Here is a 57,671-nt window from a genome sequence, read left to right as displayed (position 1 = left end):
CGGCTCCTTCAGCCCCAAATCTTTGGTCACGTACAAATATCCTTCGCCGACGGCTCCGGCAACGTCCAGCTTGCCGCGGGCATTCAGCGGCAAGTCGACGCGGGGATTGTCGACGTATCCTCTTACTTCGCCCTTCGCGTTGGCGTCGACGACGATTTGGCCGATCGGCCCGTCGCCTTTCACTTGAATCGTCAGCCGTTCTTCCCCTTTCAGCATGGCGCCCATCATGACGCCGGCGGTGGCCGTACGGCCGAGCGCGGCCGTCGCGACCGGCGTCGTGCCGTGTCTGCGTCTCATCTCCTCGACGATGTCGGTCGTGCGGACCGCAAATGCGCGCAGCTGCCCGCCGAATGCGGTCGCTCGTATCAAATAATCGGACATAATGGTCGGTATCCTTTCGCCTTATCGGTTTCGTTCGTAGATGATTTGCAGTCCCTGCAGCGTCAGCAGCGGGTTGACGGTGTCGACCGTGCGCGTTTCGCCCGCGATCAGCTCCGCCAGCCCGCCGGTGGCGATCACTTTCGCCTGCGGGTTGAACTCCTCCCGCATCCGCTGCACGATGCCGTCCACTTGGCCGGCATAGCCGAAAATGATGCCCGCCTGCATCGCGGAAACGGTGTTGCGGCCGACCGTGCTTTTCGGCCGGACGAGCTCGATGCGCGGCAGCTTCGCCGCTTTCTGGTACAGCGCTTCCGTCGAAATGCCGATGCCGGGCGCGATTGCGCAGCCGAGCAATTGACCCTGCTCATCGATATAATCGTAGGTGGTGGCCGTTCCGAAGTCGACGATGATGAGCGGCGGGCCGTACTGCTCGATGCCCGCCACCGCGTTCACGATGCGGTCCGCTCCGACTTCGCGCGGATTCTCGATCCGGATGTTAAGTCCGGTCTTGATGCCGGGCCCGACGATCAGCGGCTTTTTCTTCAAATATTTGGAGCATAGGCTTTCAAGCACGAACATGAGCGGCGGGACGACGGACGAGATGACGACGCCCTCGATCCGTTCCTCCGCTATGCCGGCGTAGCGGAACAGGTTATGAACCATCATCCCGTATTCGTCGACCGTGGCCGAGCGGTTCGTGCTGAGACGCCAATGGTGAAGCAGCTTGCTCTGCTCGTAAATACCGAGCACGATATTCGTATTGCCGACGTCGACGACCAAAATCAAGGCTGCGCCACCTTCTTCTCGTTCAAATCGAGGCTGATGTCCAACGATTGGACGGAGTAGGTCAACCGCCCGACGGAAATGACGTCGACTCCGGTCGAAGCGATGTCCTTGATCGTCTCCAGCGTGACCGACCCGGACGCTTCGACCGTTATATGCGGCGCCCGCTCCTTGACGATGGCGACGGCCCGCTTCATCGCGTCCGGCTTCATGTTGTCGAGCATGATGATGTCGGCGCCCGCGTCTAGCGCTTCCCCGAGCTGATCGAACGTCTCGACCTCGACTTCGATTTTCATCGTGTGCGGAATTTGCGCCCGTGCGGCGGAGACGGCGGTCCGGATGCCCCCGGCGCCCTTGATGTGATTGTCCTTGATCATGACGGCATCGTACAGGCCGAACCGGTGGTTATGGCCGCCGCCGACCCGGACGGCGTACTTTTCCAGCATCCGGTGCCCGGGAGTCGTCTTGCGCGTATCGACGAGCCGGACGGGCATCCCTTCCAGTGCGTCCACGTACTGCTTCGTCCGCGTGGCGATGCCGGAAAGCCTCTGCAGCAGGTTGAGCGCTAGCCGCTCGCCGAGCAGGATGGAGCGCGTGCTGCCTTCGATTTCGGCAAGCACCGTTCCTTTCTCCACGGCCGCTCCGTCCTGCTGTCTCGCGGTGAAGACGAGCCGCGGGTCGACCGTGCGGAAGACAAGTTCGGCGACCGGCATGCCGGCGACGATACCCGCTTCCTTAACATGAATAATACCTTTAGACTGTTGGTCTAAAGGTATGGTGGTCATCGTGGTTACATCCCCGGTGCCGATATCTTCCTGTAACCATAGACGTATTTGACCGGTCAACTGTTCGATATTCCCGTTAAACGTCATGTACCCGTTCCTCCGTCTTCCCGTTTTCGCGCTGGAGCTGAATATGTTTGCGCCAAACGAAATCGTCCCGTTCGGGAAAATCTTCGCGGTAATGGCCGCCGCGGCTTTCTTCGCGCAGAAGCGCCGCTTCGGTCGTAAGCATCGCGAGCGTCAGCAGGTTGGCGAATTCGTACTCCTCCCGCTTCGTCAAACAAGTGCCGTAGATCGGCAGCTGCCGCTTCAATTCGTCGTACCCTTTGCCGAGACCGGCGGCATTCCGCTTCAGGCCGACGTACCGCAGCATAACCTTTTGCAGCTTCAGCCGCTTCTCGACGATCGGCTGCATCGGATGCTCGGGACGGTGGCTTCGCTCGGCGATCGGCGGCGTCGAACCGATCGGATCGAGCGTGCGAATATCCTCGATGATGCGGCGGCCGTACACGATCGCTTCCGACAGCGAGTTGCTCGCGAGCCGGTTCGCCCCGTGTACGCCGGTCGACGACACTTCCCCGCAAGCGTACAACCGCTTGACCGACGTCTCCCCGTTCAAATCCGTCTTGACGCCCCCCATCATATAATGGGCCGCCGGTGCGACGGGTATCCAATCCGATGTCAAGTCGAGGCCGTAATTCAGGCAAAACTCGTAAATGTTCGGAAACCGGTGCTTGACCATATCCGGCGATTCGTGCGTAATGTCGATGTAGACGAACGTCGACTTCGTCTGCTCCATTTCGTCGACGATCGCCCGTGCGACGATATCCCGCGGAGCGAGCTCGAGCTGCGGGTGAACCTTTTCCATGAACCGCTCTCCCCTGATGTTGCGCAGCACCGCGCCTTCGCCGCGTACCGCCTCGGAGATGAGAAAGCGGGGCGCCCCCGGATAGCAGAGCGCCGTCGGGTGAAATTGGATAAATTCGACGTCGCGCACGACCGCCCCGGCCCGGTACGCCATGGCGATGCCGTCCCCTGTCGCGATCTCGGGATTCGTCGTATACCGGTACAGCTGGCCGGCGCCGCCGGAGCATAAAATCGTCGCTTTCGCCTTTACGTACACCCGCACTCCGTCCGGTTTTTGCACGATTGCGCCGTAGCATACGTTATCCGCCGTCACGAGATCGATGACGAAATGGTCGTCCCATATCGTCACGTTCGGGTTCAGCTTCGTCTTCTCCGACAGCGCCCGTACGATTTCGGCGCCAGTGGCGTCCCCCTGCGCGTGCAAAATGCGCCTCTGGCTGTGAGCGCCTTCTTTCGTCAGCGCCAGCTCCCCGTTCTCCCGATCAAACTGGGTGCCGAGCCGGATCAAATCCTGCACCCCCGCCGGTCCTTCGTGCACGAGGATGTCGACCGCTTCGGGGTCGCATAATCCCGCCCCGGCGATGAGCGTGTCCTGCCGGTGATAATCGGGCGAATCTTCATCCGAAATGACGGCCGCGATGCCTCCTTGGGCGTATCGGGTGTTGCTTTCGAGCAGCGATTTCGGCTTCGTGATGATTAGAACCCGGTTCGACTCGCTCGCCCGGATCGTCGTGAACAGTCCGGCGATTCCGGCTCCGATCACCATAACGTCCGTCTCCACGCAAGGCAGCTCGTCCAGCGAGAAATCGATCAAATAACGCGGCACCATAACGATCACCTACAAGACATGAGGATAGCGCATGTTACTTGACTTGTAACATGCGCTCCAGGGAAAGCCTCGCTTTTTCCGCGATGTGGGGCGGAACGTAAATTTGCGGCTGCATCGTCTCCAAGCATTTGACGACCTTTTTCAAATTGTTCACTTTCATGTTCGGGCACACGAGAAATTTCGTCGCGAAGTGGAACGTCTTGTTCGGGCTGTCTTTGCGGAGCTGGTAGCCGGTTCCGTCCTCGGTGCCGACGATGAATTCTTGGCAATCGGATTCCTTGCAATATTTGATGATCGCCGTCGTGCTGCCGACGAAATCGCCGAGCTTGACGACTTCGGGGCGGCATTCCGGGTGGACGACGAACTGTGCGTTCGGGTGCAGCGCCTTCATCTCCATGACGTCCTTGACCGTCAGCATGTCGTGCGTGTTGCAGTACCCTTCCCAGATGATCATCTTTTTGTCGGTATATTTCGAGACGTAATCGCCCAAGTTCTTGTCCGGTACCCAGATGATTTCGTCGGAATCGACGGACTGGATCACTTTGACGGCGTTGGCGGACGTACAGCAAATATCGGTTTCGGCCTTGATCTCCGCCGAGGAGTTGATATAAGTGACGACGGTGGCGTTCGGATGCCGCGCTTTGAGCGCCTTCAATCCTTCGACGTTGACCATGTCGGCCATCGGACAGCCGGCGCGTTCGTCGGGGATCAGGACCGTTTTGTTCGGAGCCAATATTTTCGCGCTTTCCCCCATGAAATGAACGCCGCAAAAGACGATGACGTCCGCATCGGTCTCCGCCGCCTTCTGGGCAAGCAAAAACGAATCGCCGCGAAAATCGGCCACTTCCTGAATTTCGTCCCGCTGATAGTAGTGAGCGAGAATGATGGCATTGCGTTCCTTCTTCAGTTCGGCGAGACGCGCCTTCAGTTCGCGGGTTTGTTCCGCCTTGCGTTCCAACGCGAGAGCTTCCATCCGAATCCTTCCCTTCGTGAATACGTGAAAAAGTTCACGCATTTGCTCAACACTAGTATGATCGAATACCGCCGGCCGTAGCAGAAGCATTTTCAGGAACCGTGCCAACGGCCGTCCGGTCCGGGTTCCATTTGAGTTTACACCTAATTTACACAACAGGGATTCCGCTGTCAATCGGGAAAAAGGCGCTGATTAAAGAAAAACCCGGCCGTTAGGGGCCGGGCACGAATACGCTTGGCGCTTTTCGTCTTATTGCTTCATTGTTTTGACCAGCCGCTTCGCTTCGCCGTTCGCGGTCTGGATCGATTCGTAGATATTGATCGTAAGCGGCCATTCGAACTGGTCGGTACGCAAGTTTTGGAACACGATGTGCTGCGCGCCGCTGATCAGCCGGTTGCGGCCGGTAAACGGAATCGTCTCGGAGGCGATCATCCGGCCGAGCGGATCGGCGATCTCGATCGTCATATTCGCCGAGCTGGCATCGGCTACGACGTCTTCCGCCGACTCGATCGTCGTATCGAGCTTCATCTTGTAGGTATATCCCGCCGGACCGCCTTGAGCGGAAATCGCCCAAGAATTCAGCTTCACGGTGTACGGATAGAACGAAAGCGTATCGTCGTCCGTTTTGTCCTCGACGACGGCCGTCTTGAAGCCGCCGATCGGAACGTTGTACGGCGCCACCGTCTGGTTGTCGAGCAGCTTCATGATCAAATCCTCGCCATTTTCCGAGGACGGCACGGCGAACGCATAATTAATAATGTAGGATAATTTCGGCGCGAGCTGCGGTACGTTCGTCGTCTGGCGGCTGCCCATATAGCGAAATCCGTCTTTGTTGGCGAGCTCCGCTTGGAATGCCGGCAGCGGTACGGGACGTTCGCCGGTGTTTTTGACCAAAAACTTGGCGACAACGGTATTGTAACCGGCCGATTCGGATTCGTTCATGCTGAGATCGACGAGCGACACTTGCGTCTCTTTGTCGATCAGCTTGCTCATCGGGTCGAACGGGATGCGTTCACCGAGCTTATACGGCGGCAGCGACGACGCGTCGATCGTATCCTGCTTCGGAAGCTCCACGCTGATTCGTCCGACCGTATACTCGGCCACGGCGGGCTTGCCGTCCGCCCCGACTTCGACGAACGATTCCGGCGTCAGGACGTTCAAGCTGTTCAAGACGACGTTGTTTTCGGTCAGAATGCCGTAGTGGATATATTTCTTCTCGCCCGGCTTCAGCTCGACGCTCGCTTGCACCCGCTTGCCCGCGTAAGACCGGCTATCGGATTTGCCGTCGATGCGGAAATCCGGCACCGTTTCCGTACGGTCCCCCTTATTCTCCGCGATCAACGTGACGACCGTAACCGGCCCTTGCGGCGTCTTCTCGCTGATCAGCGTCACCGGCGTATATTGAAGCGTGCTGGATAGGACGGGAAGCGTGAACGACTCTCCCCAACGCTTCACCGAGGAAGCGTCGGTAATGGCCGAATCCGGACCGCTCCAAGAAAGACCCGCGACCGGAACGGTCAGAACGGCCGTTTCCACTTTCGGATAGACGTACTCGTCCACTTCGATCCAGGACAGCTCGGACAAGCTAGCCGTTTCGCCGTAGTCGAGCGTCAGCATAAAGCTGAGCTCGGCCTTCTCCTTCGCCTGGATCGCTTTCACGTTTGCCGCACTAGGCCGAAGCGTATATTCGATACCGTCGGACGTTTTGACCCGGACATCGTAATCCGGCACCCGGGTGACGCGGTTCCCTTCATTATAGAGGCGGACGACCGCGCCGATGCGCGTCTCGTCGCCTACCCGCTCATTGATGACGCTCTTCACGTCGGCCCGAATCGTCGGAGTTAGCTGGTATTGGCCGCGTACGCTGGCGGTTGCGGCGGTTCCGTCCGCCGCCATGAGGACGGCCGGAGCCGCCGTCATGACGAGGGAAACGCTCAACACCGCGGCGGTCAACGATTTTTTCCATGTCGGTTTCACTGAAGTTCCTCCTTCTCGTTCAAGCTGCGATTATTTCGACTCCGCGACCTGTACTTTTTCTTTGTCCTTCAATTGGTTTTGCCCGGAGACGACGAGCTGCTCGCCTTCCTTGACGCCGGAAAGCACTTCCTGGTTCAATCCGTTCAGCCGGCCGAGCTCGATTTTGCGCTTCTCTACCGTGTCACCCGTGAGAACGAATACGAACGCATCTCCGCCTTCGCGGACGACGCTCAACGTCGGCACCGTCAATACGACCTGCTCTTCTTCCGTCGTCAGCTGAATTTGTACCTTCGTCCCCGGCTTGAGGGTGCCGTTCGCGTTCGCCGTCTCCAGCTCGAGCTCGTACGTTTTGCTCTGCGCGTCCATCGATCCGGACAAATATTTGACTTTCGCCTTCGCTTTCTCCGTGCTCACCGGCACGTAGTAAACGAGCTCCTGCTTGTTGCCGACCAGCTTTGCCGAGTTTTCGGTCAGCTGCGCCTTGATCAGGATCGGATCGAACTGCTGCACGTGGCCGACCTTGACGCCCGGCTGGATCGTCATGCCGACGACGACCGGCAGCTCGGTCAAAACGCCGCTGACCGGCGCCTTCACTTCGAGATTGGCCATGCTGCGTTCCAGCTCCTGCATGGACAAGGTCGACGTTTGGACTTGGGTTTCGAGAGCCGCCAAGTTATCGCTCGTCTCCAACGTTCTTTGCTTTTGCTTTAAGAGCTCGAGGTCCATCGTCTGGTTTTTCCAAGCCGTCTCCGCCTGATCGAGTTGAGGCTTCGTAATGAGTCCTTGGTCGTAGTCGTTTTTCGCTTTGTTATACGCCTTCGTCACGTCAAGCAGCGCTTGCTCCATCTTCTTTACGCTGTTGGCCATCTCCGTCTTGCTGTTGATCAAGTCTTGCTTCGCTTTGTTCAGCGCGTCAATATTGCTCTGCAACAAGAGCGACGCTTTCGACTTTTGCAGCTGCATGTCGACCGTATCGAGCTTCAGAATGACGTCGCCCGCATTGACTTGATCGCCGCGCTTTTTGAGAATTTCTTTGATTTCGCCGCTCGCCTTGGAGACGACGTCCAGCTGCGTCACCGGAGCGACGTCGGCTACCTGCTCGAGCGGGTCGCCGATTTTTTGCTTGGTCAGCTTTTGTACCTTGACCGTCTTGATCGCTTGCTCCTGCGCCGCCGCCGGAGTCGCCTCCGGCTTGCCCCCCGTCGTGCACCCGACCGCGACGGCGACTGTCAGGACGAGGGCTGCGGCGACTTTCGCGCCGCCGTGAATCGATTTGGATTTCAGCCTTTTTTGTCTCATCTTCGCCTTTACTCCTTTATTCAAGTTCGTATTTTACGCGGACACGGTGTCCGGGGAGGCGGAATCCGCCTTTTTCGATTTGCGGTGGAACAGGCGGGACATCCGGTTTTTGAACGAGTTGATCAAATCGTAAACGACCGGTACGACCAAAAGCGTCAGCAGCGTCGAGGTGGTCAACCCGCCGATTACGACGACCGCCAATCCTTTCGAAATGATCGTTCCTTTGGACAGCCCGATCGCCAGCGGCATCAGGGCGAAAATTGTCGCTCCCGCCGTCATGATGATCGGTCTCAACCGGGTAATGCTCCCTTCGACCAACGCGTCGTGGACGGAGTAATGGTTTTGCTCCCGAAGCTGCTGCACCCGGTCGATCAAGACGATCGCGTTCGTAACGACGATCCCGATCAGCATCAGGAAGCCGATCAACGACGTCATGTTGAGCGATTCGTTCGTGACGAGCAGGCCGAGCAAGCCGCCGATCGCCGCCAGCGGCAGCGAGAACAAGATTGCGAACGGTGCGCTCGCATTGCCGAACGCCAATACCATAACCAGATAGACGATGAAGATCGAAGCGGCCATCGCCATATACATCGAGCCGAAGTTTTCGTCGATATCGGCGGACACGCCTTTGACCTCGCGAACGACGCCGGTCGGCAGCTCGATCGCATCCAGCTCGCTTTGCAGCTTCATGCTGATCCCGTTTTTGTCGGTACTTTCGATTTTGGCCGTCACCCGCACGGTCTGCATTTGCTTGTCGCGGCTGATGTTAACCGCGGCATCCAGCTCCTGCACCTTGGCGACGTCCTTCAAATTGATTGTCGGTCCGACCGGCGTTTGGATCGGAATATCGCCGATATCGGCCAGCGAGTCTTTGAAGCTTTTGTCGATCTCCAGCTTCGTCTCGTACGTCACGTTATCGAATTTCAGATCGCCCAAGCTTACTTTGCCGATCCAGCCGTTCACCGTACCGACGACCTGGGCCGGGCTCAATCCGTATACGCGTGCTTTCTCGGTGTCGACGGTCACTTCGACCTCACGCTTCTTCTCGCCGAGCGAATCTTTGATTTCTTTCAGCTCGGGGAAGGTCGCCATCTTTTCCTTGATCAAGCCGGCGGCGTACTCGAGGTTTTGCATATCGTCGCCCTTCAGCATGTAAGAAAAGTCCGGACCGCTTCCGCCGGCTCCGCCGAAGCTCAGCAGCATGCCGTCGACCTTGGAGCCTTTCGGCATATCGGCCAGGAATAAGTTTTTGTACTTTTCGACAGCTTCCTTCGCGTTCGTATTGGCGCTCACTTCGGTGAAGAGGATCGCCATATACGGAACACGTTCTTTGCTGCCGTTGTAACCGATCAACGCCTCGACATAGTTGAATGTCGGCCCCCCCGTGCTGTCTTTTTCCTCGTGCATGAAGTTTTCGATTTCTTGGACCTTGGCGTTCAACGTTTCGAAAGACGTTTCCCGGGGCATCTCGATTTGGAACTGCATTTGACGGTCCGCTTCGCTCTCCGGCATAAATGTCATCGCCAGCTGCGGAATGATCAGGACCATGGACAAAATGAACAGCAGACCCGAAATCAACAGCGTTTTGATCCGGTGCTTGAGCGACCAGAGCAGCAGCCGCTTGTACCCTCCAGCGATCCGGCCGACTTTCGTCTCGTCATGGTACGGAATGTTTTTCTGGTTCATGACCAGCAGCTTCGCCATCATCGGAATGACCGTCAACGCCACGAGCAACGAGGCGAGCAGCGCAACGGCGAGCGTAATGGCGAACGGACGGAACACTTGGCCGATAATTCCGCCGACCATGCCGATCGGGGCGAATACGCCTACCGTCGTTATCGTCGAAGACGTGATCGCGGCCGACACCTGCTTCGTCGCCAGCTTGATGACCGACTCGTTGCGCTGTTGCGCCCGCTGCAGCTGGCTGTAAATATTCTCGATGACGACGATACTGTCGTCGACGACCCGCCCTACCGCGATCGCCATACCGCCCAGCGTCATGATGTTGAGCGAGATGTCCAGCCCCATCATAATAATGAGCGTAATCAAAATCGAAAGCGGAATCGAGACCAAAACGATGATCGTCATCCGAATGTTTCTAAGGAAGACCAAAATCATGATCGAGGCGAGTATCGCTCCGAGCGCTCCCTCTTTGACCATGCCGCTGATCGAATCCTTGATCATCGTCGCACCGTTGAACAAGGCATGAAACTTTACATTCGGCATCGTCGTCTTCCAACCGGCAATCAAGGCGTCCGCCGTGTCGGCGAATTTGACCGCGTTCGCGTCTTTTGTCTTATACAGGTGGACGCCGATCGCCGGTTTCCCATCCAGTCTCGCGATAAAGGGAGCTTCGTTGATCGATTCGATTTTGGCGATCTGCTTCAGCAGCAGCGTCTGGCCCGTAGGTGTCTTCAAAGGCATATTGTCCATGTTGTAAATCGTATCGAGCTGGCCTTTGACCCGTACCATCTGCGTTTTCCCTTCGAATTCGACCGTACCCGCCGGGCTCGACATCAGCGCGGCGCGAAGCATATCGGCTACCATCGAAGGCGACAATCCGTACTGGTTCAGCGCGTTGGCGTCCATCCGGATCGCCATCTGCGCTTCGTTGTTGCCGACCGACTCGACGTGGTCGGTGCCGTCGATACCGGTAAAGCCCGGCAAAATAATATCTTTGTACAGCTTCTCGAGCTCGGTCTGGTTCATCCCGTTCTCGCCGTAGACGGCCATATAATAGACGGCCTCCGAAGCGAATCCGAAGGTGGACACCGTCGGCTTTTCCGCGCTTTGCGGCAGCTTCACGTTGGCGACCAAGCTTTCGACGTCCCGTTTGGCATCCTCGACCTTGGTGCCTTGCGCGAATTCGATCGTGATGGTGGAAAAGTTGTCCGAAGAGCTCGAAGTCAAGTTCTTCAAGCCTTTGACGTTGGCCACCGCTTTTTCGATCGGCTTCGTCACTTGGTCGAGCACGTCCTTAGGAGGGGCGTTGTATTGCGTGTTGATAAAAACCATCGGAAGCGTTATGTCCGGCATCATCTCTACCTTCAATTTGCCGGCCGAAAACGTCCCTCCGATCGCCAGCAGCAAAATCAAAATAATGACCGCCGCTATGTTCTTCATGGAAAAATCGGTCAAACGATTCATTCGGTTTCATCCCTCCCATACGATCTTGCATACAAGCTGATTTCGCTCGTCTGTTTTCGTTACGCTCCAGCTATGTATCCCATTGTTCATTGTAGAAGCGAACGGACATCCGCAAAACGGGCTGCGGACTGTATCTCGACCTAGACCAAAGTCCGGTTTCGTCCGACGAAAGCGTTAGCTTTCCGGTTTGCCTCGCTTTTCCCGCATTTCCGCGATCAAGCGCCCCGTCTCCTCCTCGATCCCCTCAAGCCTCCGAAACATGATCCGGTAAAACGCCAGCATCTCCGTATACCGCTGCTCGAGCACCGTCAACATGACCCGCTCCTCCGGGGTAAGCCCGTCCCTCTTCGGAATGTTGTTCAGCGTATCCTCGATCGATTCGCATTCCGTGTTCAACCGCTGTCTGACGTTTCCCATCGTGACCTGCAGATGGTCGTCCGGAATGCAGTAGTAATCTTTGCGGTCTTTCCCTCTCGCCAGCTTCGCGCACAGCCCGTAGCTTTCGAGCAGGCGGACTTGAATGCTGACGGCCGCCTTCGTCACGCCGAGCTTCTCGGACATATCCTGCAGGCTGACCGGCTCCGGCGAGCAAATTAGCAGCGCGTATATGCGCCCGACTAGCGGACTGCTGCCGGCTTCCTGAAACATGCGCGCCATCTTCTCGGTCAACTTGGCCAGAAAGCTGTCGAACTCAGCGCTGCCCATTTCACACTCCCCCATCACGCTACGTTAAAATTGTTAATAAAGACGTTAACGATATAATGGTAAACGTACCAGCCCTTCCCGTCAATTGCTGCAACCGATTGCAGTTATGAAACTTTTCTAAAGAAAGTCTAAAAAATTCCGAAGGCCGCGCCGCGCATGACAAAAAACCGGCCCCCTCCCGGGAACCGGCTCCTTCGACGGAAGGACGATCTTATTCGTCCTTCTTGTCGTCTTTTTTCTCTTTGTCAAAATCGAGCTTGGACGCGTTCAACGATTCGGATTGCGTATGAATGTTGACCTTCGGCTCGTCTTCCTTCGCGGACGGCGCACTGTCGGCGGAAGGATCGGAAATCGCGCCTTTTTCGAGCAGCTCGATAATTTGATCTTTGTCCAACGTCTCGCGCTGGAGCAAAGCGTTCGCGACGAGATGCACCTGCTCGGTATGCTTCTGCAAAATTTCCTTCGCCCGCTCGTAGCAGGATCGGATAATGTGCTGCATTTCCTTGTCGATCTCGTAAGCGATCGCGTCGCTGTAGTTCTGATCGTGGCCGATATCCCGGCCGAGGAACACTTGGCCTTGGGAATTGCCGAATTGCATCGGCCCGAGCTTCTCGCTCATCCCGTATTCGACGATCATGCTGCGCGCAAGCGACGTCGCTTTTTTGAAATCGTCGTAGGCGCCCGTACCGATTTCGCCGATGAACAGCTCCTCGGCGACGCGTCCGCCGAGCAGGCCGGTAATCCGGTCGAGCAGCTCGGATTTGGTCGCAAGCAAGCGGTCCTCGCCTTCCTTCGGAATGCTGAGCACGTACCCGCCGGCGCGTCCGCGCGGGATGATCGTTACTTTATGCACGACGTCCGCATGGCGCTCGTAATACCCGATAATCGCATGGCCCGCTTCGTGATACGCGATCGTACGCTTCTCGCGCTCGCTGATGACGCGGCTTTTCTTCTGCACGCCGACGATGACGCGGTCGAACGCTTCTTCCACTTCTTCCATGGAAATATCTTTGCGGCTGCGTCGCGCCGCGATCAAGGCGGCTTCGTTCAGCAAGTTTTCCAGATCGGCTCCGCTGAAGCCCGTCGTATACCGCGCGAGCGAGTCGAGCTTGACGTCTTTGTTCAACGGCTTGTTGCGGGAATGCACTTTCAAAACGGCCTCGCGGCCTTTGACGTCCGGACGGTCTACCGTAATTTGCCGGTCGAAACGTCCCGGACGAAGCAGCGCGGGGTCCAAAATGTCCGCCCGGTTCGTAGCGGCCACGATAATGATGCCCTCGTTGGCACCGAAGCCGTCCATCTCGACGAGCAACTGGTTGAGCGTCTGCTCGCGCTCGTCGTGACCGCCGCCCAAGCCGGCGCCGCGCTGGCGGCCGACCGCGTCGATCTCGTCGATGAAGATGATACACGGCGAATTTTTCTTCGCGTTCTCGAACAGGTCGCGTACGCGAGACGCGCCGACCCCGACGAACATCTCGACGAAGTCCGAGCCGCTGATGCTGAAGAACGGCACGCCCGCTTCGCCGGCGACCGCTCTGGCGAGCAGCGTCTTACCGGTACCCGGAGGGCCTACGAGCAGCACGCCCTTCGGAATACGGGCGCCGAGCGCGGCGAACTTCCGCGGATCTTTCAGGAACTCGACGACCTCGACAAGCTCCTGCTTCTCCTCGTCGGCACCGGCCACGTCGTCGAACGTGACCCGTTTCTTTTCTTCATTATATAGGCGGGCGCGGCTCTTGCCGAAGTTCATCACCTTGCCGCCGCCGCCTTGCGCTTGGTTGAGCAGGAAGAAGAACAGGATGAAGATGATGACGAACGGAATGATCGACGTCAGGAACGTGATCCAAACGTTGTCCCCATCCATCTTCTGGTGGACTTCCTTCGTAATGTTGCTTTGCTCGAGCAGCTCGATAACGCGCGGATCGAAAGGAGCATGGGTTTCAAAGAGCAGCTTGTCTGTGCCGGATTGCTTCAATTTCCCCCGGATCAGATATGTATAGCCGTCAAATTTAACCTCTACTTCTTCGATGTTGTTATTTTTCAATTCCTCGCGGAATTTCGTGTACGTAATGGTCTGCTTCGTATCATTTTGGCTGCTGATGAAATGTACGATCCCGACCGTAACTAAAAATATGAGCAAATAAAAACCGGTATTGCGGATGATCCGATTCATCCCCTACCTCCTCTCGGGCGACACGCGTAACTTATTGTACCACAGCACGTCTTACCATCTCAATATTACGCGCATGCGGCCTACGGCTTCGTATAAATCTCCGGCTTCAAGATGCCGATGAACGGCAAATTGCGGTACTTCTCCGCGTAGTCCAGCCCGTACCCTACGATAAACTCGTCGGGCAGCGTAAACCCTTTGTAATCCGGCTCCAGCTCGACCGATCTTCCGGACGGCTTGTCGAACAGCGTTACGATCGACACGGACAAGGCGTTGCGCCGCTCCAGCACGTCGATCAAGTAGCTGAGCGTCAGCCCGCTGTCGATGATATCCTCGACGATCAGCACGTTGCGCCCTTCCACCGACACGTCCAAATCTTTGATAATTTTGACTACGCCGGACGATTTCGTCGATTGTCCGTAGCTGGAAACCGCCATAAAATCGATTTCGAGCGGAATCGTAATCCGTTTGACCAAATCCGCCATAAAGACGAATGCGCCCTTCAGCACGCAGATGACGAGCGGGTTGCGGCCTTCGTAATCGCGGCTGATCGTCTCCCCGAGCTCCGCTACCTTGTGCTGGATCTGCTCTTCGCTGAACAGAACGTTCTGAATGTCGTTAAGCAACCATGGACCCTCCTACTTTATACTATGAAAGCATGAACTTCCGCATTCTCCGCGAGGAACATGCTTATCCTTCGAAGGAGCGGACCTTCATGGCCAATACCCGTGTTGTCGTTTCGGATACGGGTGCATGGGCGGATCGGCGCACCCCCGGAATCCACAGGATGCGGCCCGCCGCATCCAGTACGAGAGGGATGCGTTGTCTTGCCGCAGGCGGCAGTTTTTCGTCAACGAACATATCTTTTACTTTTTTCGTCCCCTTTAAACCGAACGGATTCATGCGGTCTCCGGGCTGCCGGCTGCGGACGGACAGCGGGTACGGCACCCGGTCGTAATCGAAGTAAGCTTCGTCGCGGCTTCCGTTCCGGTCCGCGAGCAGTCGCGCCGCCGACGCCCCGTCCGTTTCGAGCAGCGAGCATTCGAGCGTCAAGCCCGCCTCGGGAAGGCGAAGCCGGGCGTCGGGCCGCGTAATGGCGTAGGCGTACGGCTCGGGATCGGGTAACGCTTGCACGAACCGGACGGTGCCGTATTCGCGGACGAGCTTGACCTTGTCGTGCAAATCGAGCGTCAGCGCTTCCCTCCGTTCCCGGACGATCACCGAGCGTGCCGATTCGATACGAGCGAAGTCGGACAAGTCGGCTTCCGAAAAAACATAATTTAATATTAGTTTAATCAAACGCCTTTGTAAAGCAATGGGAAGAACGGCAAACGAAGCGGATTCCAAGACGCATTCCGTTCCGTCTCCGGCATGCCGGACCGAGACGATCTCCGCGAACGTTCGGCGCGTCTCCGCCTCCATCCACTCGTCCTCCGCTCTGGCGATTTCCGCAAGCCGGTTCAGCGATTCCGGCAGCCTGTCGCTGTATTGACGCAGAAACGGAATGACGTCGAGCCTGATTTCGTTGCGGAAATATTTGCGGCTCTCGTTGCTGCTGTCCCGGCATACGGGCAGCCCGTAGTCGGCGCAATGGCATTCGATCTCCGATTTGTATATACGTAACAAAGGACGAATTAGTTCCAAATTTTTTTCGGCCCGAACGATCGGCATGCCGGCAAGGCCCGAAGGGCCGGATCCGCGCAGCAGCCGCATCAGCACCGTCTCCGCCTGATCGTCGGCGTGATGCGCCAGTGCGATCTTCTTCGCGCCGTGGCGGCCGGCGGCTTCGCGCAAAAAGGCGTACCGCTTCTCCCTGGCGGCCGCCTGCGGGTTCATTCCCGTCCGTGCGATATAGTCCGGGACGTCGATCGACGCCATTTCGCAAGGTACGCCCAGCTCCTCGGCGAAGGCGGCTACGATATCCGCCTCGCGGTCCGACTCGGCTCCGCGGAACCGGTGATTGACGTGAGCGGCGACAAGCCCGATCCGCAATCGCTCCCGCAATGAAAAAAGAACGTGCAGCAGCGCCATCGAATCGGGCCCGCCCGAAACCGCCACGACGATCCGGTCTCCCGCTTGTACGAGACGCTCGTCCCGAATCGTCTTTTCCACTCGTTTCAGCAGTTCCATAGCCCGACACCTTTCTTGGCATGCGCACGTTCGGATAGGGGTTACCCTTTTATCAAATACAAGTAAAGCGTTGATGCGAACAGCCCGATCGACGCGACAAAAGCGGTCTTGATCCAGAGCGCCGACACGACCGGCCGCGGATAGCCGGCAGCCCCGTGCTTCTCCATCGCCCGCTTCCATTCGGCGACGGCCTCGGCCGAATCCGCGTATCGCCCGGCGATCGCCTTCTTGAGCACGTCGGCCACCGCCCGGCAGCTCGGGCTTTCGCCGATCAGCTTCAGCAGCTCGTCCGGCCCGCGGTTTTGGGGAAGCGTCTTCGCCAGCTCCTGAAGCTTTTTCCCCATTCCGCTCAGCTGAAGACAAACAATCGCGAACCCGAACAAGTCGTATCCGTCGTCCGCACGCCTTTCTCCCGCGTTCCAATATCCTCGATCGTACAGCTCCGTAAACTGCTTGACCGAACGGCCTTTCGCGGTGACGCCGCCGTAATCGACCAGCTCCACTTCTCCGTACCCGGAAACAAGCACGTTATCCGTCTTCAAATCGCCGAATACGTAGCCTTGCCGGTGCAGCGCATGAAGCTTGCGCAGCAGATTCAGCCCGATCAGGAAAAACCAATCGGAGCCGTTCTTCCTTATATAATGCTCCGGAGTCGCCCCCCGGACGTAGGTCATGACGTAGAACGGATAAACGGAGCCGTTCAGCTCGACGTCGTCCGCATCGCGCAAAAACGGGCTCGGCGACTTCTTGTCCAACTCGCGCAGAACGTTCACTTCCATCTGCAGATCGAGCGCATCGAAGCCGAACTTCAGCGCATACGATTGTTTGCCCGATTGGACGAGAAACACTTTGCCGTTCGCTCCTTCTCCGAGAAGCCTTTCGATCCGATACGACCGTTTGTTCCACTTGCCGGTCACGACAAGCCCCTCGGTCAAAACCGCCTTAGACGATGTAGTCACTCCAAATCCCATCCCCGCTGCTCGTCCTGGAGGTTCGGCCGGTATCCCGCCATGCGCCGGGAGCTTCCGTCGCTTCCTCCGGCATCGCGGTGCCCAGCACATGCCCGGCCGCCTTCATAATGGCGGGTCCCGTGGGCGTTGTCCCCTTCATGTTTAATTTATAGAACAAATCACCCGCTTTTGCAAGATCGGACGTCCACCCCGCCAGCACGTCCGCTTCCGTATTTCCGGGGAAATGAAGCACGGACATCTCGCTCTTCCCTTTGCGCGCCCGCAAGCTTGCCAGCAAATCGCGGCACGCCTCCCCGACCGCGCGCAGCTTCGGCCGCATGCTGGCGCTCGTATCGATCAGCAGGGCGACTCGAAGCGGCGCCGTCTCGCTCAGCTCGTCGATGACCCGCACGACCGGTCCCCTCCGGTCCGGCGACAGCTTTTCAAGCGCGGCCGTCGGCCCGATCAGCTGGCGAAGCTCGTGCTGCACCGCCTGCTGAATCGTTTGCACGACCGTCTTCCGCGTCATCATCTGGACCGTTTCGGTCAGGGCGCCCGGCGCAACGATCCGGCTCATCCCCCCGCCGGCCCGCGCGATCTCGGCGATCTCCGTCGCCCCCCGCTCGCCCAGCTCGCCGTCGTCCACGACGCCGACGACGTTGACGACGATCCCTTCCCGCCGGGCATGCGCCGCCGCCACGACCGGGCTCAGTCCGACGTTGGAGCAGCCGTCGGTAATGAGCAAAATTTGTTTCATTCGGCATCCCTCTCCTCTTCGCGCACTCTATTCTATAATCTAGTATTTCCGCGAAGATAGAGCCCAATACCCGCGTCGAGCGGGAAATCGTCGGGAAACCGAATGACGGCGAAAAAAAAGCTTCCCGATGCGGGAAGCTTGAGGGGAAAACGAAATCAGCTGACCGTCTTCGGCCGTTCCACCCGGGCGAGACCCGGCCAGCGGAACGTGGCCCATTCCGGCTTGTACTTCTCGATTCGGGCGACGACGACGGTCATATCGTCCATAATTTCGCCCTGATGATACCGCACGATCGTCTCCAATAAGCAATCCGCGAACGATTGCGGCTCCTCCGCATCGATGCCTTGGATGATCCGCTTCATCCACAGCTCCTTGTTGACGGCCGGACCCGGCGCATCGAAGATGCCGTCGGTCATCATGATCAGAACGTCGCCCGGCAGCAGCTGCATCGCGACGAGATCGACGTCGATATCCTGGATAATGCCGATCGGCAAATTGTTCGCCGAAATTTGGATCACTTCCGAGCCTCGCTTAATGTAGCTTGGCGTCGAGCCGATTTTCATAAACGTCGTCTTCGCGCTGTACAGGTCGATCAGCGCGACGTCGACCGTCGCGAACATCTCGTCGGACGAGCGGAGCATAAGCACCGAATTGACCGACTTGATCGCGAGCTTCTCGTCCATACCCGACTGCAGCAGCTGCTGCAGGATGGACAGCGCCGCGCTGCTCTCGGCCCGCGCCCGCTCCCCGTTCCCCATCCCGTCGCTGATCGCCACCGCGAACTTGCCGTTGCCGAGCTCGACCGTGCTGAAGCTGTCGCCCGACAGCAGATCGCCGCCTTTGGCCGCCCCGGCGACGCCTGTCTCGACCTCAAACTCCTTCGCGGAGCAGAACAGCACGGTCGCGTAGCCGTCGCCCCGGCTCGATATTTCCTCGCTGCGTACCGCGATATTTTCGCCCAGGATGTCGGACAGGAGCGGAGCGATAATTTTGCGGCACTCGTCGAACCCTTTCGTATATTGGTGGATGATTTCGATCTCGACGTTGCCTTCCTCCAGGCTGACGATATCGATGCTGTGGATCGACAGCCCGAGGTCTTCGAGCGCGCCGCGGATTTGCTCCTCCTGCAGGAACAGCTCGTGGCCCTCCCGCTTGATCTCCTTCGCCAAATCCTCCATCACCTGCGAGACGCCCGTCAGCTGCTCCGCCACGAGCTGGCGGCTCTCGTGAATTTGCCGTTTCCAATGCAAATCGTGCTTGTACAACGCATACTCCCGCTTCATGACGTCCAGCACCTGATCGGTGCGAACGCAAACCTGGCGCCATTCCGACGGGATGTCCTTCTTCCCGATCGTCTCGCGGGCGTCGATTTCGCTCATCATGTCCGTCATATATTTGTAAGTTTGATAAAATTTATCGTCCCAGCATTGCTTGCGCTTCCAGCACGTGGCGCACGTCTTCTGGGCGACCGAGTTCATAAAGTGGCCGACCTCCTGCTCCTTCGCCTCCGTCTCATCCACGTGCGTCAGCTGTTTGAAGCTGCGGGAGAGCTGGCGGAACACCTCCGAGAACTGTTCGACGCGACCGGCCGTTATATCCCGCACCCGCTTCGCATAGTCGTGCTGCGACTTCAAATTTTCCTGCGTGCCCGGCACGTACTTCGCGATCGTCTGAATGACCCCGCGCGGCGTCAGCATGAACAGGATCACCGCGGCGACCGATTCCCACGTCGAGCTCATCACTTCCGTCTGGCTGCCGATATAGATGGACAAAATCGACGAGCCGAGCAGCATGCCGAACGCCACGGCCATCCGGTTCGCTTCCTTCAGCAGCCCGGCCAGCATGCCCGAGAAGGCGAGGAGACTCATCTGGTAAATGGCGTTCACATTGGCCAGGCTCAGGATCAACCCGGTGATAACCCCGACCGAAGCGCCCATCGGTGCGCCTCCGACCAAGGCGAACAGCAAGATCAGATACCGCGACAGCACATGCTCCACCGATACCGATTGGATGACCCACCCGACGGTGCCGGTCATGACCGAGGCGAGCAATATAATGAGGCAAATGATTTCTTCGTTCTTGAGGTGATAATTTTTGCGCGTCAGCGTAAACACCGGAATCGCCTGGATGAAGATGAGCGTCAGCACGAAGCTGAGCGCGGCTTCGACGGCCGTCAGCATGAGCGTATACCAGGTCAAATCGGAGGCGACGATGTACCCGAACAGTTGAACCGAGAACGCGGAAGCGAATACGATCAGCGGCGCGTACGACAGCTCCGAATGCTCGTACTTCTCCAGCCCTTTCTGAACCAGGAGGAAGACGATCATCTCCGTCACGATGTACCCCGTCTTCAATTCGAAGGCGAACAAGCTGCCGACGACGAGCGCCAAGCCGACCCAGCGCGTCAAATCTTTGCGCACGAAGTAGACGACGGCGAAGTACGCGATCGCGAACGGCGCCAGCTGCTCCAGAATCATCGCCCTTCCGAGCAAAAAGGCCATGGCTACGAGCAGAAACGCCCACTTCTTGGCGATCACCGACTGGACGAACCGGTTTTCCATCAGCGTCCGTTTGCCGCCGGCTTTCGCCCTCTGCATCACGCCGCCCAGCGGCGAAGATTTCAGGTTGAGCACATTCCATTTTTGCATAAAAGAGGAACACCACCTTGAATCGTTTCGTGTTCCCTATTATAAAAACAATCTAGTATAAAGTTTGTCACAATGAGTTGATAGAGCCGAATAATTTTCCGACAAAAACGGCCGACCCGCGCGTTCGCTTCGAGCCGTTGGCCCGTCTGTGATCCGACCGTTTTCTGAAAACGTCCCCGGCGCTTCTCTTGTCTATTATTCGGGGCGGCGCCCGCCGATTCGTCCGCCGAACGGGTAAAACAGTGTCGATTCGCAACCGTTGCGGGCTTGTCCGACAAAAGCATACATGCCGCCCGGCAAAATACGAAAAAAGCCCCGCGCACGCCGGAACGTGTCGGAGCTTTTGTTCGTTGATCATCGATAGCGGCGAAGGGGATCGAACCCCCGACCTCACGGGTATGAACCGTACGCTCTAGCCAGCTGAGCTACGCCGCCATAACAATATGTTAGTATATACAAGATCGCCCCGTTTGTCAAATGCCGCTTGTACCCAGGGGCGACGCTTGCCGGCTAAACCAAAAACGCCGACGTCCTGACGGACGATCGGCGTAACGCTTTTCCATACGGATTCGGTGCGGGCCGACCGTTCCGGTTATACCCGGCGCGCGCCTCTTCCGCCCCGCTTGCCTTCTGTGTTTTTTTTCAAAGAGGAGATCCGTTCCTCGCTGTCCTTCAAAAAACGCGACATCTTGTCCTCGAACGTCATTCGATTGGCTGCAGGTTTAAAGGGGCGACCGCCGCGATCATTCCGGCCCCGGTCGTCGCGATCCCGATTGAAGCTGCGTTCCGGACGTTCCGGGCGTTGCTCGCCGGGAGGCTTGTCGACGGCTTGGCGAATGGACAGGCCGATTTTGCCGTCCTTGTCTACGTTAATGACCTTTACCAACACTTTGTCTTCGAGCTTGAGATGGTCGTTGACGTCCTTAACGTAGTTGTCGGCAATTTCGGAAATGTGAACAAGGCCGGTTACGCCTGCAGACAGTTCCACGAATGCCCCGAAATGAGTAATGCCTGTCACCTTGCCTTCCAACTTGGTGCCCACTTCAATTGCCATGAATAAAACGTTCCTCCCTAGAATATGTTGAAAATAATCTCTTATACCTATCCATACGCAATTATGGCCACTTTTGCGACGGTTCGGACGCAAAAATGTGCACCAACAGGCAGGCGATATGAAGATCGGATATGGAGATTATACAAGATCGGTCGCATGAAGGTCAATATGGGCCGTGGGCTTACGGTGATTTCGGGGTATAGAACAACGTTTCCCCGGGTCTGGAGTAATGGTATTCTTTCCTGATCTTTTGCAAAATATATTCCGGGTCGTTCAAGCGCTCGATCTCTTTCTTGTAATTCTCGTTCGATTGGATCGTCTCGATCCGCTTCTGCTCGAGCTCTTCCACTTGAGCCGCTTTGACGCCGAGACGCCCTTGCTGATTCCACAGGATGAGAGCCGCCCAAGTCAAGAAGCCGACCATCGCGAATGCGAGCAGCCGAACACGGCGTCTGGCGCCTCTATTCGATGTTTCCGGTGTCCCGGTCGTACTGGCTTCCCGCATGGCTTACCCGTATCCTCCCGCTCGATGTTTTATCCGTTTCGGCCGAACCACTTCCGGACGGCTTGTACCGACCGGACGCAAAAGCCGGTGAATCGTATCCACCAGTTCGGCGCCTTCACCCGCTTCCGCAGCGGCTTCCAGAGCGCTCGTCCCAATAACCGGAACGGATAAAGCAATTGTAGCACAATTTTGAAAAGGAATACAGAGAACGCCGCCAAAAATCCGAAGAGGACGATCACGAGCCGGTACAGCAGCACGATCGGCTTGATGACCGCCACCTCGATCGTACGGCGCCCGAACCGGATCAGCGCCAGAACGATGCGGATAACGAGGTGGACGAGCCGGATCGTCAGCTTGCTCGCGATGCGGAAGTACAGCCAGACGCCGAGAGCCAGTCCGATGAATACGTACAGGCGGACTTGTCCGTAGTTGCTGTAGAGCAGGGCGCGGAAGACGAAGAGAGTCGCGGCGATCCAGTAGACGGCGTCGAGCAGCGGAACGAGCCAACGGGGGGGCCGCAGCTGTCCGGACAAGACGCGATAGACGTCGAAAAGCGCTCCCATGAACGCGCCGCTGCCCGCCATTACCGACAACGTGAGAAACTGGACGTGGAGACTCACTTGAACAACTTCCCTAAGAAGCTTTTCGATTTCTCGTTCGCGTTCGCATCCAAATACGTCAGGCCGTGCACCAGCCCTTCGATCGCCACAAGCCCCTGCTCGAGGTTCAAGTTTTTGATATGTAAATTTTGTCCCTTGATGGCCAGGAACCCGCACTCCGTCTCGAGCAAAAACTCCTCGCTGTCGAAGCTTTCGACGTTAAGCACCCCCGACAGCTCGAGCAGCTTGCGGTTGAGCATCTTCACTTCCTGACGTTTCGTTTTGACCGGATCGATCATGGCATGTACCCCTCCCTCTACGACTAGATTATGGGAGGGCCGTCCGTTTTAGAACCCGTTCGAACGAAACAAAAAAAGACCGGCCGCATCGGCCGATCTCGCGCACCCGGACTATTCCGAATGCGTCTCTTCTTTAAGAATCGTATACATCTGATTCGCTTCTTCCTTCCGGGTCGTTTCGGCGATCCGCTCGACGCGTACGGTGACGCTCTTCTGACCGAACCGGATGACGAGCTCGTCTCCCGGCTTCACGGTGCTGCTCGCCTTCGCTTCCCTTCCGTTGATCCAGATTCGGCCCTGGTCGGATACGTCCTTCGCGACCGTACGCCGCTTGATCAATCTGGATACTTTCAGAAACTTGTCGAGACGCATTATTTTACGGCTTCTTTAAGCTTGTTGCCGGCTTTGAAAGCGGGAACCTTGGAAGCCGGGATTTTGATTTCTTGGCCCGTTTGCGGGTTGCGGCCCGTGCGGCCGGAGCGCGTGCGGGTTTCGAACGTGCCGAAGCCGATCAATTGTACTTTGCCGCCAGCGGACAAAGCGTCCGTTACTTCACCCAAGAAACCGTTCAATACGGATTCGACATCCTTTTTGGACAATCCGCTTTTAGCAGCGATGTTGTTTACGAGATCTGTCTTGTTCATCGTTTGATTCCTCCTAAAATGGTTGGCTTGAAGCTTTCTGTCGAAAGCTGGGTTCGCCGGGCTTTTAGCCTGTACGGTAGTATGTATTCTTTGTCAGCAAGGAAAATCCTTCTACGATCTCGCATTTTTCGAAAGTTTTTTTGCTTCCTGCCACAAAAGCTCCATCTCCGACAAGCCCGCTTGCTCGAACGATTTCCCCTGCTCGCGAAGCCGGTTCTCGATATGAGCGAACCGTTCGACGAATTTCCGGTTTGTCGAAGCGATCGCTTCTTCGGGATCAATCTTCATAAATCGAGCCAAATTGACAACAGCAAACAACAAATCGCCGAGCTCGTCCATCCGCTCGTCTTCGCCCGCCTCGCGAAGCTCGGCCAGCTCCTCCTCGATTTTGGCGAACACCTCGTCCTGCCGCTCCCAGTCGAAGCCGACCTGCGCCGCCTTCTTCTGCAGCTTGTACGCTTTCATGAGCCCCGGCAAATCGCGGGGGACGCCGGCCAGCACGGACTGCTTCTCCGGATCGACGCCTTTGCTTCGCTTCTCGTCGGCTTTCACCGCGTTCCAGTTGCGCAGCGCTTCGTCGGCGTCTTCCGCCCCCCGCTCCCCGAACACGTGCGGATGTCGGCGGACGAGCTTCTCGTTCAAGCCGGCGATGACGTCGTGTACGTCGAACGCGCCCGTCTCCGCCTCCATCTGGCTGTGCAGCATGATTTGCAGCAGCAAATCGCCGAGCTCCTCGCACATCGCGTCCGGATCGTCGTCGTCGATCGTCTCCAGCACTTCGTACGTTTCCTCGATCAAGTTTTTGCGGATGCTGGCGTGCGTCTGCTCCCGGTCCCACGGACAGCCTTCCGGGCTGCGCAAAATGTCGACGATCTCGCGAAGCCGCTCGAACGTGCGGTTGCGAACCGCGTCGTCCGTCGTGCTCGGCACCCAGACAAGCGACAAGTTGCCGTAGCCGTCCAACCGGTCGAGCTCGTACAACGGCACGCGCACGATCCGCTCCCGAGCGGCTACGCCGAGCTCGTGGCCGACGACGACTTCGTAATCGTCGGGATAGACGTTCATCAGGAACAGCTTCGCGTCGGACGCCGTATGCGTATCGTACACTTGCGCGATCAGCGCGTGCCTTCTCGGCTCCAGCCCGGCTCCGGCCGCCGGGAGATCGGTGGCGTCGAACAGCGCCACGCCTTCGATCGGGTCGAACCCGAATCGGGCGAACGCTTGGTCGAGGAAGCTTTCTCCTCCGACGACGGACAGCTCGAGCCCTTCCTGCGAACACCGTTCGCGCAGCAGCTTCGTCGTCGATTCCGCCACCATCGGATGACCCGGTACGGCATACACAATCGGTGATTCGCTTTCGCGCGCGAGGCGAAGCAGCTCGTCCACGATGGCGGCGTATACGCCACCGAACGTTCCGTGCGCTTCGTACAGGTGATCGAACGAACGGACGGAAACGCCGTTTCGCTTCAAATAGTCGACGACCGGATGGTTTTCGGTGCGTGCGTAGACGGTGCCGGCTTCCCGCAGCCGGTTCCAGACGCCGAGCGTCAGTTGGTTTTCGTCTCCGGAGCCGAGTCCGACGACGGTAAGGGTTGAGGGCATGTCGTTCCTCCTTGATGGGGTAAAATGCGCCATTTGCGCAAAGGCGGCAGCAGCTTGGCGCCCAGCTTCGGCACGGCGGCCAGCTCCTCGGCGCGGACGAGGCCGGCGCGGAACAGCAGAAGGGCGAAGGCGAGCGCGCCGGCGGCCACGGCGAGCAGTGCGGCGATCGTCTGCCGCAGCCGGTACGGCATGTCCGGGGCGACGACGATCGCCAGCCGATCGGCCGCGAACAGGACGGCCGCGGCCACGGCCGCCATCGCGAGCGTGCAGACGGCCGGCTTGACGCCGTATTCGCGCCAGCCGAGCCGCGCGAAGCCGTAGCGGCGAAGCCGGACGACGTTCAGCCCGGCGGCTGCGGCGTAGGCGGCTACGGCGGCGACCGCCGCCCCTTCGATGCCCCACAGCGGCATGAGCAGGAGGTTCAGCCCCACCTTGACCGCGGCCGCGACGAGCAGATGGACCGCCGTCGCCCGCTCCGCCCCGAGCCCTTGCAGCAGCGCGCTCGTCACGATCTGGACGACGCTGAAGACGGCGGTGAAGGCGAGTATCGTCATCGCTTCATATCCCGCCGGGCTGGCGAAAAACATGACGTTGAGCGGAATCGCCGCCACGGCCATCCCCGCCGACGCCGCCAAGCCGATCAGCCAGGCGATGCGGAGCGACGCCTCCGCGCTTCGGCGGACGCTCGCGAGCGTCCCTGTCGCTCGCGCGTGCGACAGGGCGGGGACGAGCGCGACCGACATCGACGACGCAACCATCGCCACCAGCTGTACGAGCGGCAAGCCGTGGTTGTACAGGCCGAACTGCGTCATCGCTCCCGCCTCGTCCAGCCCCGAGCGTACGAGCAGCCTCGGCATCGTGAACGTATCGGCCAGCGTCAGCATCGGCAGGACGATCGAGCCGAGGCAGATCGGCAGCGCGTAGCCGATGAACGCCCGGTAGCCGACGCCGCGATTCGCGCGCCGGGACGCTCCCGCGTCGGCCGCTGCGGAGGGCCGTCCGCCGCTGCGGCGGCGATGCGCGGCCCAGTAGCCGGCCATGACGAGCAGGCCGGCGAAGGCGCCCGCGGCCGAGCCGAACGTCGCGCCCGCCGCGATCGACGCGTCGGACGCCCCCGCCCGGACGAGCGCCACGAGCAGCGCCACCATGACCGCCACGCGAGCGAATTGCTCCGCCACCTGCGAGACCCCGGTCGGGATCATGTCGCCGAGCCCCTGAAAGTAGCCCCGCAGCGACGCCATCACGGGGACGAACAGCAGCGCGAACGACACGCTGCGCAGCGCCGCCTCCGTTTGCCGGTTGCCGATCCACGAGGCGATCGTCCCGGCTCCGAAGTAGAGCAGGCCGAAGCAGACGAGACCGGTGCCCACGGACAGCGCCAACGCCATCCTCAGCACACCCAGCGCCCCGTCGGGACGACCGTTTGCCCGCTCCTCGGCGACGAATCGGGAGACGGCGATCGGAAACCCGGCCGTCGCGACGAACATAATCAAAATATAGAGCGGATACACCGCGTTATAGATGCCGAAGACGTTGTCGCCGGCCACATTCTGCAGCGGTATTTTCTGCAGCGTGCCGAGCAGCTTGGAGACGACGGCGGCCGCGCCGAGCACGAGGGCGCCTTTCGCGATCGCTTTCCCCGGCCCCGGCGAACCTTTCGTATGGCCAGGCATGGCGCTCTCCTCCACGGACGCGTTTTGCTCCATTATACCGCATCGACGCGAAAAAAGCTTCGCCGGCGAGCTTGCGAAGCGTCGCCGGGAAGCCGGTAGCACCGTCCGAATCGTTATTGCTCCATTTGCTTGGCCAGAAAAGCGGCGGCGGTTTCCGCCATCTTTTGCTCCATCTGTCCCATCTTGACGGTTTCGTCCTTGCTGACCAAAATAACCGAGCCGATCGGGTCGCCGCCCGCCACGATCGGGGCGATGACGTACGCGCTGTACGTTTCGCTCAAATCTTTGCAAATTTCGTATTGCCCCGCATTCGTCTCGACGGTCGCCTTGCGGTTCTCCATGCAGGTTTCCACGATCGGGCCGATCGGCTTCTCCAAATATTCCTTCTTCGACCCTCCGGCGACGGCGATAACGGTATCCCGGTCGGAAATCATCGTAATGTGGTTCGTGCTTTCGTACAGCGATTCGGCATATTCTTTGGCGAAGTCCCCGAGCTCCCCGATGGGAGAATATTTTTTCAAAATCACTTCGCCGTCGCGATCGACGAATATTTCGAGCGGATCGCCTTCGCGAATCCGCAATGTGCGACGAATTTCTTTCGGTATGACGACCCTGCCCAAATCATCGATCCGACGAACAATTCCAGTTGCTTTCATGATTCTGGTTGCCTCACTTTCCAATGAAGTTTTAGATACGACTGGATGGTGATGCTGTATGCTGAAGTATCGGTTGGAACGTTTCAGAAAAGCCGGATTCGCTCATGGGCACGAACCGCCGCTTTCCGGACCAAGAAAAACCGCCGCCTGCCGCTGGCCGTTGAAACGCCTGACGGGGGCGTTACAGGGAAGGTTTTCTTTCTTTTAATGTCTGCCATTAGTATGTTACTGCTCCCAATTTCTTATGCAGGAGGGGAAGGAAGGGCGAAGCAAACGAAAAGACGCCCGGATGTCGGGCGTCCTCGCGATTATTTCGTTGTCGTGGCCGGCTGTTGCTGGGCCGGCTGCTGTTGATCGGTACCGGACGGCGCAGGCGTCGTCGTGCCCGTGCCCGTCCCCGTATTCGGCGTCGCAGGCGCCGGCGCCGGTTGAGGCAGCTTGGCCGTATCGATTTTCTCGATGAGACCGGGCAATTCTTTATCGATGAAATCCATCACTTGCGCTTCGGCCTGCTCGGACTTGATCTGGTCCTTCACTTCGTCCAGCGTCTTCGTCTTGCGCGCCTCGACTTTCATGATGTGGTAGCCGTACTCGGTTTCGACCGGTTCGCTGATCTGGCCGATCGGCAGCTCGATCGCCGCCTTTTTGAAGCCTTCCAGCCACTGGCCCACCTCGGCGTTCTCGTACTTGCCGCCGTTATTTTTGGAGCCGCCGTCGTCGGAATATTGCTTCGCCAGCTCGGCGAAGTCGCCGCCGGCGTCCAGCTTCTGCTTCACTTCCTTGGCGCGGGCCAACGCTTCTTCTTTCGTGCGGATCTCTTTCTCCTGGTTTTCATCCTTCAGCGAGACGAGAATGTGGCTCACGGTCGCGATCGTATACGCGTTCGCCTTCGCGTTCTCGTCGTATTTCGCCTTCACCTGATCGTCCGTCACTTTCTTCTCCGCATCGTTCAGCACGACGAGGCTTTGACGAACGTAATTTTTCAAGTCGTCTTGCGTAATGTTGACGGTTTTCAGCTGGGTATCGAGCGCGTTTTTGTCTCCGCCCTGTTGCTCGAAGTATTGCTTGATCTGATCGACCTGCTCGGTCGCCTTCGTCTCGGCGTCCTTCTTGGAGGGCTCGTCCGCTTTGGCGCCGAGCACCTTGAAGGCGATCAGCTGCTTCACCATATGCTCCTGGAACGAAGGGTCCGTCTCGAATTGGGCGTACATCGGGTTAAAAAACTTGATCGCGCCGACGAACTTGTCGTATTCCCCGCGCGTCACTTGTCCTCCCTCTTTGTACGTGGCGACGACGTCCGGATTGGACGTATCGGTCGCCGCTCCCGCATTGTTTTTATCTTTTCCGCATCCGGTCACGATCACGGACGCCACGACGAACGCCGCGATGGCCGCGGATGCCCGACGGGCGGTTTTGCTGCGGTTAATTGGCAACATGGCGCAACTCTCCTTTCGATTTCAAAGCCTCTTTGTATTGTACCAAAAACCGCTCCAGCATTTCGATGGAGGCTTCTGGCTTCAAGCCCTTGCATTTCATTTGGATGACGATTTGCGGTCCCGGTACGAGCTTGATCCGGCCTTCGAATTGAGAGGAAATGGCATGCAGCCGTTGACCGTCCAAATTGCCGTTTTCGCGCGGATGAATGGTGAGCTGAATATCCTCTCCCTTTTGGGAAATCGACTCGATGGAGTAGGCGGCGCCATATACCTTCAGCCGGGCTACCGCAAGCAGGTTCAACACCGCCGGAGGCAGGTTGCCGAACCGGTCCTCGATTTCCTCGTACAAATCTTTCGCTTCGTCGAGCGTCTTGATATTCGCCACTTTTTTGTAAATCTCGATCTTTTGCATACTATCATAAATATAGTCGGACGGTAAATAGGCGTCGAGCGTCAGATCGATCTGCGTGCCGGATGCAGCGGCCGGTTCCGGCTCCTCGCCGTGGATCTCGGCCTTGCGCTTCGCGATCTCCTCGGCCAGCATCTGCGAGTACAGATCGAAGCCGACCGACGCGATGAAGCCGTGCTGCTCGGCGCCGAGCAGGTTGCCCGCTCCGCGGATGGCCAAGTCGCGCATCGCGATCTTGAACCCGGAGCCGAGCTCCGTGAACTCCTTGATCGCCTGCAGCCGCTTCTCGGCCACCTCGGTCAGCACCTTGTCCCGCTGGTACGTGAAGTACGCGTAGGCGATCCGGTTCGACCGCCCGACCCGCCCGCGAAGCTGGTACAGCTGGGACAGGCCCATCTTGTCCGCGTCGTGGACGATCAGCGTATTGACGTTCGGGATGTCCACGCCCGTCTCGATAATGCTCGTGCTGACGAGGACGTCGTACTCGCCGTCCAGGAAGTCGAGAATCGTCCGTTCGAGCTCCTGCTCGGACATTTGCCCGTGGGCGACGCCGACCTTCGCGTCCGGCACGAGGAACGAAATTTGCTCGGCCATCTGGTTGATGCCCTGCACCCGGTTGTACAAATAGTACACTTGCCCGTTGCGCGCGAGCTCCCGTTCGATCGCTTCGCGGACGAGCGCATTGCTGTGCTCGACCACGTACGTCTGAACGGGAAACCGGTTTTCCGGCGGCGTCTCGATAACCGACAAGTCCCGGACGCCGAGCATCGACATATGCAGCGTCCGCGGAATCGGCGTCGCGGTCAGCGTCAGCACGTCGACGTTCGTCTTCAGCCGCTTCAGCTTCTCCTTGTGCGACACGCCGAACCGCTGTTCCTCGTCGACGATCAGCAGACCGAGATCCTTGAACACCATATCCGACGACAGCAGCCGGTGCGTCCCGATGACGATGTCGACGGTGCCCTGCTTGACGCCTTTGATCGTCTCCTTCTGCTCCTTCTGCGAGCGGAAGCGGCTCAGCACCTGGATGTTGATCGGATAATCGGCGAACCGTTCGCGGAACGTCTCGTAATGCTGCTGCGCCAGGATGGTCGTCGGGACGAGCACGGCGACCTGCTTGTTGTCGATCGCCGCCTTGAAGGCGGCCCGGACAGCCACCTCCGTCTTGCCGTAGCCGACGTCGCCGCACAGCAGCCGGTCCATCGGCTGCGGCTTCTCCATATCCTTCTTGATCTCTTCGATCGCGCGAAGCTGGTCCGGCGTCTCGTCGTAAGGGAACATCGCCTCGAACTCCTGCTGATACGACGTATCCTTGTTGAACGCGTATCCTTTCGTCGTCTGCCGCTCCGCATACAGCTTGACCAGGTCGTCGGCGATGTCCTGGACGGAGCTCCGCACCTTGCTCTTGACCCGCGTCCATTCCGCACCGCCGAGCTTATACACTTTCGGCTCCTTCTCTTCGGAGCCTACATATTTTTGGATCAGGTCGATCTGGTCGATCGGCACAGACAGCTTGTCGCCGCCGGCGTACATGATATGCATGTAGTCTTTATGAATGCCGCCGACCTCGAGCGTGCCGATGCCGACGTATTTGCCGATGCCGTGGTTGACGTGGACGACGTAGTCGCCGACCTTCAGCTCGCTGTAGCTTTTGATCCGTTCCGCGTTATCGATTTTTTTATCGATTTTGCGTACTTTTCGGTTTTTTTGCGTAAACATTTCGCCTTCGGTAATGACGACGAGATGAATCGACGGCAGCTCGAAGCCGGCCTGCAAATTGCCGTTCACGATCGCCGGCTCCTCGATCTCGTAGTCCGCCAAGACGCGCCGGACGCGCTCGACCCGCTCCTCGCCGTTCGCCAGCACGATGACGCGGGCGCCCGTCTTTTTCCATCGCTCCATCTCGGATTTGAGCACGTTCATTTGGCCGTGAAAATTTTGCATCGCGCGGCACATGAAGTTGACGATGTTTTGCGGCTGCGTCTGCGGTACCTGGCGCAAAAACAAAGAGACGTACAGCGTCGGAAACGCCGTCCGGTGCAAAGTGGATTCATAGCTTTTGGACAATGCGAGGCCGGGCAGCGACTTGCCCTCCCCGAGCAGGCTCGTCATCCATTCCGCTTCGTCGCGCTCAAGCTGCTTGGACGTCTCGAGAAGACGGCTCGGCTCGTCGACGATCAGCACCGCGTCCTTCGGGATGTAGTCCATAAGCGTCTGGCGCTCCGGGTAGAGCAGCCCGACATACTTGTACAGGCCGGCGAAAAACTGATGCTCGCGCATCCGCTCGATTTCGTGGCCGATCTCTTCCTTCAGCCGATCCTTGACGTGGCGGTCGGTCATTCTGGCCAGCTGCTCCTGCAGCAAATCGAAGGCGTGCTGGGTAGCGTTTTGGAAGCGTTTTCTTTCGGCGATGAGCTCCTGGCACGGCGTCACGACAACGGACGAAAGCTTGTCGACCGAACGCTGGTCCGCCACGTCGAAGCTGCGGATCGAATCGACCTCAACGTCGAACAGCTCGACCCGGTACGCCGTCTCGGACGTCAGCGGGAAAAAGTCGAGAATGCCGCCGCGCACGCTCATCTGGCCTTTCGCCTCGACCCGTTCCACCCGCTCGTAGCCGAGCTCCACCATGCGCTGCAGCACGCCGTCCAGATCGACGGTATCGCCCACGCGAATCGGGAACTTGGCCTCGCGGAAAACGGCGGCCGGGGGAAGCAGCTTGCGTACGCCGGCGAACGGAACGACAGCGACGCCCCGGAAGCCGTCCGCGAGACGGGTAAGCGCGTCGATGCGCTGCGCCATCGTCTCGGGGCTGGCCACGGCCGCTTCCGTTACCATCAGCTCGTTGGCGGGATACAGCAGCACCTGATCCTCCGGCAAACATTCGAGCAAATCCTCCGTCATCTTCTGTGCGGAGAACATATTGTGCGTCACCAAAAAAACGGGACGGTTCAGCTTCTGGGCGAGCGCCGCGACGAACACTTGCCGCGAGGAGCCGGCCAACCCGGATACGAGCTGCTCCCGCATGCCGGATTCGACGCCCGCGGCGATCGAGAGGAAGTCGCGATCCTCGGAAAAGGCACGGATCAATGATTGCAAAAGTAAACACTCCTTTATGCGAGCAAACCAAAAAGAAAGCCTTGGCGAAGGTGCCTAGGCCTTGTCGCATCCGTCGATCGGGGTTTCGGTAAATAACCAGTCCCGGCCGATCCGCCGATTATTGAAGCGGGCTCTCGACCAGAGTCAATTCCGGGTGCTCGTCAAGCGCTTTCCGGCAATAGTCGCACGTCAGCTTGACGACGACGTCGCCGCTCTGGTTATACGTAATTATATCGCTGCGTTCCTCGGGGGTCAAGAAATGGAATCCGAGCTGAAGCTCGTTCACCTGCGGATTGTCGATCTCGCCCAATGCCGTGGAACAATGCCGACAAACATACTTTACGGTCATATGTATACCTCCCCTGAAGGTCGTATGCGATTCGCGTTCGCTATACGGCGTTCAAGTTCTAGTATGAACACATTCGCGTAAAATTAAGCGTTCGAACGGAACGGATTTCGGCTCGGCCCCCGGTCTCGGCCCCGATCATGCGTTGAATTTGGCCATCGTCTTATTGAAATCGTGCTCCAGCGCGAACTCGAGCGCGTCCACCGACTTCTCCACGATATCGGGCAGCGTCTTCGCTTCTTCCTTCGTAAAGTCCGCCAGCACGTAATCCGCGATATTGAAGCCCGGCGCCGGACGCGATACCCCTACGCGAATCCGGTCGAACGTCTGCGTTCCCATGTGCTGGATGATCGACTTGATGCCGTTGTGGCCGCCGGCGCTGCCCTGGTACCGCAGCCGGATTTGACCGAACGGCGTATCGAGATCGTCGTAAACGACGACGCAGTCTTCGAGCGGCACCTTGTAAAAGTCCATGAACGCCCGCATCGATTCGCCCGACAAGTTCATGTACGTCATCGGCTTGATCAAGTACACCTTTTGCCCCTTGACGTGCCCTTCCCCGATTTGGGCCTTGAACTTGTTTTGGCCGATCGTTATTCCCCAGCGTTCGGCGGCGCGATCCAGCACCATAAAGCCTACGTTGTGGCGGTTGTTGCGGTAAGCGGCTCCGGGGTTGCCGAGACCGACGATCCATTTCATGTTCGTCTCACCGATTCCTCTCCGAAAAAAATCATTTCCTTCATGCAACGAAATGCCCTGCCTGATTGTCTATGTTAGCAAATCCGATTAAAGCGAGGGTGGATGTATGTATTCGAACGGCGATAAAATTTCGGAAGACCGTCATTTTCAAGATCATATCGAACATGAAGTTCCGGTGCAAATTTACTTGGATCAGCATCACCGTGATATCGGATACGTCGAACGCGTCACGCAATCGTTCATCAAAGTAAACAGCACGTACTACAACCGGAATTTATATACATTCGTTTCCAGGCCGGGTTATTGACGATCCGCAATCTTATGATAACAGAACATGCAAAGAGGGTTACGATTCCGTCCGGATCGTAACCCTTTCGTCTGCCGCCTCGGCGGGTCAGCTCTGGTCCGCGGTTTCCGCAGCCGGCTCGACGGCCTTCCCTGCGTTGTCGGCATTCGCCTCTTCGGCCATCGCTTCCGCTTCCTCCGAAGCCTTCTGCGGCACGAGTATCGTGGCAAGCACGGCGTTCTCGTCGGTCTTCAGCTCGATTTCCGGCGGTAGCCGCAAATCTTTCGCCAAGAAGCTTTCGCCGAGCTGCAGCCCGCTGATGTCGACGGCGATCGCGGTCGGCAGATGGTTCGGCAGACAGCGCACCTCGACCTCGTGCAGGACCGCCGTCAAGACGCCGCCTTCCTTCTGCGCCGGCGATTCCCCGGTAAATTCGAGGGCGACGGTCGTCCGGACCGGTTCGTCCATATTGATCTGATGAAAATCGATATGAAGCAGATGGCGCTGGATGCTGTCGCGCTGCATGCCGCTGATCATGACCGGATGTTTGCCGACCTCGGGGATATCCATCTCGATTATGGAGTGCGGATTGCGGCGCAGAACCGCCGCCAACTGCTTCTCGTCGATGACGATCGGGGTGCTCGGCACCTTTTTGCCGTATACGACGGCAGGCACCTTGCCGTGGTCCCTCATCTGCTTCAAGTCGGATTTGGTGACGCGATCGCTGCGGATTTCCGCCTTTAACAACGTGTCCATTCGAATACCTCCTGACCAAAATGGATGTCTTCTCTAACTTACCCATCTGGAGAAGGTTCGAAACGTCACGTCTTCGACTTGTTTTCCTTGGCCGCCTTGAACCGGCTGCGCAGCTTCTCGGCGTAGCCCGGCCCCTTGTTCGTTTGACGCTCGCGGGCGATCGCGACGTCGTTGTCCGGCACGTCCTGCGTAACCGTCGAGCCCGCTACGACATAAGCGCCTTGTCCGATCGTAATCGGAGCGATCAGGTTCACGTTGCTGCCGACGAACGCATCGTCGCCGATCACCGTCTTGTGCTTGTTGTACCCGTCGTAATTGACCGTAATTGCGCCGCAGCCGACGTTCACGTTCCGGCCGACGCTGGCGTCGCCGACATAGCTCAGATGCGACACCTTCGAGCCTTCGCCGATCGTCGCGTTCTTGATCTCGACGAAATCGCCGATCTTCACGTTCGCTTCCAGCTTCGCTCCCGGGCGCAGATAGGCGAAGGGCCCTACGGTCGTTCCGTCGCCGACCTCGGCTTCGGCCAGCACCGATTGCTTGATCTGAACCCCGTCCCCGATCGTCGAATCCGTAATGTCGCAGCCCGGTCCGATGACGCAGTCCGCACCGACAACCGTCCGGCCGCGCAGCGACGAGCCCGGATACAGCACCGTATCGGCCCCGATCCGCACGTCCTTTTCGATGTACGTGGCCGCCGGATCGATAAACGTGACGCCGTTCGCCATATGTTCGCGGTTAATCCGCTGGCGCATATATTTTTCCGCCTCCGACAAGGCGATCCGGTCGTTGACGCCGATCCATTCGGAAGCATCGGTCGTGCAGTAGCCGAGCACCTTCTCCCCTTGCCCCCGCAATATGCCGATTACGTCGGTAAAATAATATTCGTTCTGGGCGTTGTCGTTCGTCACTTGCGACAAAGCGGCGAACAGCTTCCGATTGTCGAAGACGTACGTGCCCGCATTGATTTCGTCGATCGCGTCCTGTTCGGGCGTGCAGTCTTTTTGCTCCACGATCTTCTCGACATGCCCTTGCCCGTTGCGGATGATGCGTCCGTAGCCTTGCGGCGACTCCAGCTTGGCGCTCATGAGCGTCGCCGCAGCGCCTTGCTCCCGGTGCAGCCGAATCATCGCCTCGATCGATTCGGGCCGGATAAGCGGCGTATCGCCGCAGATGACGACCGTAATGCCGTCCTCGCCCTCGAGCATCGGCGCCGCCATCAATACGGCATGGCCCGTGCCGAGCTGCTCCGCCTGGAGCGCGAATTCGGCCCGGTCTCCGACATACGATTGGACCGCTTCCGCGCCGTGACCGACGATGACGACTTTCCGGTCCGCCCGCACCGCGTCGAGCACGTCCAGCACATGGCCCACCATCGGCTTGCCGCATACCGGATGCAGCACCTTGTACAGCTTCGATTTCATCCGTTTGCCTTGCCCTGCGGCCAACACTACCCCCAAGACCCGCATTCGGTTCACCCTCCCCCCAAAACGTTCGCGAAAAGCTTGCTCGTACCGCAAGCGTCGTTGCCCTAATCGAATATATCGCAATTTCCGCCAAAAGAAAAGAGAGCCCGACCTAGGCCCTCTTTCGCATTTTTATTATCTCATGCTCCTTCTTCGATTACTTCTTCCTCGCTGGAAACCCGATCGTATTCGGCCAAAACAGCGGCTTGAATCTTTTCGCGAGTCGTGGAAGAAATCGGATGAGCAATATCCCGAAATTCTCCGTCCGGAGTCCGCTTGCTCGGCATCGCCACGAACATGCCATTGTTTCCGTCGATGACGCGAATGTCGTGAACGACAAATTCGTTGTCAATCGTAATGGAAGCAATCGCTTTCATTCTTCCCTCGGAGTTCACCCGGCGAAGACGCACATCAGTAATCTGCACTTGTGTTCACCACCTTTTTCACTTAGCAAGACTTGGTTTATACTTCCACATTTTTAAGCAAACTCCTCCTAGATTTTGCCGAAAAGTTCGGATTTTTTTTAAATTTATTTGCTATTTAAACTTTTTCGACAGTTTTCGTCGCGATCAATTCAATTTCGACAAGAACGTCTCTCGGCAAGCGGGCTACCTCGACGGTAGAGCGTGCCGGCTTATGGTCGCCGAAGTACGAAGCGTAGATTTGATTGACCGCCGCGAACTGGTTCATGTCCTTGATGAAGACGGTCGCTTTTACGACGTCGGCGAAGGTGGCGCCGGCCGCTTCCAGCACGGCGGACAAGTTACGGAATACTTGGTGCGTCTGCTCTTCGATGCCGCCCTCCACGATTTGGCCTTGCGCATCGAGCGGAATTTGCCCGGAGGTGAAGATGAGGTTGCCGAACGTTACCGCTTGCGAGTACGGGCCGATTGCGGCCGGCGCTTGGTTGGTCGATACGATTTGAATGGTCATGATCCGATTCTCCTTGTCCTTCCCCGCAGTCCGGCTGCGGGGATGCGTAGGTTTAATGGTCGTTGTAGGCAAGTCATTACGCGAAATACGTCCCCGGCAGCACGGAGATTTGCTTCGTCTTCGGATCGACGCTCGTCAGCTTGGCGATCGAGACGTAATCCTCGATCAGATGCTCGTCCACCTCGGCCGACTCGACGAATACGCCGACGCCTTGCACCGTGGCGTGAAACTCGCGCAGCAGATCGATCATGCCTTGGATCGTTCCGCCGGCCCGCATGAAGTCGTCGATGATCAGCACGTTCGATTGCTCCCTCAGCGCGCGGCGTCCGAGCGACATCGTCGAGATCCGTTTGGTGGAGCCGGAGACGTAGTTGATGCTCACGGCCGACCCTTCGGTGACGCGATTGTCGCGCCGCACGATGACGACGGGCAAGTTCAGGAACGAAGCCGTCGCATACGCGATCGGGATGCCTTTCGTCTCCACGGTCATGACGACGTCCAGCGGCTTGTTCGCGAATGCGGTGGCGAACATGCGTCCGACCTCGTTGACGAGATTCGGCTGGCCGAGCATGTCGCTCATGTATAAATAACCGCCCGGCAGCACCCGGTCGGGCTGCTCGAGCTGCTTCCGGATGTCTTCCAATATGCCGAGCGACGCGCTCTTCGATATGCGCGGCGTGAACTTCACGCCGCCGGCGGCGCCGGCGAGCGTATGAAGCTCGCCGAGCCCCTCTTCCTCGAACACTTCCTTGATGATAGCCAAATCTTCGCTGATCGACGATTTGGCGGATGCGTACCGTTCCGCGAATACGGTCAGCGGTATGAGCGAATGGGGGCGAAACAACAAATATTGCGTCATTTCCACCAATCGGGCACTACGTTTTAGCTTTTTCACGCGCCTCTCCCCCCACAACCGCAAAAATTCCGAATAATATACAGAAAATATATCATTTTCATCCGGGTTTTCGCAACCGCTTACGGAAGAAGCCGGACCGCGTACACGTCTTTGCAAAATCCGCGCAAGCCGTTATAAATGCGCGCAAGCTTCGATTGCTTCTGCACGAGGCCGAACACGGTCGGCCCGCTTCCCGACATCATGGCGCCGTCCGCCCCGAGCCGGAGCATGCATTCTTTGATCTGGCGCACTTCCGGATAATGCCGGATCGTAATATCCTCCAGCACGTTGCCCATCGCACCGCACATGTCGGCGAACCGCTTCTCCCGGATCGCCCGCAGCATGTCGGCCGTCGACGGATGGCGTTCGATCGCTCCGACGTTCAGACGGCCGTATATTTCCTGCGTCGAGACGTGGATCGGCGGCTTCGCCAAAATGACCCAGCATTGGGGGGGACCCTCGATGGGCTCCAGCACCTCTCCCCGCCCTCTGGCGACGGCCGTACCTCCCGTCACGCAGAACGGCACGTCGGACCCCAGCTCGGCGCCCAGCTTCTGCAGCTCCTCCGTCGGAATGTTCAGCTTCCACAGCCGATTCAGCCCGCGCAGGGCGGCGGCCGCGTCGCTGCTCCCGCCGGCGAGACCGGCGGCGACCGGAATCCGTTTATCCAAATGAATATAGACGCCGCTTGCGACGTCGTACCGTTCTTTGATCAGCTTCGCGGCCTGAAACGCCAAGTTTTTCTCGTCCAGCGGGATGTAGCCGGCTTGGCTCGATATAATGATCGTATCGCGCGGAAGCTCCTGCATTTCCAGACGGTCCGCCAGGTCGACCATCGTCATCACCATCTCGACCTCGTGGTAGCCGTCGTCCCGTTTGTGGAGCACGTCCAGCAGCAAATTGATTTTGGCCGGCGCCTTTTCGTATATTTTCATAACCCACCTTCTTTACCGAAGCGATAACTTTTCAATATTATATCAAACGCCAAAAAGAAAAGCTAAAGCAGAACGCCTGCTTTAGCTTTTCGGGACCATACGCGGCCGTTTTCGGGCACGCCTCGTGACGCTCTTAGCGACGGGGCGTCCGATTGGCCAACTGCTGCTCGGCGAGCTGGATGGCGCGCTTCACCATATTGCCGGCGTCCTTCGCGCGAATTCCGGCCCAGCCTTCCCGTTGAACCGTATCGTAGAACCCCAAATCTTTGGCGAGCTCGTCTTTGAACTGCTCGGACATGACACCGCGTCTACGGCGACCCATCCGCCTCGACCTCCTTTGACTGCGGGGTTATCCGTAGTATGTGAAAAAGGCGGCGAAACTTATGCGTTTCGCCGCCGTTGCAACGTAGTTTAATGCTGGATATAGGTGATTCGGACTTGTCCTTCGTCCTGGCAAACTGTCACTTCGACCGACTCGGTCAAAATGTCCGCGTAGCTGTAGGACACCCGTTTGAACGCATGCTGGTCTTGGTCCAGCTTGACGATAAAGACAGAAGGGTAGGTTTCTTCCAACACTCCGGAGCGTTCGATGGTCTTTCGTCGGCCCCCGTTTGCCCGCAACATGATCTTCTGCCCGACATGAGCTTCCAAACTGCGTTTGATTTCCAACAGCGCATTTTTTGCCATTGTCAACTACCACCTCTTTCCTTGTCTATTATAACTTATCCAGAGGTAGTATGTCAAATCAAGCTAAATATTATATCAGCCAACCAAACTTATTGTCAACGGCTTTATGATCGCGTTTTTCCGAATTATGCATCCAATTTTCTATATAATTTTCACAAAACGTTCAAACTTTATTCTTTTTTCGTTCGGTAAACAGGAAAAAACCCGGGTCGATTCGACCGTGTGGTCGAAAACGAACCCGGGCGCAAGCGCCGTTCAAGTCGATTGTGCCTTCAGCCTCGGCAGGCCGAGCCGGTAGCTGCCCCTCGTCTCCACGCCGCCGACACCGTCGAAGCCGCTGATCGTGTTGCGGATCACGTCGACGATGTTCACCGTCTCCTTGACGGACGTGTAGGCCGCCTTGATGGCGATGCAGGCCGGATCGAGCGCGTGGATAAGCACGCGTGCCGGCGAGCTCGCGAAGTTGGCTCCCGCCTGCAGCATCGCTTCGAAATGCGACTGGCACGCTCCCGCCACGACCGTCAGCGAATCGAGGTTGCGGTCGTACTGCCGGGCGATGCGAACCGCGTTCACGAAGTTATGCGAATTTTTGTAGCTGTTCAAGTTGTTGATGTCGCGGTCCTTCATGTGCTTCAGGATACCGTCGTGCCCCGTAATGACGACGATGTCAGGTTTGGTCTGGGGAAGCAGACGGTAAAGCGCCTGCGACATGTTCGGCTCCGTTACGAAAAAGCCCTCCGCCGGCACGCGGAACTCTCCGTACAACGACATGCTCTTGCGCAAATAGGTCGGGTCCCCGTCCAAATGAAGCACTTTGCCGGGCAGCTCGAAATAGGAATGAGGCGCCTTCTCCGCGCCGAGCTCCGTCTGCTGCTTCTCGCGCTGAAACAGCCGGAAGCGGGCAAGCTCGCGCAGCGACTCGCTCACCTTCAGTTGCGAATAATGCTGCTGCATCGGCCGCGAATCGCGCACCGGTAGCAAATCCGATACGGGCGAATCGGCCAGCAGCCGGAAGTCGACGCCCTTCAGCACCGCGCGCTTCGTCTCGATCGCATCAATTTTGAAAATGACGTCGCCGCCGTACGATTTCCGGACGACCAGTTCTCCTTGCTTCATACCACAATCGCCTCCCTCGTGTATCGTATGGGCGATCTGGGCGTTTGGTGAGGAGAAGTTTCGGAAAGCGTACTTCGAGCGGGCATACGTTCGAGCAAGGGTTCAAAAGACGGTCAGGCGTGCGTGCTGCGACGATAAGCCGCGATCGCGTTCGACAGCCGGGCGTATTCCTCCAGGCTGAGCGTCTCGCCGCGCCGGGACGGGTCGATGCCGCATTGGGCGAGCACCGATTCCATCGCCGGCTTCGCCGCCTTGCCGAATATCCCCGCCAGCAAATTGTTCGCGATCGTCTTCCGCCGCTGCGCGAAGCAAGCCTGCACCGTCTCGAAGAACAGCTTCTCGTCGTCCGTCTGCACGGGCGGAGCCTCTCGCCGCTTCAGCCGGATGACGGCGGAGTCGACGTTCGGCTGCGGGATGAATACGGTCGGCGGCACGATCGCCACGATCTCCGCCTCGCAGTAATACTGCACCGCGATGCTGAGGCTGCCGTATTCTTTGCCTCCCGGCTTGGCCGACATCCGTTCGGCGACCTCCCGCTGAATCATGACGACGATATATTCGAGCGGCAGCTTCTCCTCAAGCAGCTTCATGATGATCGGCGTCGTAACGTAATACGGCAAGTTCGCCACCACGCTCACGCTCGTGCAGCCGGCGAACCGTTCCCGCCACAGCTCCTGCAGGTCCAGCTTCAGCACGTCGCCGTTGACGACGGACGCGTTCGGATAGGGCGCCAGCGTCTCCTCCAGAATCGGCAGCAGCCGGCGGTCGATCTCGATCGCCACGACCGTCCCCGCCGCTTTGGCGAGCTGCTGCGTCAGCGCTCCGATGCCCGGCCCGATTTCCAGGGCGCCTTTGGACGGAGCGAGATTCGCCGCGGAGGCGATGTTGTGCAAAATATTGGCGTCGGTCAAAAAGTTTTGACCGAGACTTTTTTTCAGCGTAAAGCCGTGCCTCTCGATAATCTCCTTCGTCCTTCTCGGACTGGATACGTCGGAGGGGCGTACGTCGTTCATGGGCGATCTCCCTTTGTCCAGCGAGGCGTTCATCCGTTCGTACGCCGCGGCGAATTCTTCCCGCCCGATGCGGAACGTCCGGCACCTCTTGTAAAATTGTTTGCCGTTGCAGTAGCCGATGCCGAGCAGCTTGCCCATCTCGAGCCGCCGTGCCGCCGCCTGCGGGTGGACGAGAAGTCCCGCGGCCATCAAATCGTCCATCGTCACGCCGGCCCCGTCCTCCTCCGTGCCGGGCTCCACCTCCGTGCGCACGCTGCCCAGCGCCCGGACGATCGCCTCGTTCGACGCGTTCTCCACGCCGATATCTTCTTTGCGCGTCGCCTCCTCCTGCGTCAGGAACGCGTGCTTGCAGCCGGGTACGCGGGCCGAGATGATTTTGCGGATACGCTCGCCGGCATGGTCCGGGTCGGTGAAGATGATGACGCCCCGCCGCTCCTGCGCCAGCGCGATGCGCCGGATGACGTCCTCGCCGATCGCCGAGCCGCCGGTTTCGATCGTCTCGGCGTCCACCGCCCTGCGGATGGCGGCGGTATCGTCCCGCCCTTCGACGACGATAATTTCTCGAATCATGGCCCGCTTCCTTTCTTCCGTACGAACAAAAAGAAGAGGGGTCTCCTCTTCTTTCGGCAATCGATTCTCTTCTTCAATATACCCAAACCGGACAAAGGAATCAACTCGCGAGTCCCTGACGCGAGAAAGCCGTCAATTCGATACCGGCTTCTCCTTGCCGATAATGTACACCTTGTATCCCCGCTTCATGCCAAACCGCTTGGCGTAATCGGGATTGTCGAAATAAACGTCGATCACGTTGCCCTTGACGGCGCTTCCGGTATCTTCCGCCCGGCGCAAGCCGATCCCTTCGATATAGACCCACCAGCCCATCGGGATTACCTTCGGATCGACCGCGATCGTCCGGCCTTCGCTCACCTTCGTGCCGGAGGCCGTCAGCCCGTACTGCGGGTGCTCGCTCGTCTTGCCCGTGGACTCCGCATCGATGGAATACGCGGTCAGCGTGACGTTGTTCAAGATTTGCTTGTAGGCGAACGTGACGTTGCCTTTCGTCACTTCCTCGATATCCGGGGACGACGCCGACAAGACGACGACCGGATTTTTCGTGCCGAGCGCGACGATTTTGTTGACGCTCTCCTGCTCGACTTTCATATCGACGACGTTCTCGGCGACCAGCTGGCCGTCCTCGAACACTTTTTCCACTTTCTTGGCCAGCACGCCTTCCTTGCCTTCGGTCACGACCTGCTCCTTGCCCTTGAGCAAATTCGGGTCGTTCTTCTTGACCGTATCGAACGGGATCGGTTCGGTTTGGTCCTCCAGCACCTTTTGCACCCGCACGATTTGAATCGGCGTGTTCGCCGTCACGGCTTCGTCCGCCGCCGGCGTCAGCTTGTCGTTCTCGCCCACTTCGACGTTCAGATCGCGAAGCGTCTCGGCCACCGTCTTGCCGATCGTGTACAGCGTTTCCGACTTGCCGTCGGCGGTCAGCTGCACCGGAATCGCATGGTTGATGACGACTTGATCGCCGTCCTTCAGCTTCGCGTCCAGCGCGAGCGATACGCGGTCGTGCTCGTTTACGGCGATTTGCTGCTCTTCGAGGAGGGCGGACAGCGTCGACTGCCGCGTCTGGATTTGCTTCTCCTCCCCGTTGACGACCAACCCCACTTGCTTGTAAGACGTCCCATACATCAAAACTGCGAACATCGTTATCATTACGATCGAAAACAAAGCGCCAACGATAATCAAACGCAAGTTTTCATGCTTCCATCGCATTGCAAAGGACATGCTGGATGATCGCTTTACATGGGTTTCTCCGGTGTGAATAACGCCCACTTCTTCGGTCCTCCTTCATCAGCCCCGCCGCCTTGGTGTTACGCATGACTGGATTTGACGCGACCTGGTTTTTGGATTTTGATGATTCGTGCTGTGATGCCATCGCCAGTAGATCGTTCGGGCTAAATGTATGACGGAAATTGTCCGAATAGTCCGTGCAAAGGGTATTTTCGAAAAAGCCGAAAATAAAAGCCGCGGGAAGAGGGACTCTTCTCGCGGCGTAACGTTCAAATGCTCATCCCTAAACAAGGCGGCATCCATGCCCGACAATCGTACCTCTCTCTTCACGCTTACGAGGTTAGCTGACGGGTTCGGACGCGAGAGTCGCCCTATCCGCGCGGGAGCCCGTGAGCAAGCTCTGCGCGAAATTCACCCCAATAAACCGATTGGTTCCCCCGTTTTCCCTTACGGAAAACTCAGCGATGCGGAAATCGATGGCGGTATGCGGTTTTGAATCATTATGATCGTTATATTAAGCCCTTCTGAAAAACCTGTAAAGAGGACGAAAGGGCGGTATTTTCGCATATAAGCGAAAAATGTGTGATATTTCACTTTTTTAGTGCAACAAATCGCTGTTTTTCTTCGTTAGAACCTTTTATGTCCGCCGCATGATGCCGATTTCGAAAAAACGGCCCCCTTCGGGATGCTGTCCTTCGCCCAAAAATGGTATGATATTGGAGAAATCGGAGCCGAAATCGGAGGAAATGAATGGAACCCATTTTGGAAATCAACGGGATGTCCGGCGGGTATGTCTGGAACCGTCCGGTCGTTCGCGAGCTCTCGCTGTCGATCGATCCCGGCCAAATGGTCGGGCTGATCGGCTTGAACGGAGCGGGCAAAAGCACCACGATCAAACATATTCTAGGCCTGCTGACTCCTCAGCAGGGAGAAGTGCGGGTCGCCGGGCGAACCGTCTCGGACGAACCTTCGTCGTACCGCGGTTCGTTCGCCTACGTGCCCGAGGCGCCGGAGCTGTACGAGGAGCTGACGATCCGCGAGCATTTGCGGATGACGGCGATGGCGTACGGCCTGTCGCAGGAGCAATTCGAAAGCCGCGCCGCGACGCTCGCCGGGCAATTCGACATGACCGACAAGCTTGACGCCTTTCCGCAGACGCTGTCGAAAGGCATGCGCCAAAAAGTGATGATCATGAACGCCTTTCTCGTCGAGCCGCCGCTGTACGTCATCGACGAGCCGTTTCTCGGCCTCGATCCGCTCGGTATCCGGTCGCTGCTCGATTTGATGGTGGAGCGAAAGCGGAACGGCGCCGCCTTCCTGATCAGCTCGCACATTTTATCGACGCTCGAATCGTACTGCGATCGTTACGTCGTGCTGCACGGCGGGCGGATCGCCGCGAAGGGGACGCTCGCCGATTTGCGCCGGACGGCGGGCGCCGCTCCCGATGCATCGCTCGACGATCTGTTCTATTCGATCGTGAAGGGCAGGTCGACATGAACCCGGCCGTACGTCTATGGAAGGAACGACTCGGCGCGCATCTGAAGGTCGTTTCCCGGTATGCTTTCTATGCGGGACAGAGCGGCTTCTTCCTGTTCCTGTTCGCCGCCTTCATCACGACGTCGTACTTGTACGGCAAAGCGCTCGACCGGATCCCCGCGTCGTTTCCGTACGCGCTCGTCATCGCTTGCTGGCTGACGCCGTTCATGGCGGTCAGTCCGATCCGGACGCTGCTGCGGCAGGCGGACCTCGTCTTCCTGCTTCCGATGGAAGCTCGGATGGGCGGCTACTTTCGCCGTTCGATGCTGTACAGCTTCGCGACCCAATCGTTCGCGGCCGTTCTGGCCGTCGCCGCAGCCATGCCCCTGTACCGGCACGGCTACGGGGAGCGGGCGCTGCCGTTTCTTGTCGTATTGCTGTTCATCCTGGCACTGAAATTCGCCAATATGCTGGGCAATTGGACGGAAAGCGGCATGATCCGCGGAGGGCAGCGGCAGACGTTCCGGCTCGTCCGGTGGATCGCGGACGCGGCGATCATATATGCGCTGGCGTCCTTCGGCTTCATCGCCGGGGCCGTTCTGCTGCTTGCCTCGCTCGGCGCGTTCGCGCTCGGCGCCCGCTTTGTTCGCCGCGTACCGGTCAACTGGCCTTACTTGCGGATGAAGGAAGCCGCGCACCGAACGACGATGCTGCTGTTTTTCAACTGGTTCGTCGACGTGGACGATTTGCCGAATCGCGTCAAGCCGCGGAGGAGCCTTTCCAAGCTCGCCGACCTCGTTCCTTTTCGGCGCGAGAACGCTTTTCGCTACTTGTACGCGCTCACGCTGCTGCGATCGGAGCTGTTCGGCATCACGCTCCGCTTGACGCTACTGGCGCTGGCCATCCTGCTCGCCGTCGACAATCCGCTGCTGTACGCCGGCGTCTACGTTTTGTTCCAGACGGTAACCTGCGTGCAGCTGTCCGCGCTAGGCCGGTTTCACCGGTATTCCGTCTGGCCGGCGCTCTATCCGATCCCGGAGACGCTGCGGGCTTCTTCGGCTCCCCGCATCGCATCCGTCGCACAGCTGGTTCAGGCCGTCGTACTGGCGCTGCCGCTTTGCCGGCCCGGCGTATTCGAGCCGTGGTTGCTCGCGCTGCCGGCATTTGGCGCGGCGCTCGCTTACGCTGTGCGCCGCCGCGGACAATAGAACACCCCCGCCCGATTCGCGTTTCGGGCGGGGGTGTTGTCACGATTGCGGCGGCAGCCGGAACAACCGCGTCGCGTTGTCCGACGTAATCCGGGCGATCTCCTCCAGGGAGACGCCCTTGATTTCCGCCGCCGCTTCCGCGACGAGCCGCACGTAGCCGGTCTCGTTCCGCTTGCCGCGATGCGGGTGGGGCGTCAAGTAAGGCGCGTCGGTTTCGATCAGCAGACGGTCCATCGGCACTTGCGCAAGCACCTCTTTCGGCTGCTTCGCGTTTTTGAACGTAACCGGCCCGCCGAACGAGATGTAGAAGTTCAGGTCGAGGCACATCTTCGCCGTCTCCCAGCTCCCCGAGAAGCAATGCATGACGCCGCCGACCTCGTCCGCTTTTTCTTCTTTTAATAGCTGCACGACATCGTGATGCGCATCCCGGTTATGGATGACGATCGGCATCCCGAGCTTGCGCGCAAGCCGGATCTGCTCCCGGAACACCCGATGCTGCACGTCCTTCGGCGACGTATCCCAATAGTAATCGAGGCCGATCTCCCCGATCGCCACCACCTTCTCCTTCGCGCACAGTTCTTCGATCCAGTCGAGGTCGTCCGCCCTCATGTCGATCGCATCCTGCGGATGCCAACCAACCGCCGTGTAGATGAAATCGTACGTTTCCGTCAGCTCGATCGAGGTCGGGATCGTTTCCCGATTGAAGCCGATATTGATGATCCGGCTCACGCCGTTTTGCAGCGCCCGTTCGATCACTTCCCCGCGGTCCGCGTCGAATTGCCGCGCGTTCAAATGCGTATGCGTATCCGTAAGCACGTTCGTTCCTCCGTTATTCATTCGTTAGATTCGCCGGTCACGCCGAGCATCCGCCGGACGCCCGGCGAAAGCAGTCCCGCTTTCTCCTCTATCGGCTCGGCCGGGAAATATACATGATGCTTGCCCATATGAATGCCGCTGATGGAGCGGATGATGTCCGATCTTCGAGAGATTTCCACGAGCTCGTCCCGCTCGTTCAACAGCCAGATGGGCAAGCTTTCCTCCTCGTCCCCCGGGCGATAGACGTCGTACGGAAGGTCGGTCAGGAAGTCGATTTCCAAGTAATAGTCCGGATCGATGCCGACGGCGGCAAAGCTTTCCTTCAGCTCGCGCTCCCAAGCCTCGTCGATGACGTCAAGCGCCACGTATTTGAACAGCCGCCTATGCAAAAATCGCTCGCACAAGTCGGACAAGATCGGATCGCGCTCCTTGCTCCACTGCATGATCGTCATCTGCACGTACGATTCGTCAAGCGCCAAGTAATCGTCGATGCCGATGTCGTTTTCCAGCAGCCCGACGAGCGGCCCCATCAAAAATTGAAACGGATACCGGTCCCCATAAAGACGCTTCGCCCTTTCGAATATTTTACGGAGGACAATTTCCGAGCTTCGCGTGACGGGATGAAAGTATACCTGCCAATACATCTGGTAACGCGACATCAAATAGTCCTCGATCGCGTGCATGCCGCTTTCCTTGACGACCATATGGCCTTGATGCGGGCGTATGACGCGCAGTATGCGTTCCAAATCGAACGTGCCGTAATGAACGCCGGTGAAATAGGCGTCGCGGAGCAAATAATCCATCCGGTCCGCATCGAGCTGGCTCGAGATAAGGCTGACGACGATTTCTTTGTCGTACGACTTGCAGATGACGTCCGACACTTTCCGGGGCAAATCCGGATCCGCCTCGCGCAGCACCCGATTCACTTCGGTATCGCCCAGAACGAGCCTGCACGTCCATTCCTCGTGATGCGTGCCGAAGACGCGTTCGACCGAATGCGAGAACGGCCCGTGTCCGATATCGTGAAGCAGCGCCGCACAAAGGCAGAGCAGCCGCTCCTCGCTAGGCCAGTCCGCATATCCGTTTCGCTCGAACTGCGAAATGATCCGTCTGGCGACTTCATAGACGCCAAGCGAATGCGAGAACCGGCTGTGCTCGGCCCCGTGGAACGTCATGAACGAAGTGCCCAGCTGGCGGATGCGGCGCAGCCGTTGAAATTCTTTCGTATTGATCAGGTTCCAGATCGTCTCATCCTGTACGTAGATATACTTGTGCACCGGATCTTTGAACACTTTTTCTTCGCGCAGCAGTCGGGTCATGGTCCAGCCTCCCCAAGACGGTTATCCGTTATCCGTAGGACGAGTTTCGCTTGTTTCAAGTATATACCAACCGGGCCAAAACCACCTCATCTTTTGGATTAACACCTTTCGACAAAATGTCTCGGAAAACGGCTGTTTCTGTCGAGCGTTCTGGTGGCATTTGTCGAATTTTATTCTGATTCGACTTACAAATCGGACCTCGAAACCGCGGCTATTCCCATTGTTTACACGCCATGTTATGTTGACATGATTTTCAAGAAGTCTTGTACCACTGCGCATCTCGGGTTCTCCAAAAAAATTTGCGCACGCGAAATCAAGGCCCGTCAGGTTGACTATTATGGGAATGGTTGGTATGATGAGTTATGAAAACGATGTCGAATAATGACGAACTGAAATGAGAGGAGCACCACAAATGATGAAATCCACTGGTATTGTCCGAAAGGTTGACGAACTCGGGCGTGTCGTGATTCCGATAGAACTTCGCCGTACGCTGGGGATCGGGGAGAAGGACGCTCTCGAAATTTACGTGGACGGGGAACGGATCATGCTGAAGAAGTACGAGCCGGCGTGCATCTTCACGGGCAACGCCGACAACCTCGTCTATTTCAAAGGAAAAATGATCAGCAAAGAATGTTTGGCCGAGCTCGCAGAAATTTATAAATCTATGACAAATTGAAAGACAAAATCGAAATTATAGGTTATAATAGGAATATGAACATTGTTAATTCTAACCTTTTATATATCTCCTCTACAATCCCCACGCGTATGTGATGGCATCCGCATGGGGATCTTTTTTTGCCTATTTGCCGAGCAGCGCGTTATAGATGTCCCTCTTGCTCACGCCCCTGTCGGCTGCGGCCCGCTTCATCGCTTCCTTGCGGTCGCCGGTCTCCCGCTCATACCGTTCGACGTGCGCTTCCAACGGCAGCTCGGCCCACCAGGGGCCCGCCCCTTCCGCTTCGCCGCCGGCTCCGGCCGACTGAGCCGCAACCGCGCCGTTGCGGTCGACGACCAGGCAATATTCGCCGAGCGGCTCGTTCGCCTTCAGCCATTCGATGCAGTCGCCGACCGTGCCTCGCGCCACTTCCTCGTACCGTTTCGTCAGCTCGCGGACCATGGCGACGGACGCTTCCCCCCATGCTTCCCGGATCGCCTCGAGCGTCTTTGCGACCCGATGCGGAGACTCGTACAGCAAAATCGTCGCCGGCACGCGTCCGAGCCGGTCCAGCTGCTCGCGAAGCTTCTTTTTCTCCCGGGGGAGGAAGCCCGCGAACAAAAACCGCTCCGTCGGCAGCCCCGACACGACAAGCGCGGACAAGGCGGCGTTCGCTCCCGGCACCGGCACGACCGGCACTTCCGCCTCGACCGCGAGCCGTACGAGGTCGTAGCCCGGATCCGATATGGCGGGCATGCCCGCATCGCTGACGAGCGCGATCGACTGTCCGCTCTCGATCATCCGGATCAGCTCCGGACCGCTCGCCTGCTTGTTGTGCTCGTGATAACTGACGAGCCGGGTCGAAATGCCGAAATGCGTCAGCAGCTTGCGCGTCTGCCGCGTATCCTCCGCCGCGATGCAATCCGCTTCCTTTAATACGCGGACCGCCCGGTACGTCATGTCCTCCAGGTTGCCGATCGGCGTGGCGACCAAATAAAGCGTGCCTGTCCCTTCGCGCTGTTCGAAGCTTTTTTGAATCCGGATCGTCACGCCTCGTCTCCCCCTTGTCCTTCTTCCACAACGCCGCCCAATCGATCGGCGCGTCCGTAATAAACGTCAAGCAGCTCTTGGCAGTAACCGTTCTCCTCGTGCACGATTAGCGGCGGCAGCAGCCGCAGCTCCGGCTTCCCGTCCCGTATCGCCTCGATCAGCACGATATTCGCCTCTTCGCCGGCTCTCGGGTGAACGAAGCGAATCCGCTTCGGCTCGAGCCGGTGCTCGCGCATGCCGCACACGATCTCGATCAGGCGAGACGGTCTATGCACCATCGCGACCTTGCCGCCCGTCCGCACAAGACGGCTGCACGCCGCCAATACGTCGTCGAGCGTACAGTACAGCTCGTGCCGCGCCGCGGCGATATGGATATTGAGCTTATGATCCCCCGACCGGACGGGCAAATACGGCGGATTGACCGTGACCAGGTCGAACCGGCCGTAGCCGAGCGCGACGTGCGCTTCCTTCAAATCCGCCTGCAGCATGTGCAGACGGCTCTCCAAGCCGTTCATCCGCACGTTGCGCTCCGCCATGTCCGCGAGCCGCTCCTGAATTTCCACACCGACGATGTCGGCTTTCGTGCGGGTTGACAGAAGCAGCGGAATGACGCCGTTGCCGGTACATAGATCGGCGATGCGTCCGCGCGGCGGTACGCTGCAAAACCGGGCGAGCAGCACCGCATCCAGCGAGAAGCTGAACACGTCGTCGCTTTGAATAATGTGCATCTCGTGCGTAAGCAAGTCGTCCAGACGCTCGCCGGGACGCAACCAATCGTTCGGGTTCATCGGGCCTTTTATCTCCTTCGGGCAAGCTCAGGCAAAAAACCGTAGAGGGGCGGTCCGCTTCCGGCTCCGCTTCTCTACGGCTTGTATCGCTAGCTCCTATTTATTCAAAAACGAGAGGCAGAACAGGCAATCCTTCTCCGTGCGGAGATGCCCGTAATGAACGTTGCATATATGGAACCCTTCGTGATACAGCCGGGCCAAGTTGTCGTACCCTTCGCCGACGGAGGGCGTTTCCTTCGGCGGTTTGCCGCCATGCTCGTCGGTTGTCGTTTCCGCCGGCTCGGCGGCGGCCGACTCGCGCCGCAACAGCTTGCGCAGCTGTTGATTTTCGATGCTGAGTCGTTTGTTTTCTTCCAGCAGCTGGACGATTTCCTGCTTCAAGGAGCCGATATAGTGATGAAGGCCGCCCATCTGTTCTTCCAGATGGTGCATTTGCGTAAACAGATCCTTTTTTTCCACGTCTGCACCTCAGCGCCAATGATACTCCGAAGCGGCCGCGAGCGTTAGCGGAAAGCCGCTCCACCGCATCGGTCAGTCTTGCTCCACGACATCGTCGCAAGGCATGATTTCCACTTTGCCCGCATCGAACAATTGCACTTTCACCGTCCGGTTCTCCACGTTCAATCCGATCACCTTGCCGTTGCCCATCGACGTAATGACGATGCTGCCGACCTTCGGCATCTCCTGCTTGCCGCTTTCATACTGATCATGCTCGTATTTCAGGCAGCACATGAGACGGCCGCACAGTCCGGATATTTTCGTCGGATTGAGCGACAAATTTTGGTCCTTGGCCATCTTGATCGAGACGGGCTCGAAATCGCCCAAAAACGACGAACAGCACAGGATACGTCCGCACGGTCCGATACCGCCGAGCATTTTCGCTTCATCCCGTACGCCGATTTGCCGGAGCTCGATCCGGGTTCGGAAAATGCCGGCCAAATCTTTGACGAGCTCGCGGAAGTCGATGCGTCCTTCGGCCGTAAAATAAAAGATGATTTTGTTGCGGTCGAACGTATATTCCACGTCCACCAGCTTCATCTTGAGCTGATGCTCTCGGATTTTGTCCTGGCAAGTGACCATCGCGTTGCGTGCCGCTTGCTTGTTGTCGTCGACCAGCTTGGCGTCGGAATGGTCGGCGATGCGGATGACGCGCTTCAGCGGAAGGACAACGTCCGATTCGCCGACGGTCCGTTTGCCGATGACCACCTTGCCGTACTCGACGCCTCGCGCCGTCTCGACGATAACCGCATCTTCTTGTTGTATAGGAAGATCCGAAGGATCGAAATAATACACTTTGCCCGCTTTTTTGAAACGGACGCCTACGACACTGTACACTTGCTCCCCTCCTAAGGACGTTGCATGAGCAACGTTTACTTCGTAAGCGCTGAGCATTCCATATGAATGCTGAACTCGTAAGCATCCCGAACGTCGCATCCGCAAGTTATTACGTTAGCAACGCCGAGCTACTTCACCCCGATCAGAAACTGTTCCAGCACAAGCTGGGCGTTCGCATTGGAGCGGAGCCGCTTGCGCGCCTCCACCGCCCGTTCCATGCAGCGAACCCAGCCGTCGGCGTCCCGGGTGAACGCCTGCTTGGCCAGCCAGTCCGCCTGATCTATATAAACGATACTTGATTTTCTTCCGAACGATACATGAATCATGTCTTTGTACCACAACATAATCATATCGAACAGCGTGTCCAGATGGTCCGCCACTTCCGATTTCATCACCTTCTGCTGTACGGAGACGGCAAAAGGCTGCTTGGACGCCAAGTCCTTCATTAATTGTATCATCACGTTTCTTGTTTCTGCAAACCAATTTATTTGGATAAGCTTTCGCGCCGCCTCGAGTCCGGACGCGAGATGGACCGCGACATGCACAAGCTCCTCGGGCAAGCCCTCGGCCAAGAGCGGCGGTTTCATTTGCTCCGGCGGCAGCGGCAGGAACGGCACCCATTGGGCGCGGGATTGGATGGTGGGCAGCAGCGCCTGCCCGTTCTCCGTGATCAGGATGGCGATCGAGGGCGTTTGCGGCTCCTCCAAAAATTTTAGCAGGCTGTTCGCGGCTTGAACGGTCATCCGGTCCGCTTCGTTCAGCACGTATACTTTCGTGCCGCCGGAGGACGAACGGTAGGCGAACTGCTGCTGAAGCCCGCGGATTTGATCGATCTTGATGCTGGCGCCGTCCGGCTCCACCCAAGTGAGATCGGGATGGTTGCCATGGGCGAGCTTCCGGCATTCCAAGCATTCGCCGCACGCCTCGTCGACGTTCCGGCTGCAAAACAACGCCCCGACGAACGCCCGGGCGATTTCCTTGCGCCCGCTTCCGTGCGGGCCGGCGAATATATAGGCATGGGACAGCTTGTCCGCGCGCAGCCCGTTTTGCAGCAGCCGTTTGGCGCGTTCCTGTCCCGGTATCGATTGAAAGTTCATAGACTCCCTCTCCATGCGCTAGTAAAACAAATTGATCAGCAGCCCGCGAATTTCGCCGACTTTGCTCAGCAGATCGATCTTGCCTTCCTCGGTCTCCAGCATGTCGTCGGCCATTTCGATCAGGTGCCGATCAATTTCGTCCAGCAGCTTATACCGCTTTCCGCGGCCCCGGCGATCCCATCCGGTCGTATCCTTCAGCCCGATTCCTTTGCGAACCGTCTTCTCCAGAAACTGCTTGACGAGCAGCTTGTAAGCACGCAGCTCGCGGACCGTCATCGACTTGGTCAGCCGCTCGCCCTGGAGCTGGATTTGCTGCAGCATCCGGTTCAGCTGCTCGGCGTCCGTCTTGCCGTCCTGCTGGTTCATCATGTCCGAGAAGCTTTTCGGAGCGACCGGTGCGGAGGACGGACTATCGTTCAGTTGGATTTGCTTGCCGAATGGGCGCCAGCCGGGATTGATTTTCACGATGCGTTACCCTTCCTTATATAGGTTATGGCTTTAGAAATGCTCGAATCGCTCCACCGGAAGGACGAAAACCGCCGCGCCTCCCACTTGGACCTCGACCGGAAAAGGAATGTACGAATCCGTCGTCCCGCCCATCGGCGAAACCGGCGTGACGAGCTGCTCGCGTACTTTGCAGTTCGACTTGATCACGTGCAGCACTTCATGGATCCGCTCATCCTCGATCCCGATCATGAACGTGGTGTTGCCGGCTTTCAGAAATCCGCCCGTGCTCGCCAGCTTCGTGGCGCGAAAGCCTTCCTTGACGAGTGCGTTGGACAACCGATTGCTGTCCTTGTCTTGCACGACCGCGATTACCAGTTTCATGCGTCATCCCTCCTCAGGTTCGAATGGAGTGCACCATCGTATGAACAGTATACCATATTTCGGCAAGAAAACGTTTACAATGTGTATGGGTGCGTACATTTCAACGTAGCGCCATGTAGCGCTTCTTCTTATTATACACTATTCGGCTTCGGATTGTTCCCCTTCGCCGGCGCGAAGGCCGAGTCGTTTAACGAGAATCTCGGTCGACGCCCGCACGACGGCTTCCTCGGGCTGGTCCGCATCGACGCGTACGATCCGATCCGGGAACCGTTCGAGCAGAAGCCGGTAACCCGCCCGCACCTTCTCGTGAAACGCCAGCGCCTCGAGGTCGAGCCGGTTCACCTCGCGATCCCGGTTGGCGTGAATGCGCGCCAGCCCGACCTGCGGGGAGACGTCGAGGAACAGCGTCAAGTCCGGCATCGTGCCGTCGATCGCGAACCGGTTGATCGCGAACACTTCGTCGATACCGAGACCGCGCGCGTATCCTTGGTAAGCGAGGCTGCTGTCGACGAACCGGTCGCACAGCACCGCTTTTCCTTCCCGTAAGGCGGGGACGATTTTTTGCGCCAGATGCTGGCGGCGGGCGGCCGCATACAGCAGCGCCTCGGTTCGTCCGTCCATCTCGACGTTGCGGCGATCCAGGATCACCTCGCGAATTTGCTCCGCGATCGCGATGCCGCCGGGCTCCCGCGTGACGACGACTTCCAGGCCGTTGTTGCGCAATGCTTGTTCCATATGGCGGATCGCCGACGTTTTGCCCGCTCCTTCGCCGCCTTCCACCGTTATAAAGATTCCTTTGCTCCTCACGACCGTTCTCCTGTCCCCATCATCTCGAGCTTGCCTCTATATCATTCGATAGCGCCGCCGCTGTTTCCTGCTTGAGCCCTTTTAGACGAACACGCGTATCGTACGGAACCGGGGATCCGCGGCCCCTTGAAACCGCGCGCCCATTTCCGCCAAGTCGTTTATGTACCGGACCATCGTTCCCGTAATCCGCTCTCCCGGATATAAGACCGGGATGCCCGGCGGGTAAGGAACGACCATCTCCGCACATACGCATCCTGCAGATCCAAGCAGCGGCACTTCCGTCGATCGGCCTTGTTGGTCCATGCCGAACCGAACCGGCTCCGAAACCGGCGCCTCGTCGAACAAAAGCCGTTCGGACAAAGCTTCCATCGTCGGCCGGTTGGCCAAGCCGTGTACGGCCGCGATATCGTCCAACGCCCGTATAAGGCGATCGGCGTCCATCGGCTCGGAGGCCAGACTGAATACGAGAAGCGTATGACGCGAATCGGCCATTTCCGCCATCATGCCCCGGAGCTCCAGCTCGTCCCGCAGCGCGAACCCGTCAAGCGCGCCCGTCGCGTCGGACACCGCCACCTTGAACGGGTCTTTCGTCTCGTAAGCATCCGCCGGGGCCGCCGGGAGCGTCCGATACCAGGGCTTGTCCCGAACGTACGACTCGACTCGCTCTACCGTACGCAGCGCATCGTCCAGCCGCTCCGCCCCTTCCGTCTCCATCAGCAGCCGGCCGGCGTCCAGTGACGCCATAATCGGGTAGGACGGGCTGGAGCTTTGCAGCATCGACAGTCTTTGCCGCAGCAGTCCGCGATCGACCCGGCTTCCTTGGACATGCAGCATCGCGCCCATCGTCATCGACGTCAGCATTTTGTGGGTGGATTGGACGACCAGATCGGCACCTCCGCTTAGGGCGGAAGGAGGCAACGCCGGATGAAATCCGAAATGCGCCCCATGCGCTTCATCCACGATGAGCGGCTTGCCACGCGCATGTACCTTCTCCGCAATCGAGGCCAAATCGACGCCAAGTCCGTAATAGCTCGGATTCGTCAGCAGCACGCCCTTCGCCTCGGGATACATCGTCAAGGCGGTTTCGACGTCGGCCGTCCGCACCCCCGTCGAAAGTCCGCTTCTCCGGTCGAAGCGCGGAGTGAGGAATACGGCCTGCGCTCCGGCGAGCATGAGCCCGTGCAGCACCGATTTATGGACGTTCCGCTGCACGATCAGCGTATCGCCGCGACCGCACAGCGCCGTAATCGCCGCCAAATTGCCGACGGTGCTTCCGTTGACGAGGAAGTACGTCTCTTCCGCACCGAAGCATGAAGCCGCCAGCCGCTGTGCCTCCCGAATGGCACCTTCCGGGTGATGCAAATCGTCGAGCCCCGTAATCTCGGTCATATCGATCTCCATCATCTCGCGCAGGATGCCGGCTACGGGCGGCAGCCCTCTTCCTGATTTATGTCCGGGGACATGAAAGCTCGCCGTTCCCCTCTCTCTATGCCGCAGGAGCGCGTCCAACAACGGGGCATTATTCTTCGCCATTCGGCAATTCTCCTTCCGATCGGTCTTCTTTAACCATACCATACCGGAAAGGTTCGGGGAAAAGCAAAAAAGGCCTGATCCGCGAAGGAAGACCCGAGACCCGCTTCCGGTTTAAGTTCCGGAAAGCTAGGCATTCATTTTATACCAAATTTTGTTCATCTGATGAATGAAAAACGGATATTTCGCGTCCTTGACGTCCGTTCGGACCATCTCCGCCTCGCATTCGTCGCATATGAATTCCGCACAAATTCGAATCCCGTACGGCTTCGGCTGATCGCAAATGATGCAAGTGTGGATGGTCGCTTCCTCGTGTTCCATTCGATTCACCGCCTTTTCTCTACCAGTATGCCACATTTTCTATTCTCTTAAACTAGAGTTCGCGCCATTTCTTTGAAAAAAACCATCTTTTTTTCGCTGCGTCCGCCTGTTCGGTCATGATAACGTATGTAGGGTATGGGCGATTGGTGCCTGTTTGCGGAGCCCGTTGCGCAGAACGCCCAAGAAAATGCTTTTGCCCGTATGCCGTTCCTTATATAATAGATAAGAAAAGCCGCACTTGTATTGCTGGTACAAGGAGCGGCGAGCAAGGCGGACATCGCCGCCTTCGCGGGAGGTCGTATTTTTGCATCGTCTGGACAAAGACGCCACGGTTTATAACTATACGCTTGTCAAACGGATTCGGCATCGTCCGCTGCCGCTGCTGCTCTATGGCGTGCTGCCGCTTCCGGCGGCCCTCTTCATGGCCGTTTCGGTATCGCCCTGGAGCTTGCTCTGGATCGCCGCCGCCCTTGTGCTCCTTCCGATGCTGTACGGCGGAATGACCGCCCTCTACTTGAAGCAGCACGGATCGAATCAGCGAGGGCCGTGGACGTTCGCCGTCCGGTGGCCTTGGCTGGGACTGCTCCCTGAACAGCATACCCCGCTGAAAACCGTCGTTCGTATTCACGATCATATACTGTGGGTCGGCTTGGCCGTTATCGGCTGTTTTTATCCTTGGCTGCCGACACCCTATTGGATCGCCTGGCTTGCACTGCATGTCTGGTACTTGATTCCCCGGTTTTGGATCTTCCTGCTGCTTCGACGGTCGAAGAAAAACGGCCTGCTCAAAATCAATCCGCGCGACACTTCCTTTTACGTCGAATAACCCGGGCGAGGCGCCCGGGTTTTCTTGTGCATTTTTAGGCTTGGTAAAAACAAAAAACCACGACTGTATGGCCGTGGGTATTTATTCCCTGAAAACCGGATGCGAAAGAATCGAGTTTGAAGCTGGATCGAGTGTATTGGATAAGCCCTCGACCGATTAGTATTCGTCAGCTGCACGCCTTGCGGCGCTTCCACCCCGAACCTATCAACCTGGTCGTCTACCAGGGGTCTTACGAATTGGGAAATCTCATCTTGAGGGGGGCTTCACGCTTAGATGCTTTCAGCGCTTATCCCGACCGTACGTAGCTAC

Annotated in this window: 55 protein-coding genes, 1 tRNA gene, 1 rRNA gene, 1 pseudogene and 1 riboswitch (1 of these 59 running past the window's edge); of the genes and pseudogenes, 4 read left to right on the top strand and 54 right to left on the bottom strand. The window is 58.1% G+C overall.

Annotation, left to right across the window (positions count from 1 at the left end; translation table 11 throughout):
- The 41 genes and pseudogenes from hslO to DLM86_RS30205 form a co-directional block, all read right to left on the bottom strand.
- Positions 1-381: the 5' portion of an Hsp33 family molecular chaperone HslO gene (gene hslO, locus DLM86_RS30405; protein ID WP_110843817.1), read on the bottom strand. It extends 486 nt beyond the left edge of the window; 381 of the gene's 867 nt are visible here — the first part of the coding sequence; its start codon is at positions 379-381; the stop codon falls past the left edge of the window.
- 21 nt (positions 382-402) lie between these two features.
- Complete coding sequence (locus DLM86_RS30400; protein ID WP_110843816.1) at positions 403-1,167, bottom strand: type III pantothenate kinase; 765 nt, start codon at positions 1,165-1,167, stop codon at positions 403-405.
- The gene (nadC, locus tag DLM86_RS30395; protein ID WP_110843815.1) at positions 1,164-2,036 is read right to left on the bottom strand and encodes a carboxylating nicotinate-nucleotide diphosphorylase; all 873 of its coding nucleotides are present in this window, start codon (positions 2,034-2,036) and stop codon (positions 1,164-1,166) included. Before nadC ends, DLM86_RS30400 begins: the two co-directional genes overlap by 4 nt.
- The gene (nadB, locus tag DLM86_RS30390; protein WP_110843814.1) at positions 2,026-3,642 is read right to left on the bottom strand and encodes an L-aspartate oxidase; all 1,617 of its coding nucleotides are present in this window, start codon (positions 3,640-3,642) and stop codon (positions 2,026-2,028) included. Before nadB ends, nadC begins: the two co-directional genes overlap by 11 nt.
- A gap of 34 nt (positions 3,643-3,676) precedes the next feature.
- The gene (gene nadA, locus DLM86_RS30385; RefSeq protein ID WP_110843813.1) at positions 3,677-4,615 is read right to left on the bottom strand and encodes a quinolinate synthase NadA; all 939 of its coding nucleotides are present in this window, start codon (positions 4,613-4,615) and stop codon (positions 3,677-3,679) included.
- Positions 4,616-4,864: 249 nt separating this feature from the next.
- Positions 4,865-6,592, bottom strand: coding sequence for a hypothetical protein (locus DLM86_RS30380; RefSeq protein WP_110843812.1), 1,728 nt, complete (start codon positions 6,590-6,592; stop codon positions 4,865-4,867).
- Between the two features lie 30 nt (positions 6,593-6,622).
- A complete protein-coding gene (locus DLM86_RS30375; RefSeq protein ID WP_110843811.1) occupies positions 6,623-7,891 on the bottom strand; it encodes an efflux RND transporter periplasmic adaptor subunit in 1,269 nt (422 codons plus the stop codon).
- A 33-nt stretch (positions 7,892-7,924) separates the two neighbouring features.
- On the bottom strand, positions 7,925-11,038 hold the full coding sequence (locus DLM86_RS30370) for an efflux RND transporter permease subunit (RefSeq protein ID WP_110843810.1): 3,114 nt from the start codon (positions 11,036-11,038) through the stop codon (positions 7,925-7,927).
- Positions 11,039-11,212: 174 nt separating this feature from the next.
- On the bottom strand, positions 11,213-11,743 hold the full coding sequence (locus tag DLM86_RS30365; protein WP_110843809.1) for a GbsR/MarR family transcriptional regulator: 531 nt from the start codon (positions 11,741-11,743) through the stop codon (positions 11,213-11,215).
- Between the two features lie 211 nt (positions 11,744-11,954).
- Entirely contained in the window at positions 11,955-13,916 is a 1,962-nt protein-coding gene (gene ftsH / locus DLM86_RS30360) for an ATP-dependent zinc metalloprotease FtsH (protein WP_110843808.1), read from the bottom strand.
- A gap of 80 nt (positions 13,917-13,996) precedes the next feature.
- Positions 13,997-14,539: a hypoxanthine phosphoribosyltransferase gene (gene hpt / locus DLM86_RS30355; protein ID WP_110843807.1), complete on the bottom strand. Its 543-nt coding sequence runs from the start codon at positions 14,537-14,539 to the stop codon at positions 13,997-13,999.
- A 64-nt stretch (positions 14,540-14,603) separates the two neighbouring features.
- Positions 14,604-16,043 (bottom strand): tRNA lysidine(34) synthetase TilS, encoded by a 1,440-nt coding sequence (gene tilS / locus DLM86_RS30350; protein WP_110843806.1) that lies wholly within the window; start codon positions 16,041-16,043, stop codon positions 14,604-14,606.
- 41 nt (positions 16,044-16,084) lie between these two features.
- Complete coding sequence (locus DLM86_RS30345) at positions 16,085-17,002, bottom strand: protein kinase domain-containing protein (RefSeq protein ID WP_245955037.1); 918 nt, start codon at positions 17,000-17,002, stop codon at positions 16,085-16,087.
- Positions 16,986-17,750: a vWA domain-containing protein gene (locus DLM86_RS30340; RefSeq protein ID WP_110843804.1), complete on the bottom strand. Its 765-nt coding sequence runs from the start codon at positions 17,748-17,750 to the stop codon at positions 16,986-16,988. Before DLM86_RS30340 ends, DLM86_RS30345 begins: the two co-directional genes overlap by 17 nt.
- 155 nt (positions 17,751-17,905) lie before the next feature.
- On the bottom strand, positions 17,906-20,398 hold the full coding sequence (gene spoIIE, locus DLM86_RS30335; RefSeq protein ID WP_110843803.1) for a stage II sporulation protein E: 2,493 nt from the start codon (positions 20,396-20,398) through the stop codon (positions 17,906-17,908).
- A gap of 361 nt (positions 20,399-20,759) precedes the next feature.
- A tRNA-Met gene (locus DLM86_RS30330) sits at positions 20,760-20,833 on the bottom strand.
- A gap of 157 nt (positions 20,834-20,990) precedes the next feature.
- Complete coding sequence (locus DLM86_RS30325) at positions 20,991-21,452, bottom strand: S1 domain-containing RNA-binding protein (protein WP_110843802.1); 462 nt, start codon at positions 21,450-21,452, stop codon at positions 20,991-20,993.
- Positions 21,453-21,633: 181 nt separating this feature from the next.
- Positions 21,634-21,957 (bottom strand): FtsB family cell division protein, encoded by a 324-nt coding sequence (locus DLM86_RS30320; protein WP_110843801.1) that lies wholly within the window; start codon positions 21,955-21,957, stop codon positions 21,634-21,636.
- 29 nt (positions 21,958-21,986) lie between these two features.
- Positions 21,987-22,577: a spore cortex biosynthesis protein YabQ gene (yabQ, locus tag DLM86_RS30315; RefSeq protein ID WP_110843800.1), complete on the bottom strand. Its 591-nt coding sequence runs from the start codon at positions 22,575-22,577 to the stop codon at positions 21,987-21,989.
- Positions 22,574-22,855, bottom strand: a complete 282-nt coding sequence (gene yabP, locus DLM86_RS30310) for a sporulation protein YabP (protein WP_110843799.1) — start codon at positions 22,853-22,855, stop codon at positions 22,574-22,576. The genes yabQ and yabP overlap by 4 nt, the downstream gene beginning before the upstream one ends.
- Before the next feature lie 111 nt (positions 22,856-22,966).
- Positions 22,967-23,227 (bottom strand): RNA-binding S4 domain-containing protein, encoded by a 261-nt coding sequence (locus tag DLM86_RS30305; RefSeq protein ID WP_110843798.1) that lies wholly within the window; start codon positions 23,225-23,227, stop codon positions 22,967-22,969.
- On the bottom strand, positions 23,227-23,586 hold the full coding sequence (locus tag DLM86_RS30300; RefSeq protein ID WP_425454006.1) for an HU family DNA-binding protein: 360 nt from the start codon (positions 23,584-23,586) through the stop codon (positions 23,227-23,229). The genes DLM86_RS30305 and DLM86_RS30300 overlap by 1 nt, the downstream gene beginning before the upstream one ends.
- A gap of 24 nt (positions 23,587-23,610) precedes the next feature.
- Positions 23,611-25,101, bottom strand: coding sequence for a bifunctional methyltransferase/pyrophosphohydrolase YabN (yabN, locus tag DLM86_RS30295; protein ID WP_110843796.1), 1,491 nt, complete (start codon positions 25,099-25,101; stop codon positions 23,611-23,613).
- Entirely contained in the window at positions 25,047-26,774 is a 1,728-nt protein-coding gene (locus DLM86_RS30290; protein WP_110843795.1) for a putative polysaccharide biosynthesis protein, read from the bottom strand. Before DLM86_RS30290 ends, yabN begins: the two co-directional genes overlap by 55 nt.
- Positions 26,775-26,887: 113 nt before the next feature.
- Positions 26,888-27,430, bottom strand: coding sequence for a stage V sporulation protein T (gene spoVT / locus DLM86_RS30285; RefSeq protein WP_110843794.1), 543 nt, complete (start codon positions 27,428-27,430; stop codon positions 26,888-26,890).
- Between the two features lie 308 nt (positions 27,431-27,738).
- Complete coding sequence (locus tag DLM86_RS30280; RefSeq protein WP_110843793.1) at positions 27,739-28,866, bottom strand: peptidylprolyl isomerase; 1,128 nt, start codon at positions 28,864-28,866, stop codon at positions 27,739-27,741.
- A complete protein-coding gene (gene mfd, locus DLM86_RS30275; protein ID WP_110843792.1) occupies positions 28,853-32,374 on the bottom strand; it encodes a transcription-repair coupling factor in 3,522 nt (1,173 codons plus the stop codon). The genes DLM86_RS30280 and mfd overlap by 14 nt, the downstream gene beginning before the upstream one ends.
- 118 nt (positions 32,375-32,492) lie before the next feature.
- A complete protein-coding gene (gene fin, locus DLM86_RS30270; protein WP_110843791.1) occupies positions 32,493-32,723 on the bottom strand; it encodes an anti-sigma-F factor Fin in 231 nt (76 codons plus the stop codon).
- A gap of 135 nt (positions 32,724-32,858) precedes the next feature.
- A complete protein-coding gene (gene pth / locus DLM86_RS30265) occupies positions 32,859-33,419 on the bottom strand; it encodes an aminoacyl-tRNA hydrolase (protein WP_110843790.1) in 561 nt (186 codons plus the stop codon).
- Positions 33,420-33,813: 394 nt separating this feature from the next.
- Positions 33,814-34,461: a 50S ribosomal protein L25 gene (locus DLM86_RS30255; protein WP_110843788.1), complete on the bottom strand. Its 648-nt coding sequence runs from the start codon at positions 34,459-34,461 to the stop codon at positions 33,814-33,816.
- A gap of 65 nt (positions 34,462-34,526) precedes the next feature.
- On the bottom strand, positions 34,527-35,930 hold the full coding sequence (gene glmU, locus DLM86_RS30250) for a bifunctional UDP-N-acetylglucosamine diphosphorylase/glucosamine-1-phosphate N-acetyltransferase GlmU (RefSeq protein WP_110843787.1): 1,404 nt from the start codon (positions 35,928-35,930) through the stop codon (positions 34,527-34,529).
- 137 nt (positions 35,931-36,067) lie between these two features.
- On the bottom strand, positions 36,068-36,352 hold the full coding sequence (spoVG, locus tag DLM86_RS30245) for a septation regulator SpoVG (RefSeq protein ID WP_110843786.1): 285 nt from the start codon (positions 36,350-36,352) through the stop codon (positions 36,068-36,070).
- Between the two features lie 115 nt (positions 36,353-36,467).
- Positions 36,468-36,860: a RidA family protein gene (locus DLM86_RS30240; RefSeq protein WP_110843785.1), complete on the bottom strand. Its 393-nt coding sequence runs from the start codon at positions 36,858-36,860 to the stop codon at positions 36,468-36,470.
- Positions 36,861-36,936: 76 nt separating this feature from the next.
- Complete coding sequence (gene purR, locus DLM86_RS30235; RefSeq protein WP_110843784.1) at positions 36,937-37,755, bottom strand: pur operon repressor; 819 nt, start codon at positions 37,753-37,755, stop codon at positions 36,937-36,939.
- An 80-nt stretch (positions 37,756-37,835) separates the two neighbouring features.
- A complete protein-coding gene (gene ispE, locus DLM86_RS30230) occupies positions 37,836-38,690 on the bottom strand; it encodes a 4-(cytidine 5'-diphospho)-2-C-methyl-D-erythritol kinase (protein ID WP_110843783.1) in 855 nt (284 codons plus the stop codon).
- A 133-nt stretch (positions 38,691-38,823) separates the two neighbouring features.
- Entirely contained in the window at positions 38,824-39,012 is a 189-nt protein-coding gene (locus tag DLM86_RS30225; protein ID WP_110843782.1) for a small, acid-soluble spore protein, alpha/beta type, read from the bottom strand.
- 89 nt (positions 39,013-39,101) lie between these two features.
- Positions 39,102-39,377, bottom strand: coding sequence for a biofilm formation stimulator Veg (veg, locus tag DLM86_RS30220; protein ID WP_110843831.1), 276 nt, complete (start codon positions 39,375-39,377; stop codon positions 39,102-39,104).
- Positions 39,378-39,632: 255 nt separating this feature from the next.
- On the bottom strand, positions 39,633-40,493 hold the full coding sequence (yabG, locus tag DLM86_RS30215; protein WP_110843781.1) for a sporulation peptidase YabG: 861 nt from the start codon (positions 40,491-40,493) through the stop codon (positions 39,633-39,635).
- A 113-nt stretch (positions 40,494-40,606) separates the two neighbouring features.
- Entirely contained in the window at positions 40,607-41,506 is a 900-nt protein-coding gene (gene rsmA / locus DLM86_RS32575; RefSeq protein ID WP_211326611.1) for a 16S rRNA (adenine(1518)-N(6)/adenine(1519)-N(6))-dimethyltransferase RsmA, read from the bottom strand.
- Positions 41,507-41,560: 54 nt separating this feature from the next.
- A pseudogene (gene rnmV / locus DLM86_RS32570) lies at positions 41,561-42,076 on the bottom strand (ribonuclease M5); the annotation flags it as partial.
- Positions 42,077-42,208: 132 nt separating this feature from the next.
- Positions 42,209-43,348: a resuscitation-promoting factor gene (locus DLM86_RS30205; RefSeq protein ID WP_110843779.1), complete on the bottom strand. Its 1,140-nt coding sequence runs from the start codon at positions 43,346-43,348 to the stop codon at positions 42,209-42,211.
- A 273-nt stretch (positions 43,349-43,621) separates the two neighbouring features.
- Positions 43,622-43,780, bottom strand: a riboswitch (cyclic di-AMP (ydaO/yuaA leader).
- Positions 43,781-44,056: 276 nt separating this feature from the next.
- On the opposite strand from DLM86_RS30205, the gene DLM86_RS30200 reads away from it, so the two are divergent.
- Together DLM86_RS30200 and DLM86_RS30195 are read left to right on the top strand one after the other, a co-directional pair.
- The gene (locus DLM86_RS30200) at positions 44,057-44,803 is read left to right on the top strand and encodes an ABC transporter ATP-binding protein (RefSeq protein WP_110843778.1); all 747 of its coding nucleotides are present in this window, start codon (positions 44,057-44,059) and stop codon (positions 44,801-44,803) included.
- Complete coding sequence (locus DLM86_RS30195) at positions 44,800-45,990, top strand: ABC transporter permease (protein WP_110843777.1); 1,191 nt, start codon at positions 44,800-44,802, stop codon at positions 45,988-45,990. The genes DLM86_RS30200 and DLM86_RS30195 overlap by 4 nt, the downstream gene beginning before the upstream one ends.
- Before the next feature lie 39 nt (positions 45,991-46,029).
- Here DLM86_RS30195 and DLM86_RS30190 read toward each other — a convergent pair whose 3' ends face one another.
- Complete coding sequence (locus tag DLM86_RS30190; RefSeq protein ID WP_110843830.1) at positions 46,030-46,806, bottom strand: TatD family hydrolase; 777 nt, start codon at positions 46,804-46,806, stop codon at positions 46,030-46,032.
- 17 nt (positions 46,807-46,823) lie between these two features.
- Positions 46,824-48,125 carry an HD domain-containing protein gene (locus DLM86_RS30185; protein WP_110843776.1) on the bottom strand — a complete coding sequence of 434 codons (1,302 nt, stop codon included), beginning with the start codon at positions 48,123-48,125 and terminating at the stop codon, positions 46,824-46,826.
- A 412-nt stretch (positions 48,126-48,537) separates the two neighbouring features.
- On the opposite strand from DLM86_RS30185, the gene DLM86_RS30180 reads away from it, so the two are divergent.
- Positions 48,538-48,801 (top strand): AbrB/MazE/SpoVT family DNA-binding domain-containing protein, encoded by a 264-nt coding sequence (locus DLM86_RS30180; protein ID WP_110843775.1) that lies wholly within the window; start codon positions 48,538-48,540, stop codon positions 48,799-48,801.
- Between the two features lie 123 nt (positions 48,802-48,924).
- Here the strand turns inward: DLM86_RS30180 and rsmI are convergent, their stop codons facing one another.
- The 10 genes from rsmI to DLM86_RS30130 form a co-directional block, all read right to left on the bottom strand.
- A complete protein-coding gene (gene rsmI / locus DLM86_RS30175) occupies positions 48,925-49,830 on the bottom strand; it encodes a 16S rRNA (cytidine(1402)-2'-O)-methyltransferase (protein ID WP_110843774.1) in 906 nt (301 codons plus the stop codon).
- Positions 49,827-50,618 (bottom strand): tRNA1(Val) (adenine(37)-N6)-methyltransferase, encoded by a 792-nt coding sequence (locus tag DLM86_RS30170; protein WP_110843773.1) that lies wholly within the window; start codon positions 50,616-50,618, stop codon positions 49,827-49,829. The genes rsmI and DLM86_RS30170 overlap by 4 nt, the downstream gene beginning before the upstream one ends.
- A gap of 96 nt (positions 50,619-50,714) precedes the next feature.
- Positions 50,715-51,077, bottom strand: coding sequence for a DNA replication initiation control protein YabA (gene yabA / locus DLM86_RS30165; RefSeq protein WP_110843772.1), 363 nt, complete (start codon positions 51,075-51,077; stop codon positions 50,715-50,717).
- 72 nt (positions 51,078-51,149) lie between these two features.
- Complete coding sequence (locus DLM86_RS30160; protein ID WP_110843771.1) at positions 51,150-51,953, bottom strand: PSP1 domain-containing protein; 804 nt, start codon at positions 51,951-51,953, stop codon at positions 51,150-51,152.
- A 128-nt stretch (positions 51,954-52,081) separates the two neighbouring features.
- Positions 52,082-53,050, bottom strand: coding sequence for a DNA polymerase III subunit delta' (gene holB, locus DLM86_RS30155; RefSeq protein WP_110843770.1), 969 nt, complete (start codon positions 53,048-53,050; stop codon positions 52,082-52,084).
- An 18-nt stretch (positions 53,051-53,068) separates the two neighbouring features.
- Entirely contained in the window at positions 53,069-53,515 is a 447-nt protein-coding gene (locus DLM86_RS30150) for a YaaR family protein (RefSeq protein ID WP_110843769.1), read from the bottom strand.
- A gap of 33 nt (positions 53,516-53,548) precedes the next feature.
- Positions 53,549-53,878: a cyclic-di-AMP receptor gene (locus tag DLM86_RS30145; protein ID WP_110843768.1), complete on the bottom strand. Its 330-nt coding sequence runs from the start codon at positions 53,876-53,878 to the stop codon at positions 53,549-53,551.
- Between the two features lie 138 nt (positions 53,879-54,016).
- The gene (gene tmk / locus DLM86_RS30140; protein WP_245955035.1) at positions 54,017-54,685 is read right to left on the bottom strand and encodes a dTMP kinase; all 669 of its coding nucleotides are present in this window, start codon (positions 54,683-54,685) and stop codon (positions 54,017-54,019) included.
- Between the two features lie 81 nt (positions 54,686-54,766).
- On the bottom strand, positions 54,767-56,218 hold the full coding sequence (locus DLM86_RS30135) for an aminotransferase class I/II-fold pyridoxal phosphate-dependent enzyme (protein WP_110843767.1): 1,452 nt from the start codon (positions 56,216-56,218) through the stop codon (positions 54,767-54,769).
- Between the two features lie 126 nt (positions 56,219-56,344).
- Entirely contained in the window at positions 56,345-56,536 is a 192-nt protein-coding gene (locus DLM86_RS30130; RefSeq protein WP_211326610.1) for a sigma factor G inhibitor Gin, read from the bottom strand.
- A gap of 304 nt (positions 56,537-56,840) precedes the next feature.
- Between DLM86_RS30130 and DLM86_RS30125 the strand changes: the two genes are divergently transcribed.
- Entirely contained in the window at positions 56,841-57,362 is a 522-nt protein-coding gene (locus DLM86_RS30125) for a hypothetical protein (RefSeq protein WP_110843765.1), read from the top strand.
- A gap of 136 nt (positions 57,363-57,498) precedes the next feature.
- Here DLM86_RS30125 and DLM86_RS30120 read toward each other — a convergent pair.
- Positions 57,499-57,671, bottom strand: a 23S ribosomal RNA gene (locus DLM86_RS30120); the annotation flags it as partial.

Source organism: Paenibacillus flagellatus (genome assembly GCF_003217775.1).
GTDB lineage: Bacteria > Bacillota > Bacilli > Paenibacillales > NBRC-103111 > Paenibacillus_AB > Paenibacillus_AB flagellatus.
Note: the sequence above shows the minus strand (reverse complement) of the source record. Positions and strands in the feature narration are given on the sequence as shown.

Coding starts and splice junctions, on each gene's coding strand:
- nadC (WP_110843815.1), bottom strand. CDS start 2,036: ATGACGTTTAACGGGAATATCGAACAGTTGACCGGTCAAATACGTCTA.
- nadB (WP_110843814.1), bottom strand. CDS start 3,642: ATGGTGCCGCGTTATTTGATCGATTTCTCGCTGGACGAGCTGCCTTGC.
- nadA (WP_110843813.1), bottom strand. CDS start 4,615: ATGGAAGCTCTCGCGTTGGAACGCAAGGCGGAACAAACCCGCGAACTG.
- DLM86_RS30375 (WP_110843811.1), bottom strand. CDS start 7,891: ATGAGACAAAAAAGGCTGAAATCCAAATCGATTCACGGCGGCGCGAAA.
- DLM86_RS30370 (WP_110843810.1), bottom strand. CDS start 11,038: ATGAATCGTTTGACCGATTTTTCCATGAAGAACATAGCGGCGGTCATT.
- DLM86_RS30365 (WP_110843809.1), bottom strand. CDS start 11,743: ATGGGCAGCGCTGAGTTCGACAGCTTTCTGGCCAAGTTGACCGAGAAG.
- ftsH (WP_110843808.1), bottom strand. CDS start 13,916: ATGAATCGGATCATCCGCAATACCGGTTTTTATTTGCTCATATTTTTA.
- tilS (WP_110843806.1), bottom strand. CDS start 16,043: ATGGAACTGCTGAAACGAGTGGAAAAGACGATTCGGGACGAGCGTCTC.
- DLM86_RS30340 (WP_110843804.1), bottom strand. CDS start 17,750: ATGAAACAAATTTTGCTCATTACCGACGGCTGCTCCAACGTCGGACTG.
- spoIIE (WP_110843803.1), bottom strand. CDS start 20,398: ATGCAAAAATGGAATGTGCTCAACCTGAAATCTTCGCCGCTGGGCGGC.
- DLM86_RS30325 (WP_110843802.1), bottom strand. CDS start 21,452: ATGGCAATTGAAGTGGGCACCAAGTTGGAAGGCAAGGTGACAGGCATT.
- DLM86_RS30320 (WP_110843801.1), bottom strand. CDS start 21,957: ATGCGGGAAGCCAGTACGACCGGGACACCGGAAACATCGAATAGAGGC.
- yabP (WP_110843799.1), bottom strand. CDS start 22,855: ATGATCGATCCGGTCAAAACGAAACGTCAGGAAGTGAAGATGCTCAAC.
- DLM86_RS30305 (WP_110843798.1), bottom strand. CDS start 23,227: ATGCGTCTCGACAAGTTTCTGAAAGTATCCAGATTGATCAAGCGGCGT.
- yabN (WP_110843796.1), bottom strand. CDS start 25,101: ATGCCCTCAACCCTTACCGTCGTCGGACTCGGCTCCGGAGACGAAAAC.
- DLM86_RS30290 (WP_110843795.1), bottom strand. CDS start 26,774: ATGCCTGGCCATACGAAAGGTTCGCCGGGGCCGGGGAAAGCGATCGCG.
- spoVT (WP_110843794.1), bottom strand. CDS start 27,430: ATGAAAGCAACTGGAATTGTTCGTCGGATCGATGATTTGGGCAGGGTC.
- DLM86_RS30280 (WP_110843793.1), bottom strand. CDS start 28,866: ATGTTGCCAATTAACCGCAGCAAAACCGCCCGTCGGGCATCCGCGGCC.
- fin (WP_110843791.1), bottom strand. CDS start 32,723: ATGACCGTAAAGTATGTTTGTCGGCATTGTTCCACGGCATTGGGCGAG.
- pth (WP_110843790.1), bottom strand. CDS start 33,419: ATGAAATGGATCGTCGGTCTCGGCAACCCCGGAGCCGCTTACCGCAAC.
- DLM86_RS30255 (WP_110843788.1), bottom strand. CDS start 34,461: ATGGACACGTTGTTAAAGGCGGAAATCCGCAGCGATCGCGTCACCAAA.
- glmU (WP_110843787.1), bottom strand. CDS start 35,930: ATGCGGGTCTTGGGGGTAGTGTTGGCCGCAGGGCAAGGCAAACGGATG.
- DLM86_RS30240 (WP_110843785.1), bottom strand. CDS start 36,860: ATGACCATTCAAATCGTATCGACCAACCAAGCGCCGGCCGCAATCGGC.
- ispE (WP_110843783.1), bottom strand. CDS start 38,690: ATGAAAATATACGAAAAGGCGCCGGCCAAAATCAATTTGCTGCTGGAC.
- DLM86_RS30225 (WP_110843782.1), bottom strand. CDS start 39,012: ATGGGTCGCCGTAGACGCGGTGTCATGTCCGAGCAGTTCAAAGACGAG.
- veg (WP_110843831.1), bottom strand. CDS start 39,377: ATGGCAAAAAATGCGCTGTTGGAAATCAAACGCAGTTTGGAAGCTCAT.
- yabG (WP_110843781.1), bottom strand. CDS start 40,493: ATGAAGCAAGGAGAACTGGTCGTCCGGAAATCGTACGGCGGCGACGTC.
- rsmA (WP_211326611.1), bottom strand. CDS start 41,506: ATGAACGACGTACGCCCCTCCGACGTATCCAGTCCGAGAAGGACGAAG.
- DLM86_RS30200 (WP_110843778.1), top strand. CDS start 44,057: ATGGAACCCATTTTGGAAATCAACGGGATGTCCGGCGGGTATGTCTGG.
- DLM86_RS30195 (WP_110843777.1), top strand. CDS start 44,800: ATGAACCCGGCCGTACGTCTATGGAAGGAACGACTCGGCGCGCATCTG.
- DLM86_RS30185 (WP_110843776.1), bottom strand. CDS start 48,125: ATGACCCGACTGCTGCGCGAAGAAAAAGTGTTCAAAGATCCGGTGCAC.
- DLM86_RS30180 (WP_110843775.1), top strand. CDS start 48,538: ATGATGAAATCCACTGGTATTGTCCGAAAGGTTGACGAACTCGGGCGT.
- DLM86_RS30170 (WP_110843773.1), bottom strand. CDS start 50,618: ATGAACCCGAACGATTGGTTGCGTCCCGGCGAGCGTCTGGACGACTTG.
- holB (WP_110843770.1), bottom strand. CDS start 53,050: ATGAACTTTCAATCGATACCGGGACAGGAACGCGCCAAACGGCTGCTG.
- DLM86_RS30145 (WP_110843768.1), bottom strand. CDS start 53,878: ATGAAACTGGTAATCGCGGTCGTGCAAGACAAGGACAGCAATCGGTTG.
- DLM86_RS30135 (WP_110843767.1), bottom strand. CDS start 56,218: ATGGCGAAGAATAATGCCCCGTTGTTGGACGCGCTCCTGCGGCATAGA.
- DLM86_RS30130 (WP_211326610.1), bottom strand. CDS start 56,536: ATGGAACACGAGGAAGCGACCATCCACACTTGCATCATTTGCGATCAG.